At 64.9% G+C, this 48,016-nt stretch carries 43 protein-coding genes and 1 pseudogene; 20 read left to right on the forward strand and 24 right to left on the reverse strand.

What is annotated here, in order from left to right; all coding sequences use genetic code 11:
* The first annotated feature begins 216 nt into the window (after positions 1-216).
* The 6 genes from EBS11_RS20665 (at position 217) to EBS11_RS20690 (ending at position 5,951) form a co-directional block, all read left to right on the forward strand.
* A complete protein-coding gene (locus EBS11_RS20665) occupies positions 217-534 on the forward strand; it encodes a DUF4148 domain-containing protein (RefSeq protein ID WP_290605905.1) in 318 nt (105 codons plus the stop codon).
* 148 nt (positions 535-682) lie between these two features.
* Positions 683-2,095, forward strand: a complete 1,413-nt coding sequence (locus tag EBS11_RS20670) for an efflux transporter outer membrane subunit (protein ID WP_290605907.1) — start codon at positions 683-685, stop codon at positions 2,093-2,095.
* Between the two features lie 64 nt (positions 2,096-2,159).
* Complete coding sequence (locus EBS11_RS20675; protein ID WP_071326643.1) at positions 2,160-2,666, forward strand: MarR family transcriptional regulator; 507 nt, start codon at positions 2,160-2,162, stop codon at positions 2,664-2,666.
* A gap of 10 nt (positions 2,667-2,676) precedes the next feature.
* Positions 2,677-4,821, forward strand: a complete 2,145-nt coding sequence (locus EBS11_RS20680; protein ID WP_290605910.1) for an FUSC family protein — start codon at positions 2,677-2,679, stop codon at positions 4,819-4,821.
* Positions 4,811-5,011, forward strand: a complete 201-nt coding sequence (locus EBS11_RS20685; protein WP_290605912.1) for a DUF1656 domain-containing protein — start codon at positions 4,811-4,813, stop codon at positions 5,009-5,011. Before EBS11_RS20680 ends, EBS11_RS20685 begins: the two co-directional genes overlap by 11 nt.
* A gap of 40 nt (positions 5,012-5,051) precedes the next feature.
* Complete coding sequence (locus EBS11_RS20690) at positions 5,052-5,951, forward strand: biotin/lipoyl-binding protein (protein WP_290605914.1); 900 nt, start codon at positions 5,052-5,054, stop codon at positions 5,949-5,951.
* On the opposite strand, the gene EBS11_RS20695 is transcribed toward EBS11_RS20690, so the two are convergent.
* The 5 genes from EBS11_RS20695 to EBS11_RS20715 form a co-directional block, all read right to left on the reverse strand.
* Entirely contained in the window at positions 5,948-6,694 is a 747-nt protein-coding gene (locus EBS11_RS20695; RefSeq protein WP_290605916.1) for an SDR family oxidoreductase, read from the reverse strand. The two genes, EBS11_RS20690 and EBS11_RS20695, sit on opposite strands and share 4 nt — an antisense overlap.
* Before the next feature lie 80 nt (positions 6,695-6,774).
* Positions 6,775-6,999, reverse strand: a complete 225-nt coding sequence (locus EBS11_RS20700; protein WP_290605918.1) for a hypothetical protein — start codon at positions 6,997-6,999, stop codon at positions 6,775-6,777.
* Positions 7,000-7,011: 12 nt separating this feature from the next.
* Positions 7,012-7,683 carry a thiol:disulfide interchange protein DsbA/DsbL gene (locus EBS11_RS20705; protein ID WP_290605920.1) on the reverse strand — a complete coding sequence of 224 codons (672 nt, stop codon included), beginning with the start codon at positions 7,681-7,683 and terminating at the stop codon, positions 7,012-7,014.
* A gap of 147 nt (positions 7,684-7,830) precedes the next feature.
* Positions 7,831-9,399: a TonB-dependent receptor gene (locus EBS11_RS20710; protein ID WP_290605922.1), complete on the reverse strand. Its 1,569-nt coding sequence runs from the start codon at positions 9,397-9,399 to the stop codon at positions 7,831-7,833.
* A 118-nt stretch (positions 9,400-9,517) separates the two neighbouring features.
* Positions 9,518-10,408 (reverse strand): LysR family transcriptional regulator, encoded by an 891-nt coding sequence (locus tag EBS11_RS20715; protein WP_290605924.1) that lies wholly within the window; start codon positions 10,406-10,408, stop codon positions 9,518-9,520.
* 114 nt (positions 10,409-10,522) lie between these two features.
* Between EBS11_RS20715 and EBS11_RS20720 the strand changes: the two genes are divergently transcribed.
* Positions 10,523-11,326, forward strand: coding sequence for a class III extradiol ring-cleavage dioxygenase (locus tag EBS11_RS20720; protein ID WP_290605926.1), 804 nt, complete (start codon positions 10,523-10,525; stop codon positions 11,324-11,326).
* Positions 11,327-11,505: 179 nt separating this feature from the next.
* On the opposite strand, the gene ylqF is transcribed toward EBS11_RS20720, so the two are convergent.
* Positions 11,506-12,453, reverse strand: a complete 948-nt coding sequence (ylqF, locus tag EBS11_RS20725; RefSeq protein ID WP_076567469.1) for a ribosome biogenesis GTPase YlqF — start codon at positions 12,451-12,453, stop codon at positions 11,506-11,508.
* 199 nt (positions 12,454-12,652) lie between these two features.
* Between ylqF and EBS11_RS20730 the strand changes: the two genes are divergently transcribed.
* Together EBS11_RS20730 and EBS11_RS20735 are read left to right on the forward strand one after the other, a co-directional pair.
* Complete coding sequence (locus tag EBS11_RS20730; RefSeq protein ID WP_290605929.1) at positions 12,653-13,432, forward strand: hypothetical protein; 780 nt, start codon at positions 12,653-12,655, stop codon at positions 13,430-13,432.
* Between the two features lie 160 nt (positions 13,433-13,592).
* On the forward strand, positions 13,593-13,979 hold the full coding sequence (locus EBS11_RS20735; RefSeq protein ID WP_290605931.1) for a hypothetical protein: 387 nt from the start codon (positions 13,593-13,595) through the stop codon (positions 13,977-13,979).
* Here EBS11_RS20735 and EBS11_RS20740 read toward each other — a convergent pair whose 3' ends face one another.
* Entirely contained in the window at positions 13,980-14,906 is a 927-nt protein-coding gene (locus EBS11_RS20740) for a histone deacetylase family protein (protein WP_290605933.1), read from the reverse strand.
* A gap of 226 nt (positions 14,907-15,132) precedes the next feature.
* Here EBS11_RS20740 and EBS11_RS20745 point away from each other — a divergent pair, with 226 nt between their 5' ends.
* The 6 genes and pseudogenes from EBS11_RS20745 (at position 15,133) to EBS11_RS20770 (ending at position 20,983) form a co-directional block, all read left to right on the forward strand.
* Positions 15,133-16,041, forward strand: a complete 909-nt coding sequence (locus EBS11_RS20745; protein WP_290605934.1) for an AAA family ATPase — start codon at positions 15,133-15,135, stop codon at positions 16,039-16,041.
* A gap of 568 nt (positions 16,042-16,609) precedes the next feature.
* Positions 16,610-16,792, forward strand: a pseudogene (locus EBS11_RS28385) (DUF58 domain-containing protein); the annotation flags it as partial.
* Between the two features lie 21 nt (positions 16,793-16,813).
* Positions 16,814-17,005 (forward strand): hypothetical protein, encoded by a 192-nt coding sequence (locus tag EBS11_RS20755; protein WP_290605936.1) that lies wholly within the window; start codon positions 16,814-16,816, stop codon positions 17,003-17,005.
* Positions 17,002-19,029 (forward strand): DUF3488 and transglutaminase-like domain-containing protein, encoded by a 2,028-nt coding sequence (locus tag EBS11_RS20760; RefSeq protein ID WP_290605938.1) that lies wholly within the window; start codon positions 17,002-17,004, stop codon positions 19,027-19,029. Before EBS11_RS20755 ends, EBS11_RS20760 begins: the two co-directional genes overlap by 4 nt.
* Positions 19,030-19,037: 8 nt before the next feature.
* Positions 19,038-20,210, forward strand: a complete 1,173-nt coding sequence (gene mltB, locus EBS11_RS20765) for a lytic murein transglycosylase B (protein ID WP_290605940.1) — start codon at positions 19,038-19,040, stop codon at positions 20,208-20,210.
* A gap of 440 nt (positions 20,211-20,650) precedes the next feature.
* The gene (locus tag EBS11_RS20770; RefSeq protein WP_034751784.1) at positions 20,651-20,983 is read left to right on the forward strand and encodes a hypothetical protein; all 333 of its coding nucleotides are present in this window, start codon (positions 20,651-20,653) and stop codon (positions 20,981-20,983) included.
* Between the two features lie 248 nt (positions 20,984-21,231).
* Here EBS11_RS20770 and cysM read toward each other — a convergent pair whose 3' ends face one another.
* Positions 21,232-22,134, reverse strand: coding sequence for a cysteine synthase CysM (cysM, locus tag EBS11_RS20775; RefSeq protein WP_034751785.1), 903 nt, complete (start codon positions 22,132-22,134; stop codon positions 21,232-21,234).
* A gap of 248 nt (positions 22,135-22,382) precedes the next feature.
* On the opposite strand from cysM, the gene EBS11_RS20780 reads away from it, so the two are divergent.
* Complete coding sequence (locus tag EBS11_RS20780; protein WP_290605948.1) at positions 22,383-24,140, forward strand: cyclic nucleotide-binding domain-containing thioredoxin-disulfide reductase; 1,758 nt, start codon at positions 22,383-22,385, stop codon at positions 24,138-24,140.
* A gap of 38 nt (positions 24,141-24,178) precedes the next feature.
* Here the strand turns inward: EBS11_RS20780 and EBS11_RS20785 are convergent, their stop codons facing one another.
* The gene (locus EBS11_RS20785) at positions 24,179-25,534 is read right to left on the reverse strand and encodes a M28 family metallopeptidase (RefSeq protein ID WP_290605950.1); all 1,356 of its coding nucleotides are present in this window, start codon (positions 25,532-25,534) and stop codon (positions 24,179-24,181) included.
* A gap of 202 nt (positions 25,535-25,736) precedes the next feature.
* Here EBS11_RS20785 and EBS11_RS20790 point away from each other — a divergent pair, with 202 nt between their 5' ends.
* The 3 genes from EBS11_RS20790 (at position 25,737) to EBS11_RS20800 (ending at position 29,339) form a co-directional block, all read left to right on the forward strand.
* Entirely contained in the window at positions 25,737-27,311 is a 1,575-nt protein-coding gene (locus EBS11_RS20790) for a phospholipase D family protein (RefSeq protein ID WP_290605952.1), read from the forward strand.
* A gap of 246 nt (positions 27,312-27,557) precedes the next feature.
* Positions 27,558-28,304, forward strand: coding sequence for a PEPxxWA-CTERM sorting domain-containing protein (locus tag EBS11_RS20795; RefSeq protein ID WP_290605954.1), 747 nt, complete (start codon positions 27,558-27,560; stop codon positions 28,302-28,304).
* Positions 28,305-28,478: 174 nt separating this feature from the next.
* A complete protein-coding gene (locus EBS11_RS20800; RefSeq protein ID WP_290605956.1) occupies positions 28,479-29,339 on the forward strand; it encodes a sterol desaturase family protein in 861 nt (286 codons plus the stop codon).
* Between the two features lie 126 nt (positions 29,340-29,465).
* Here the strand turns inward: EBS11_RS20800 and EBS11_RS20805 are convergent, their stop codons facing one another.
* The 15 genes from EBS11_RS20805 to gyrA form a co-directional block, all read right to left on the reverse strand.
* On the reverse strand, positions 29,466-30,155 hold the full coding sequence (locus EBS11_RS20805; RefSeq protein ID WP_290605958.1) for a helix-hairpin-helix domain-containing protein: 690 nt from the start codon (positions 30,153-30,155) through the stop codon (positions 29,466-29,468).
* A 164-nt stretch (positions 30,156-30,319) separates the two neighbouring features.
* Positions 30,320-31,264, reverse strand: coding sequence for a D-glycero-beta-D-manno-heptose-7-phosphate kinase (gene rfaE1 / locus EBS11_RS20810; protein ID WP_290605960.1), 945 nt, complete (start codon positions 31,262-31,264; stop codon positions 30,320-30,322).
* Positions 31,261-32,628, reverse strand: coding sequence for a UDP-glucose/GDP-mannose dehydrogenase family protein (locus EBS11_RS20815; RefSeq protein ID WP_290605962.1), 1,368 nt, complete (start codon positions 32,626-32,628; stop codon positions 31,261-31,263). Before EBS11_RS20815 ends, rfaE1 begins: the two co-directional genes overlap by 4 nt.
* Positions 32,629-32,713: 85 nt before the next feature.
* Positions 32,714-33,889, reverse strand: a complete 1,176-nt coding sequence (gene lapB / locus EBS11_RS20820; protein WP_290605964.1) for a lipopolysaccharide assembly protein LapB — start codon at positions 33,887-33,889, stop codon at positions 32,714-32,716.
* Between the two features lie 46 nt (positions 33,890-33,935).
* Positions 33,936-34,238: a LapA family protein gene (locus tag EBS11_RS20825; RefSeq protein ID WP_034751796.1), complete on the reverse strand. Its 303-nt coding sequence runs from the start codon at positions 34,236-34,238 to the stop codon at positions 33,936-33,938.
* A gap of 235 nt (positions 34,239-34,473) precedes the next feature.
* Entirely contained in the window at positions 34,474-34,779 is a 306-nt protein-coding gene (locus tag EBS11_RS20830; protein ID WP_008446215.1) for an integration host factor subunit beta, read from the reverse strand.
* Positions 34,780-34,796: 17 nt separating this feature from the next.
* A complete protein-coding gene (rpsA, locus tag EBS11_RS20835; protein ID WP_071650172.1) occupies positions 34,797-36,509 on the reverse strand; it encodes a 30S ribosomal protein S1 in 1,713 nt (570 codons plus the stop codon).
* A gap of 141 nt (positions 36,510-36,650) precedes the next feature.
* Entirely contained in the window at positions 36,651-37,319 is a 669-nt protein-coding gene (cmk, locus tag EBS11_RS20840) for a (d)CMP kinase (protein WP_290605977.1), read from the reverse strand.
* Positions 37,320-37,442: 123 nt separating this feature from the next.
* Positions 37,443-38,798: a 3-phosphoshikimate 1-carboxyvinyltransferase gene (gene aroA / locus EBS11_RS20845; protein WP_290605979.1), complete on the reverse strand. Its 1,356-nt coding sequence runs from the start codon at positions 38,796-38,798 to the stop codon at positions 37,443-37,445.
* A 15-nt stretch (positions 38,799-38,813) separates the two neighbouring features.
* Complete coding sequence (locus EBS11_RS20850) at positions 38,814-39,719, reverse strand: prephenate dehydrogenase/arogenate dehydrogenase family protein (RefSeq protein WP_290605981.1); 906 nt, start codon at positions 39,717-39,719, stop codon at positions 38,814-38,816.
* A 4-nt stretch (positions 39,720-39,723) separates the two neighbouring features.
* Entirely contained in the window at positions 39,724-40,830 is a 1,107-nt protein-coding gene (hisC, locus tag EBS11_RS20855) for a histidinol-phosphate transaminase (RefSeq protein ID WP_290605983.1), read from the reverse strand.
* Positions 40,831-40,907: 77 nt separating this feature from the next.
* On the reverse strand, positions 40,908-41,978 hold the full coding sequence (gene pheA, locus EBS11_RS20860) for a prephenate dehydratase (protein ID WP_290605985.1): 1,071 nt from the start codon (positions 41,976-41,978) through the stop codon (positions 40,908-40,910).
* Positions 41,979-42,158: 180 nt separating this feature from the next.
* Entirely contained in the window at positions 42,159-43,250 is a 1,092-nt protein-coding gene (gene serC, locus EBS11_RS20865; RefSeq protein ID WP_290605987.1) for a 3-phosphoserine/phosphohydroxythreonine transaminase, read from the reverse strand.
* Between the two features lie 25 nt (positions 43,251-43,275).
* Positions 43,276-43,860 (reverse strand): DUF2059 domain-containing protein, encoded by a 585-nt coding sequence (locus EBS11_RS20870; protein WP_290605989.1) that lies wholly within the window; start codon positions 43,858-43,860, stop codon positions 43,276-43,278.
* 106 nt (positions 43,861-43,966) lie between these two features.
* On the reverse strand, positions 43,967-46,627 hold the full coding sequence (gyrA, locus tag EBS11_RS20875; protein ID WP_290605991.1) for a DNA gyrase subunit A: 2,661 nt from the start codon (positions 46,625-46,627) through the stop codon (positions 43,967-43,969).
* A gap of 612 nt (positions 46,628-47,239) precedes the next feature.
* On the opposite strand from gyrA, the gene ompA reads away from it, so the two are divergent.
* Positions 47,240-47,953, forward strand: coding sequence for an outer membrane protein OmpA (gene ompA / locus EBS11_RS20880; RefSeq protein WP_290605993.1), 714 nt, complete (start codon positions 47,240-47,242; stop codon positions 47,951-47,953).
* The last annotated feature ends 63 nt before the right edge of the window (positions 47,954-48,016 follow it).

Consider the following 48,016-nt stretch of genomic DNA (forward strand, 5'->3'; position numbering starts at 1 on the left):
ATTTTCCCCGGGGAAAATGCGGCACCGCACAAATATTTTCAGAAATTACTTCACAAATGTACTATTCATTGCTATAGTTAATTCAAGTAAGCAGCTTCTCATCCAGAAATGCTTCACCGGCAGCACGGCGCCCACCCGCGCAACGCTGCCGGACCGACCGGTACGTGGCGAGCCGGCCCATCCACCCAGCCATCATGCACATATTGGAGTCTTATCATGCAAGCCAAATCACTCATCGCAGCATTGTTTGCCATCACCACCGCCGCTTCGGCTTTCGCCCAGAGCGCCGCGCCTGCCAGCACCGGCCAGCAATTGACGCGCGAGCAAGCCACGGCCGAATACATCCGTGCCCGCGATGCCGGCGAAATCGCCACCAGCGTAGCCGACTATCCGAAAACGCCGGCCACCGCCGCCAGCAATGTCACGCGCGAGCAAGTCATGGCCGAGTTCTACGCCGCCCGCAAGGCCGGCCAGATCCCGCAGACGGAAGCCGATTTTGACGTGGCGCAAACGACCAAGCACGTCGTCAAATAAGAAACCAGTCAGCCGGTTTCAGTCAGTCAGTCAGTCAGTAACACACCTCAGTTGCGGCGCAGCATTCGGGTCTACCCCGACCGGGCCACTCCCGGCGCTCACCGCGGCGAGCTGTCAGCAACACCCCCAACACTATCGGAGTCCCTGCATGTCCCTGCACCGCCGCCTGCTTGCCGCCAGCCTGATCCTTGCCTTGAGCGCTTGCGCCGACATGGGCCATATCGCGCCGCAGTCGGCCATGCTCGACGCCAACAAGCTGCAGGCGAGCAAGGCCATGGATGCCGCCGCCAGCGCCGCCATCCAATGGCCGCGCACGCAATGGTGGCAAGACTTGCACGACCCCCAATTGAACCGTTTGATGGAGCAGGCGCTGGCCGACAGCCCCACCCTGCGCGGCGCCCAGGCGCGCGTGCGCCAGGCCGAGGCGCTGGCCGGCGCGGCGGAAGACAAGACCCGTCCGCAGGCCGACGCGTCCGTCTCCATCAACCGCGAACTGTATTCGCTGCACGGCAGCACGCCGGCGCCGCTGGCGGGCAACTATGCGTGGCGCAACCAGGCCACCGTCACGGCTTCGTATGACCTGGACCTGTGGGGCCGCAACCGCGCCGCCCTGTCCGCCGCGCTGGGTGACGTGCAGATGGCCTCGGCCGAATCGCAGATGGCCCGCCTGGCCCTGGAAACGGCGCTGGTGCGCACCTACATCCAGCTGTCGTATGAATTCGCGCTGCAGGACGTGATCGAGCGCAGCCTGGCGCAGCGCGCCCGCATCCTCGACATCACGCGCCAGCGCAAGGCGGCCGGCATCGGCACCGATGTCGACGTGGCGCAGATCGAAACCACCCTGCCGGCCGGACGGCGCCAGCTGGAGCAGTCGGCCGAATCGCTGGCCCTGCTGCGCAACCAGCTGGCGGCCCTGGCGGGCAAGGGTCCGGGCGCCGGCGCGGCGCTCACGCGCCCCGTGCTGCGCCTGGACCAGCCGCTGGCCATTCCTGCCGCCCTGCCGGCCGACCTGATCGGCCGCCGTCCCGACATCGCCGCCCAGCGCTGGCGCGTGGAAGCGGCGGCGCAGCGCATCGACGCCGCCAAGGCCGAGTTCTACCCGAACGTCAACCTGGTGGCCTTCGCCGGCTTCCAGGCCTTCGGCTTCAGCCATTTCCTCGACGCCAACTCGGAAATCCGCGGCGCCTCGCCCGCGCTGAGCCTGCCCATCTTTGCCGGCGCCCGCCTGCGCGCCCAGCTGGGCAGCCAGACGGCGCTCTACGACGGTGCCGTGGAGCAATACAACGCCACCGTCATCAACGCCATGTCGGACGTGGCCAATGCCGTCACCAAAGCGCAGTCGCTGGAAAAGCAGCACCTGCTGACCGTGCAGGCGCTGGCCACGGCGCAGCGCGCGCGCGACCTGGCGGAAAAGGCCTACAAGGCGGGCATGAGCGACGCCATCAATATGCTCAACACGCAAGTGGCGCTGCTGGCGGAAGAACAGCAGCAGGCGCAAAATGGGGCACGCGAACTGGATCTCTACGTTTCCTTGATGAATGCACTGGGAGGCGGCATCTAGACTCGCGTTGCCATAGCTCAACAAGATACAATCGGAGCTTTATTGACACATGAAGGAATATGACATGACCGCTTTTGACGCCACCTCCAAGCGGCTGCAAAACATCCGCACGCGCATGCCAGGCTTCCCCATGGAACTGATGCGCCTGCTGCGCATGACGTACCACATTCAAAAAGGCATGAAGGACCTGACCAATGCCGCGCTGAAGAAGCATGACCTGGTCGATGCCAGCTACATGGTGCTGGCCGTGCTGTACGGCACGGACGATGAAACCTCGAACGCCTGCACCCTGGGCATGGCTTGCCATGAAAAGCCGGCCAACCTGACGCGCGTGTGCAACGACCTGGAAACGCGTGGCCTGATCCACCGCGGCACCCGCCCCGGCGACCGCCGCTCGGTGATGATCTCGCTGACGGACAAGGGCCGCGCGCTGATCGAAACGGCGCTGCCCGACGTGTACCAGGAAACCTCGGCCCTGTACGAAGGCTTCACGCCGGAAGAACTGCAAGTGCTCGACAAGCTGTACGTGCGCCAGTTGCGCAACCTCAACAATCTCAACAACCAGAACTGATAGCCTATCGATGACGCCAGCCACAGCAACAAAATCACTCCCCGGCCCCCTGACACGGGCGGCCCGCTGGCTGGCGCTGGCGCTGCAGGACTGGCGCACGACGGAAGGCGAACGCTGGATCTACGTCGGCAAGAACCTCATCGCCGCCTTCTGCGCGCTGTGGCTGGCCTACCGCCTGGGCCTCGATTCCCCCAGCACGGCCATGACCACCACCATCATCCTGGCCCTGCCCAGCAGCGGCATGGTGCTGGAAAAAAGCTTTTACCGCCTGTGCGGCACCCTGCTGGGCTGCCTGGCCGCGCTGACCCTGATCGGCCTGTTCCCGCAACAGCCCGTGCTGCTGTTCGCCGGCCTGTCCCTGTGGGTGGGCCTGTGCACGAGCGGCTCGGCCCTGCACCGCAACGCCCAGTCGTATGTGTACGTGCTGGCCGGCTACACGGCCTGCATGATCGTGCTGCCCGCCATCGAGCAGCCGACGCAGGTATTCGCGCTGGCCGTCACGCGGGTGGCCGAGGTGGGCCTGGGCATCATCTGCTCGGCCGCCGTCTCCAGCGTGCTGCTGCCGCGCCACCAGGGCACGCAGGTGATGCGCACGGTGCAGGCCCGCTACGGCAAGTTCCTCGCCTTCTGCCAGGACGTGCTGCAGCAAAAGCTCACGCCGGCCCAGGTGGAGCTGACGCATTTGCAGTTCGCCGCCGACGTGGCGGCGCTGGAGCTGGGCCGCTCGGCGGCCCTGTTCGAAGTGACCAGCAAAGTGGGCCACGTGCGCGCGCAAAACCGCAAGCTGCACGCCTTCAACGCCACCTTCATGACGGCGCTGACCACCTTCTACACCTTCCACCGCCTGTTCGACCGCCTGCAGCGCGACGGCGAAACCCAGGTCATGCAGGCGTGCGCGCCCCTGTACGCCATCGTCGCCGAAGCGCTGCAGACGACGCCGTCGCAGGACTCGCTCGACACCATGCAGCTGCACCTGCAGACGGCGCTGGCCCAGGCCCGCGCGCAGATCGACGGCGCGCCCGTCGCGCATGCGCAGCGCATCGATTTCGACACCGTCTGCGAACTGCTGGAACGCTTTGCGCGCGACATGAGCCGCTTTCACGAAGTGTATTTCAGCCTGGCCCACGACACCCCGCTGGAGATCAGCACGCCGCAGGCCTACGCGCCGAAGACGCCGCCCGCGCTGGTCATCGCCAGCGGCGCGCGCGCCGGCATCAGCCTGGCCCTGCTGGCCCTGGGCGCCTACTTCCTCGCCTGGCCCTACGCCGGCACGGCGATGCTGATGGCGGCCGTGTTCTGCGCCCTGGCCTCATCCTCGCCGCGTCCCATCATGATGATCCGCCAGGTGCTGACGGGCTTCTTGATCGCCATGCCGCTGTCGCTCGTGTGCGTGTACTTCGTGCTGCTGCACGGCGACGGCTTCCCCATGCTGGTGCTCAGCTTTGCACCCTTCCTGGCCGTCGGCCTGTACCTGATGACCAATCCCGCCAAGCTGGGCGTGGGCCTGGGCGTGTCGACCTTCATCACGCAGATGGCGCCGCTGAACGTCATGCGCGTCGACGGCGCCGGCTTTCTGAACACGGGCATGGCGCTGATCGTCGGCCTGATGCTGGCCGCCCTCGTGTTTGCCGTGCTGCTGCCCGAGCACACCATGGGCCACCGGGACCATGTGGGACCGGCCCTGTGGCGCGAAGCCCTGCACGCGTGCACGGCGCCCGTGCGCAGGGTCAAGCACCGCTTCGACAACCGCGTGCGCGACCTGCTCAGCCAGCTCAACGCGGCGGCAGGACCGGCGCCGGGCGTCGCCACGCGCGCCGTCGTGCGCCAGGCATTGAATCTGCTGGAAATCGGCCACTCGGTGATCGAACTGCGCGAACTGATCGCCAGCGCCCGCCCGGGCGCCACGCGCCACGCGCTGCAGCAGTGCGTGGACCACATCGGCGCCTGGCTGCGCACGCGCGCCGACGCGCAGCTGCAGGCGGCGCTGGCGGCCACCCTGCAGGCGGGCGCCGTGGTGCGCGCCGCGCAAGGCGAGGCGGATGCGACAGCCGAACGCAGCGCGCGCCTGCAGACGGCGCTCGCCGACCTGCATTCGATCTACACTTCATTACTCGACCAAATGGCGCCTGGCGCCGGAGACCACCATGCCGCGTGAATTCGCCCTGTTCGGAATCCTGATTCCTACCCTGCTGCCCCTGTTCATCCTCAGCATCGGCCTGCAAACCCTGCTCGACCGCGTGCTGGGCTGGCTGGGCGTGTACCGCATGGTGTGGCACCCGTCGCTGGCGCGGCTGTGCATCTTCATCGCCGTCTTCGGCGCGCTGGCCCTGTCGCTGTACAAATAATTAAAAAAACTGTTCAACCAATTTGAGAAGGGGTACCGCCATGGTAACCAAACTGACCCGCTATGCCATCACCCTGCTGCTCCTGGTGGCGGCCCTGTGGATAGGCAAGACCGTCTGGGACCGCTACATGGAGTCGCCATGGACGCGCGACGGCCGCATCAAGGCCGACATCGTCAACATCAGCGCCGACGTGGCGGGCACCGTCACGGACGTGCTGGTGCGCGACAACCAGGTGGTGCAGAAAGGCGACGTGCTGTTCGTCGTCGACAGGGAGCGCTATGTCAGCGCGCTGGCCCAGGCCGACGCCGTGCTGGCCGCGCAAAGGACGGAGCAGGGCCGCCGCGGCAAGGAAGCGCAGCGCCGCGCGGGACTCGACGCCAGCATCATCTCCACGGAAAGCCGCGAAAGCGCGGCCTTTGCCGCCACCTCGGCCACCTCGCAAGTGCAGGCCGCCGTGGCCGCCCGCGCCCTGGCGCAATTGAACCTGGAGCGCACCACCGTGCGCGCGCCCGTCAGCGGCTACGTGACCAACCTGAACGTGCACAAGGGCGATTTCGCCGCCGTCGGGGCGGCCAAGCTGGCCGTCATCGACAGCGCCTCGTACTACGTCGTCGGCTACTTCGAGGAGACCAAGCTGGGCATGCTGGCGCAGGATGACAAGGCGGAAATGAATCTGATGAGCGGCGGCACCCTGCACGGCCACATCGAGAGCATCGCGCGCGGCATCACCGACCGCGACGCCGCTACGGGCCGCGAACTGCTGGCGGACGTCAACCCCACCTTCAACTGGGTGCGCCTGGCGCAGCGCGTGCCCGTGCGCATCCATATCGACGAGCAGCCGAAGGGGCAGCTGCTGGTGGCAGGCACCACCTGCACCGTGGTGATCACGCCCCATTCGGCGCCAGCCGGCCCCGCGCCAGCCGCACCGCACAAGGCCTAACGGCCGCCGGCCACGTCGAGGATGCTGCCCGTCACATAGGTGGCGCCCGGCCCCAGCAGGTACAAAATGGCCTCGGCCACTTCTTCCGGCTGGCCGCCGCGCTGCATGGGCACGCCAGATTCCAGGCGCGCCACCCTGCCCGGCTCGCCGCCCGAGGCGTGGATATCCGTGTAGATGATGCCCGGCCGCACGCCGTTGACGCGGATGCCTTCGGCCGCCACTTCCTTCGCCAGGCCCACGGTGAGCGTATCGACGGCGCCCTTCGACGCCGCATAATCGATGTACTCCCCCGCCGAACCGAGGCGCGCCGCCGCCGACGAGACGTTCACGATGCGCCCGCCCTGACCGCCCGTCGCCGTCGACATACGCCGCACGGCCTGCTGGCAGCACAAGAAGTAACTGATCACGTTGGTGCGCAGCACGCGCTCCAGGCGCGGCACGGCAATGTCGACGAGCCGGCATTTCTGCTCCAGCACGCCCACATTGTTGACCAGCGCCGTCACCGTGCCCAGGCGGGCATCGGTCTCGGCGAACAGGCGCGCCACGTCTTGCGCGTCGCCGGCATCGGCCTGCACGGCGATGGCCTCGCCCCCTTCGGCGACGATGCGCGCGCGCAGCGCCCCGGCCGCCTGCGCATCGCGCACGTAGTTGATGCACACGGCATAGCCCTGGCGCGCCGCCAGCAAGGCCGTCGCCGCGCCGATGCCGCGGCTGCTGCCCGTAATCAGGATCACTTCCTTCATTGCCCCTCCCCGGTGGTTGTGGCCTCATCATACGCGGACGAAAAAAAACCCGCGCATGGCGGGTTTTTCTGCAGTCGCCTTCAGTTCCTGAAGTGCGTCATGGCGTAGCCCAGATGCTGCCACCAGTGCGCGCGCGTCTGCACGCCGGCCAGGCATTTCGCGTCGACTTCGCCCTTGAACGCGGGGTCCGCGCACGCCTTGGTGACCAGCGCATTGCGCTGGTTTTCCACGTTGACGACGGCGATCGCCAGCCACGCCACGAGGGCCAGGGCCAGCACGCACAGAGTCCAGGGCAGCTGCTTCATGAGAATCTCCGTTTACTTCTTCGCTGGCGCGGGAGCGCGCTCTTTCAGCACGCGCGCCACCAGTTCGTCCATCACGCGCAGGGTTGCCGCCTGGGTCTGCGGCTCGGACTGGCCAGGACGCGACAATTGCGCCGGCGAGGTGACGAAGCGGCCATCGATGACGATGGTCGGCGCGCTGTCGATCTTGCTGGCGGTGATCAGCTGCTCGTTGCGTTTCAGCTTGGTCTGCACGCCGAAGGAATTGAACATGTCCAGGTATTTCGCCTTGTCGATGCCGTTCTTCACCAGCAGGTCGAGGATGGCGTCGTCGCGGTTCAGGCGGTTGCGTTCGACGTGGATGGCGCGGAAGATCTTGTCATGGAACTGGTCCAGCTGGCCCATCGCCTCCAGGGTGACGTAGGCGTGCGCCTGCGGGTCCTTCGGGCCGGAGAAGGCCAGGTGGATGCGGCGGAAGGCGATCTTGTCGCCCTGCTTCTTGACCCAGTCGTGCATCAGCGGATCGAGCGCGTAGCAATGCGGGCAGGAATACATGAAGTATTCCACCACTTCCACCTTCTTGCCCGTGTCCGTGCGCACTGGCGTGGGGAGCGTGGTAAAGCCGGTATCGGCCGCCATGGCGCCGCCGGTGGCCGCCACCAGGGTGACGGCAGCAAGCAGGGGACGCAAGAAACGCAGAAAACGCATAATAATCCTTCATCATAAAGTGGTCGTGAACGGGGCGAGATTACCACTTTTTGCGCCGGACGATGAAGATCGGGCGCAAAAAAGGCGCGTTTACCGTCCCTGTCCGCGCCCGCTTAAGCCGCATTTAAGCCCCGCCGCGCCGGCGCCTCAGAAATGGTAGCGCGCCGAGATGCGCAGCTGGCGCCGGTCATTCTGGTAAATGCTCGAACGGCAGCCCGGCGCATCGCCGTAGTGGCGCCGGTTGGCCAGGTTGCTACCGGCCAGTTCCAGCTCCCAGGCGCCCAGCTTGCGCACGACGCGTCCGTCCACGGTGGCAAACGCGGGCACCTGCGCCAGGCAGCTGCCGGCGAAATCCGGGCCATAGCGCAGGGCGCGCAGCCACTGCACGCCCACGTCGGCGCTGGCGCCGCGCGGGCCCGTCCAGTACAGGCGCAGGGTCGCCAGGGTCTTCGGCACGAGCGCGATATCCGGGCCATCGTAGGCATAATCGTCATAGCGCGCATGCACCTGCCGCAGCTGGCCGTCCAGGCGCCAGTCGCGCGCCAGGGCCGCGCTGGCCTCGATGGCGATGCCGTCGCGGCGCGACGGCTCCAGGTTGCCGGCAAAGCCCAGCTGGCCCAGGCTGTGGTCGAAGACGATCTGGTTGCTCAGGCGCTCGCTGAACACGCGCACGGAGGCGCTGCGCGCGCTGTCGCCAAAGGTGGCGCCCAGCTCCGTCTCGCGCCGCTCCTGTCCCGCCAGCGGACGATAGCCGGCGCTCGTGTAGCCGTCGTCGTCGATGCGGTAGCTGCGCGCGCTCCTGGCGTACACGCTCAGCTGGGGACGCAGCAGCACGCTGCCCTGCACATCCCAGGCGTTCTGGTTTTCCCAGTCGCTGCCACCGAAGGGCATATCGGCGGGATCGAGCTGGATCTGTTCATGCCGCAGTCCCAGCAGCAGGCGGGGCGCCAGCGCGCCGCCGAAGGCCAGCTCTTCGCGCAGCAGCAGCGCGCGCGAAAACTGGTGGCGCTGCGCATCGCCTTCGCGCCCCCACGCGGCGCTGCCGGAACGCCGCTCCCACTGCATCAGGTCCAGCCCCACTTCCGTGTCCGTGCCCACGCCGCCCACCTTGCCGTAATGGCGCACGCGGGGCGCCAGCAGCCGGCGCCGGCTGCGGTAGGACGACTCGGCGCTGCCGGTCTCGCCCGCATACCGGGCCTCGGCGCGCTTTTCCCGCTGCGACAGTTCCACGCCCAGCTCGAAATTGCCCACGTAACGCTGCACGAAGGCGCTGGCGCGCTGCACTTCATAGCTGTACAGGTCTTCCGGGCGCGCCGCCAGCAGGGCCAGGTAGGGCGCCTCGGGCGCCGGGTAGCGCGTCTCCTGCGTCAGCTGGTCGGCCGTGAAGCCGAAACGCCCCTGCCGCAGCTTCCACTCCGCGCCGCCGTTGAAGCCGCGCTGGTGGAACACGCTGCCATCGCGGTAATTGCCATTGCGCTGTCCATCCACCGCCGCGTCGAGGGCCATGCCATCGCGGTCGTACGACAGGGCGCCGCGCATGCTGTGCTGGCCGCCCTGCGCCAGCTCGCCCGACAGGTCGCCATGCGTGACGCCGGCCGGCGCGGCGGACGCGCCGCCGGCCGCATCGCCCCCTTCCTGCGCACATGCCGGCATGGCCAGGGCACACAGCAGCAAGGCGCGCGTGGCAACGGTCAGGGCGAGGGGAACAGGCATCATGGCGGCTGGCTTGAGTGCAATGGCATGGTCGCGGCGCGCTCGCGCGCTCGTGGGTAGACGGGATGGCAAAAGCGAATCATTATACGCACGCCGCGCGGCGCCGCAAGCGCCTGCGCCATCAGCTGCCCAGGCGCCCTTCCTCAGCCAGGAAATCGATGAAGGTGCGCACTTTCGAGGACAGGTAGCGGCGGCTCGTGTAGACGGCATACACCTTGCCGCCCGCCAGCCGGTAGCCGTCGAAGAGGCGCACCAGCCGCCCCGCGGCCAGGTCCGCATCCGTCTGCCACGAGGGCAGCAGGGCGATGCCCATGCCGTCGAGCGCGGCCGCGTGCAGCAGGCTTTCGTTATTGCACTGCAGGACGGGACTGAACTTCACCGTCTCGCGCCCCTGCGCCCCGTCGAAGGCCAGTTCATTACCGTTTGACAACAACGAATAACTGATCATGGCGTGCTGCGCCAGCTCCTGCGGCGCCTGCGGATGGCCGCCACGGGCCAGGTAGGCGGGCGCGGCCACGAGGTGAAAGGCGATGCTGCCGATGGGCCGCGCAATCAGGGCGGGCGACGGCGCCTGGCTCACGCGCAGGGCCAGGTCGAAGCCCTCTTCCACCAGGTTGACGACCCTGCCGCTCAAGTCGATGTCGAAGGTCACTTCCGGAAAGCGTGCGCGGTAGGCGGCCAGGGTGCGCGTAAAGATGGCGTTGGCGAACCAGACGGGCGCGCTCAGGCGCAGCATGCCGCGCGGCACCACCGTCGTGCGGCCCACCGTCGCTTCCACCTCGTCGAGATTGTCGAGCATGTCGCGGCACTGTTCAAAATACACCTTGCCGATTTCCGTCAGGCTCAGGTGGCGGCTGCTGCGGTTCAGCAGGCGCGCGCCCAGGTGGCGCTCCAGATGCATCACGTGCTTGCTGACCATGGCCGGCGACAGGTCCAGGCGCTCGCTGGCGCGCACGAAGCTGTCCAGCTCCACGACGGCGCGAAACACGCGCATGCTGCGCAAGGTATCCATGACATCCCCATCATCAACAAAAAGGAAATGATATATCAATAATAGCGATCTTGATCAACTCATTGCGCATGACTATCATGGTGTCATCATCAGCCATTCCCACCAGGAGCCGCCATGCAAGAGCACACCTTCCCCACCTATTTCCTGTCGCACGGCGGCGGCCCGTGGCCCTTCATGAAGGAGCAGTTCGGCGACCGCTACGACGTGCTCGAAGCGTCGCTGCAGGATATCCCGCGCCAGATCGGCGCGCGTCCCCAGGCCGTGCTCGTCGTGACGGCACACTGGGAAGGGCCGCAATTTCTCGTCTCGGCCAGTCCGCAGCCAGGCATGATCTACGATTACTCGGGCTTTCCGCCGCACACGTATCAGATCCGGTACCCGGCGCCGGGCGCGCCGGCACTGGCGGCGCAGGTCAAGCAGCTGCTCGATGCGGCCGGCCACCCTGCCCGCCTGGACCACGAGCGCGGTTTCGACCACGGCACCTTCAGCGCCCTGTACCCCATCTACCCGCAGGCGGACGTGCCGCTGGTGCAGCTGTCGCTGAAACACGGCTACGATCCGCTCACGCACGTCGAGGTGGGCCGCGCGCTGGCCGGCCTGCGCCGCCAGGGCGTGCTGATCGTCGGCAGCGGCCTGTCCTATCACAACCTGCGCCAGTTCGGCCAGGCGGGCGCCGTCGCCTCGCACCAGTTCGATGCCTGGCTGCGCGACACGATGGCCCTGCCGCCGGCGCAAAGGCTGGAACAATTGCTGGCCTGGGACAGGGCACCGGGCGCGCGCCAGGCCCATCCGCAGGAAGACCATCTGCTGCCGCTGATGGTGGCGCTGGGCGCGGCCGAGCAGGAATCGGCGCAGGTGGTGTACCACGAGGAAGATTTCTTCGGGGCGCTGGCCGTCACCAGCTTCAAGTTCGGATAAGCGGGCAGCCCATGAAAAAAGCGCCGCGACAGCAATGTCGCGGCGCTTTTAGAGCTGGGTCAGACGGAGACGCCGGAAGCCGGGGTCAGACCCTCGACACCGCAAACGGCTGGTTCAGCGTCAACGTCACCGGGGGTCTGACCCCAGAATTTGCTGTGGGATGAATTGGCGGCCGTGAATTACGTGCCGCGCTTGCCGCGCGCCGCATTCTTCGCCTTTTCGGCCGCGATCTCCGCCGCCTTGGCCGCCTTTTCCGCCATCTCGGCCGCGTGCTGGGCCAGCAGGGCCGCGCGCGTGTCCGGCGTTTCCAGCGAAATGCGTCCCAGGATGCCGCTGCGGTAGTCCAGCAGCAGGGTGTGCGACGCTTTCTCGAAATCGTAGTCGCCGCCCTTGATGCGGAAGCCCCGCTTGGCGGCGATGCCTTCGACCACGCCGATGGCGTCGACTTCGCCGACCTTGGTGCCGTAGCGGGCCGCCAGCAAGTCCGGGTAGCGCTTAAGCAATTCCTCGGCCAGGAACACGGCCACTTCCTCTTCGATCAGCGCGTTCGAGCCGATGGCGTGGCTGGCTGCCAGCATCAGGCCGTCGCTGGGGATGGCAATCTTCGGCCACAGCATGCCGGGCGTGTCGACGAGGATGGTGTTCTTGTCCAGGTACAGCTTTTGCTGCATTTTCGTCACTGCCGGCTCGTCGCCCACCTTGGCCACGCGCTTTTTCAGCAGCGCGTTCATCAGGGTCGACTTGCCCACGTTGGGGATGCCCATGATCATGATACGCAGCGGCTTGGTCGGCACGCCCCGGTGCGGCGCCAGCGATTTCGCCAGTTCCGGGATGCGCGCCACATCGCCCGGCTTCTTGGTCGTCATCGCATACGCCGTCACGCCTTCCTGGGCGTTGAAATACGCCACCCAGGCGGCCGTCGCGGCCGGATCGGCCAGGTCGGTCTTGTTAAGGATCTTCAGGCAGGGGCGCTGGCGGAACAGGCGCAGCTCGTCCACCATGGGATTGCAGCTGGCTGCCGGCAGGCGCGCGTCCACCACTTCAATCACCAGATCGGTGTTCTCCATGGTCTCGGCCGCTTTCTTGCGGGCCGCGTTCATGTGTCCTGGGTACCATTGTATCGCCATGCTCTTGCTTTCAAAATCGTTCGGTCAATCCGCTATTTTACGTGGTTGCCGCCACAGCGTCGCGTTTACTGACGGCAATGGCTGCCGTGCGACACGAACGAGACAATTGGTGATAATTTGGCAGTTACATGAATGATAAGATCCGTGTCCGTCCATGCGGGCCGGCCCGCTCCCCGCATATTTAACCTGGCTGTTTTCCATGTCCGTCTTCCGCACCGCCTTCCTTGCCGCCCTTTGCGCCGTCCTGCCGCCGGCCCTGGCCCAGGAACAGCCGCCAGCGCCAGCCGAGCCGTCCAGCCAGGAAGTGCAGCAGACCGTCGACGTGCAAAGCACGCGCGATCCCGACCTGCGCCCCTACCGCACCATGCTCAAGGGCGTCGACGCCTATGCCGACCACCTGCGCCTGGCGCCCGCTGCGCCGCTGCGCTTCATGCTCATCCCAGCCACGCCGACGGGCAAGCTCGACGGCGTCACCCTGCACCTGTCGGCCGAAAACCTGTCGATCCCCATCCCGCTGGCCGCCAACGGCAGTTTCACGCTGGCGCGCGACAAGGCCGCCTACGACGCGAATGCGGACCTGGTCAGCAACAAGAAGCGCGACACCGTGCGCTGGCGCGCCGACATCCATACGCCCGGCCTGCCGGCGAATGTGCGCCGCCTGGGCGACCTGCGCATGGAATGCGAAATCCGCTGGGCCGTGGAGCAGGACGATCTGCCGTTTGTCCGGCGCAATCTGTTCCGCCTGGCGGGCGGCCCCTGCCACTCCTCGCTGATCCACGTGCCCTATCCCGTGTTCCGCAAGCTGCTGGCCGTGCAGGCGCGCTCGGGCGAGCGCACGGCCGCCATCCGCATCACGGCAGACCAGCAGCGCTACGTGCCGCCCCTGCATGACCAGACGTGGGACGACGATACCTTGCTGACCCTGACCTATGCCGACGAGAGCCAGGTCGCCACGGCAGCGCCTGCCAGCACGCAGTAATGGTGCGGTCGGAAACCATGTTAAATATTTCTACACGGATTTATATATTTACTGCCAGCAATAAAAAAGTATGCTCTAATATCGCCTCTTAAATGAAAAGCAATGTTTCCAGGCTGGCTCCCGCCAGACGCAGGGAGATAGGCAACGGGGATAGGGCGATATGACGATGGAACAGACGGACGCGGCGCAGGCCGGGCCTGAGCGTGGCGGCCGGCGCCCGCGCAAGAAGGCCGCGGCCAAGCGCGTGCCGCGCGGCGGCAGCGTGCCGCGCCTGAAGAAGGAATGCCGGCAGCTGCAGCTGCAGGTGGCGCAGCTGGAAGAGCGGCTGAAACGCCAGAGCGCCGACAGCTATGGCCTGCAGATGCTGTACGACCAGCTGGTCAATGAAATCAAGTACCACCGCGACATGCTGCAGCTCGACAGCTTTGACGCGGAAAAATCGTCAGGCGTCTACACGGAGGCGTGGCGCCGCTTCATGGCCGGCGACGCGCTCGACTACCAGACCCACCGCCACACCAATTCCCGCAGCCGCCCGACCTTGCTGTAGCTACAGTTCCGCCAGCGCCTTCACGTGCGCCGCCACGCTGCGGCCCAGCGACGACAGGTTATAGCCCCCTTCCAGGCAGCTGACGATGCGGCCCTTGCCATACTGCTGGGCCACGGCCATCATCTGCTGCGTCATCCACGTATAGTCGGCCTCCACCAGGCCCATGCCGCCCACGTCGTCTTCGCGGTGGGCATCGAAACCGGCGGAAATGAATATCATCTGCGGCTGCTGGCGGTGCAGCGCCGGCAGCCAGTGGTCGAGCACCAGCTGGCGCACCACGTCGCCCTTCGAGCGGGCCGGCACGGGCACGTTGACGCGCGTGTCCGTGTAGGACTCGACGTCGCTGTAGGGATAGAACGGATGCTGGAAGAAGCTCACCATCAGGATGCGCGGGTCGTGCGCCACGGATTCGGCCGTGCCATTGCCATGATGTACGTCAAAGTCGACGATGGCCACCCGTTCGAGCCCCCGCACGTCGAGCGCATGCTTGGCGGCGATGGCCACGTTATTGAACAGGCAAAAACCCATCGGTTCGCTGGGCCGCGCATGGTGGCCGGGCGGGCGGATGGCGCAGAAGGCATTGCTGATCTCGCCATCGATGACGGCATCCGTGGCCGCCACGGCCGAGCCGGCCGCAGCCAGCGCCGCATTGTAGCTGTGCGCATTGAGCAGGGTGTCGCCGTCGAGCGGATAGTAGTCGCCCACGGGCGGCACGTTGTCGCGCACGAGGCCGATGGCCGTGGCGCTGTGGTTGCGCTCGATATCGGACAATTGCGCGCGCGCGCCGTCGCGGTGCTCGACCAGGTCGCTGATGTGCGCAAGGATCAGTTGATCATTGATGGCCTGCAAGCGGGCCGGCGATTCGGGATGCCAGTCGCCCATTTCGTGGCGCTGGCAATCGGGGTGGGTATAAATGGCTGTGCTCATGCGCTGTACTGGTTACCTCTGTCTCTGTCCATACTCCGTCCGCGCGGGGAACGCTGCATGGCATTCCTGCCCGCCAGGCGCGTTCTCGCATAAAATCATTGGCTGGTCTGTGCCGCCCTTGCCGCAACCCTAATCTACCACGTGCGCGGCGCGGGCGGGCGGCGCCATTTGACCTGGCCAAAGCGATTGTAAATTAAATAATCCCGTGTACTGTGATAGAAATAGCATGTTTTCGAAAATACACCAGGCCGCGCGCCAGATCGGCGAAGTTCTCGTCGGCAAAGACTTGCAGATCCGCCAGACCCTCGCCTGCGTGCTGGCCGGCGGCCACCTGCTGATCGAGGACGTGCCCGGCGTCGGCAAGACCACCCTGGCACACGCGCTGGCCATCACGCTGGGCCTGCAATGGAAGCGCCAGCAATTCACCAGCGACCTGCTGCCCGCCGACGTGGCCGGCATGAGCGTGTATGACCGGGGCAGCGCCAGCTTCCTGTTCCACCCCGGGCCCCTGTTCACGCAAGTGCTGCTGGCCGACGAGATCAACCGCGCCACGCCGAAGACGCAGTCGGGCCTGCTCGAAGCGATGGAAGAGCGGCAAGTGACGCTCGATGGCGTGACGCATGCGCTGCCGCAGCCGTTCTTCGTCATCGCCACGCAAAACTGCGCGCACCAGCTGGGCACCTTTCCCCTGCCCGAATCGCAGCTGGACCGTTTTCTCATGTGCGTCACCCTGGGCTACCCCGATGCGGCCGCCGAACGGGCGCTGCTGCTGGGCGCGGACCGCCGCGCCATGCTGCACACCTTGCCCGCCGTGATGAGCGGCGAGGAATTGCTGCAGGCGCAGGCGGCCTTGCACGCCATCCACGCCTCGTCCGCCCTCGTCGACTACGTGCTGGCCCTCGTGCACGCCACGCGGGCGCCGGGCATGTTTGCCGACGGCCTCAGCCCCCGCGCCGCGCTGGCCCTGCTGCAGGCGGCGCGCGCCTGGGCCGCCCTGGAGGGACGCGACCACGTCACGCCCGACGATGTGCAAGCCGTGCTGCTGCCCGTCTGCGCCCACCGCCTGCATGCGGCGCAAGGGGCCACGGACAGCCGCGCGCTGCTGCAGCAATTGCTGTTGAACACCCCCGTCTGAGCGGCATGCGCTGGCGCGATCACCCGTGGCTGCCGGCGCGCCCCTGGCTGGGCGCGCAGCGCGTGCACATCCGTCCCTCGCGGGCGGGCCTGGCGTTTGCGGCCCTGCTGCTGGCGCTGTGGATCGCCGCCGTCAATTACCGCCTGGGCCTGGGCTATGCGCTCACGTATGTCGCGGCCGCCTGCGCCATCGCCGACATGCTGTTTGCCAGCCGCAACCTGGCGGGCCTGGCCCTGGCCGCCGTGCCGGGACCGCCCGTCTTCGCGGGCAGCCACGCCGTGTTCACCTTGCGCCTGATCAACCGCAGCAGCCGCCCGCGCCACGCCATCCGCCTGGCCGTCACCGCTGCCGCCGCGGCGCCCCACCTGGCCGATATCCCCGCCCATGGGGACACGGCCGTCAGCATCGGCGTGGCGGCGCCGCAGCGGGGCTGGCTCCCTGCCCCGCCCGTGCGGCTGTCGGGCAGTTTTCCGCTGGGCCTGTTCCTCGCCTGGTGCCACTGGCAGCCCGAGGCGCGCGTGCTCGTGTATCCGCAGCCCGAGGCGGCGGCACCCGGGAAGTCGCCGGCGTGCGCGCCTACCAGCCGGGCGACCCGCTGCAGCGCCTGGCCTGGCGCCAGATCGCCCGCCACGACGGCGAACATTTGTTCAGCAAGCAATTCCTGCCCGCCGCCGAAGCACCCGCGGGCACTCCCCAGGGCAACATCGTGCTCGACCACGCCGCCCTGTCCGCGCTGCCGCCGGAGGCACGGCTGGCGCGCCTGGCCGCCTGGGTGCTGGCGGCGGAACGGCACAGCCTGCCCTACGGCCTGCGCCTGGGCGCGCTGAGCATCGCCCCGGGCCTGGGCGCCAGCCACCGCGACGCCTGCCTGCGCGCCCTGGCCCTGCACGAGCCGCCCCAATACGCTCCGCTTGCCCAGGCGGCGCGACGGGCCGTGCCGCAGGCCATGCAGGCGGCGCCATGAAGCACTGGCTGACCAATTTGCCGCGCGACAAGGCCGACATCCTGCTGCTCTTGCTGGCCGCCGCCATGGTGCTGGCGCCGCACGCGCTGCACCTGCCCCCATGGCTGTCGGCAGCCACGGGGGCACTCCTGCTGTGGCGTGCCGCTATCACCGTGCGGGGCCGGCGCCAGCCGCGGCTGGTCCTGCTCCTGCCGCTGGCCCTGGCGGGCCTCGCCGGCATCCACGCCAGTTACGGCAGCCTGCTGGGGCGCGACCCCGGCGTGGCCATGCTGGCCTGGCTGCTGGCCTTGAAAGGGCTGGAAATGCATGGCCGGCGCGACATCTTCGTCGTCGTTTTTCTTGGCTTCTTCCTCCTGCTGGCCCAGTTCTTTCATGCGCAGGGCATCCTCAGCGCCGCCTGGATGTTGCTCACCGTCATCGTGCTGCTGACCGCCCTGCTGTCGGCCCAGTACGGCGCCACGCGCCCGCGCCTGCCACAACGGCTGCGCCTGCTGGGACGCCTGCTGGCGCTGGCCCTGCCCATCGCGGCCCTGCTGTTCCTGGCCATGCCGCGCCTGGATGGCCCCCTGTGGGGCGCACCGCCCGAAGGCACGCAAGCGCGCACGGGCCTGTCCGACAGCATGCAGCCGGGCGCCATCGCCTCGCTGGCCCTGTCCGGCGAAACCGTCTTCACGGCCCGCTTTGCCACGCCGATACCGCCACAAGACCAGCTGTACTGGCGCGGCGTCGTGCTGGGCGACTACGACGGCAGCACCTGGACACGCAGCGGTGCCGCTCCCGGCAAGCGCCAGCCCGCCATCGACGGCCGGATCGAGATTGCGCTGGAAGGCGAAGCGAGCAGCTACGAAATCACCTTGCAGGCCAGCGGCCAGCGGCGCGTGTTCGCGCTCGACCTGCCGCGCAGCATCGAACGCCTGCCCGGCAACCCCTACGTCGTCTCGGCCGCGCTGGAAGTGCAGACCGTGCAGCCCCTTACTTCGACCGTGCGTTACCGCGCCAGTTCCCAGCCCCGCTACCGGTGGCAGGCGCGCCTGACGCCGCAGCAGCAACAGCCCTGGCTGGCCTTGCCCGCAGGCAGCAACCCGCGCAGCGTGGCCTGGGCGCGCAAGCTGCGCGGCAGCGGCACGCAGGCGCTGGCTCCCGAGGCCGCCATCGCCGCCGTCCTCGCTCACTTCCGCCGCGCGCCATTCCGCTACACCCTGCAGCCGCCGCTGCTGGGCAAGGATGGCGTGGACGACTTCCTGTTCGCCACGCAGGCGGGCTTTTGCGAGCATTACGCGGGCAGCTTTGTCGTGCTGATGCGCGCCATGGGCATACCGGCCCGCGTCGTCACGGGCTACCAGGGCGGCCTGCGCAACGCGGCCGACAACAGCCTGAGCGTGCGCCAGTCCGACGCCCATGCCTGGAGCGAAGTGTGGCTGGCGGGCCGGGGCTGGGTGCGCGTCGACCCCACCGGCGCCGTGGCGCCCCTGCGCACGCAGCGCGACCTGGACGCCGCCCTGCCGGCGGCCCCGTCGCCGCTGACAGCGTGGCGCACGCTGGTCGGCCTCGACGGGGGCGCCGGCGGGACCATCGCGGCGTGGCGCCAGCAATGGCAGCAGGCCGAACTGGCCTGGAACAGCTGGGTGCTCGACGCCACGCCGCAGCGCCAGCACGCCATGCTCGACGGCGTGAAAAACCTGCCGGCGCACAAGGTGGCCCAGGCCTGCGCCGTGCTGGCCCTGCTGGCGGCGCTGGCCGGCGGCCTGCTGCACTGGCGCCACGGCCGCGCCGGCGATCCGCTCGACGCCCTGTACGCGCGTTTTTGCCGCCTGCAGGCGGGGCGCGGCTACAGCCGTGCGCCGCATGAAGGCCCGCACGGTTATGCTGCGCGGCTGGCGGCGGGCAAGGCCTCGCCCGAGGCGCACGCCGCCATGGCACGCTTTCTGGCAATCTATGCGACGATGAAGTATGGTAATGCCAGCCCAGACGACCACCTCCGCGCGCGGCGCAGCTTGCGCCGCCTGCTAACCCAATGCCGATGAGACGCTCCTTGTTACCGATCAAATACCCCGCCCTGTCCCTGCTGCTCGCCTTGCCCCTGTGCCTGTCCGGCGTCCACACCGCTGCGCACGCCGCAGAAAACAGCAATATTTCCGCGGCCGACCGCGCCCGCGCCGTGCGCGCGGCCAAGACCCCGCCCGTCAAAAAGACGGCGCTCAACGCGGCAGCCAGGAAAGCCCCCGCGAAATTCGACTTCGAAGGCGAATTTGTCGACTATGCCAACTGGAAAGAAGTGCGCGCCTTCCTCGACGAGATGTCGGCCAAGCATGGTTTTGACCGTGCCGAGCTCGACACGCTGTTCGGCAAGGTGCGCTACGTGGACACGACGGTGCAGCTGATGAAACCGGCGCCGCCGGGCAAGCCGAAGAACTGGCAGGCGTACAGCGCCCGCTTCATCGAGCCCGTGCGCATCAATGCCGGCGTGAAATTCTGGGACGAGAATGCGGAAGCGCTGGCCCGCGCCGAGCGCGAATATGGCGTGCCGGCCGAGATCATCGTCGGCATCATCGGCGTGGAAACCGTGTACGGGCGCAATACGGGCCGCTTCCGCGTGCTCGATGCGCTGACGACGCTGGCGTTTTCCTATCCGGAAAGTCCGACCCGCGCCGCCCGCATGGAATTTTTCAAGGGTGAACTGGAAAACGCGCTGCTGTTCGCGCGCAAGGATGGCATCGACCCGCTGACCTTGCTCGGCTCGTATGCGGGCGCCATCGGCCTGCCCCAGTTCATGCCCAGCAGCATCATGAAATATGCCGTGGACTTCGATGGCGATAGTCACATCGACCTGCGCAATTCGACGGCGGACGCCATCGGCAGCGTGGCGCATTTTCTCGTCGAACACGGCTGGCGCCGCGACGACCCCGCCATCAGCGTATATCCCGTCACCGTCTCGGCCAGCCGCGCGTGGGAAAAATTCATCGGCCAGGGCTTGCAGGCCAAGTACCGCCTCGATGAGTTGCAGGCGGCCGGCGTCAGCGTCGTTGACACCCCGCCACCCAACATGCTGTTCGGCCTGATTGATTTACAAAATGGTTCAGAAGCAACTGAGTATAGCTTGGCAACCAATAACTTCTTTGCTATAACTCAGTACAACAGAAGTTATTTTTATGCCATGTCAGTGATCGACCTGGGCAAGGCCATCAGCCAAGTGCGCGCTCGCTAACCGAAAGTCGGTGTAAAGTTATAATATTACTTGTAAGAAAGCGTAAGCGATGTTGAAGCGACCTGCAAACAGGTCTATGGTGGAGTCGATAACATCGTGCCAGCCTCGCTCGCCAGCCTGTTGTGCGGCACGGGATACGGAAATGGTTTTATACTTAACTTTTGTCAAAGTACAATTTTTGTTCTATCATAGAGCATAATAAAGAATAAATAGGTGTTGCAGCTAGACAACGCCGATTCTGTACAAAGCAAGATTACGGGGCTTTCCAGCCTGAAATTAAATCCTGTTGTACAATTGTGTATATATTATGAAAAACTGTATCCCGGATCGTACCGTGTGTGAATTCGTTCCTTTTAGTAAAGAATGAACATGAACGCAGCAAGAGCGAGCTCCGAGTGTTTTTTACTTTGCAGTGCAACTACAGAAGGAACAATAACATCATGACAAACCAAGTCGGCATTGATATGAACAGCGATTCGGACTCCGACGATCTGCTTCAGTACAACCCAAACAGACTGCTCGATACCCTGATCGAAAACCTGCGCCTGAAAAACGACGCAGCCCTGTCGCGCGCCCTGGAAGTGGCGCCACCAGTCATCAGCAAAATCCGCCATCACCGCCTGCCGGTCGGCGCTTCGCTGCTGATCCGCATGCACGAAGTCAGCGACCTGAGCATCCGTGACCTGCGTTACCTGATGGGTGACCGTCGCAACAAATTCCGCATCAGCGACAAGCAATTCAAGCCAAAAGAAGGCGAAACGCCACAAGGCTGATCCTGCCAGTTACGCAGGTTTTCCCTCCCCGCCATGGGGAGGGGGTGTTTCATCAGTGGTTTCAGCAGTGCCCAGGCCGTTCTGGCCGACCTCTCTCCCGCCTTACCGTATTCCCCAAGGATATTGACGCCCGACACAACCGTCACGCGCGGCAGTAATTGGTGGCCAAGCAGCGCAACCGTGCCAGCGCACGGCGAGCAGCGCAGGCGGCAAGGCGCGCCGCGCGCAGTGTGCCCGGCCGTCCGCCATCAGGCAGGAAACACGCCTGTCGATAAGTAGCGGTCGCCGCGGTCGCAGACGACGAAGACGATGGTTGCGTTTTCCACCGTCTGCGAGATGCGCAGGGCGATTTCGCAGGCGCCGGCCGCCGAGATGCCGCAGAACAGGCCCTCTTCCGCCGCCAGGCTGCGCGCCATGCGCTCGGCCACGCCCTGGCTCACATATTCCACCTGGTCGACGCGGCTCTTGTCGTAGATTTTCGGCAGGTACGCTTCCGGCCACTTGCGGATGCCGGGAATCTGCGACCCTTCCTCGGGCTGGGCGCCGATGATCTGGATGGCGGGATTCTGTTCCTTCAGGTAGCGCGACACACCCATGATGGTGCCCGTCGTGCCCATGGCGCTGACGAAGTGCGTGACCCGGCCTTCCGTGTCGCGCCAGATTTCCGGCCCCGTGCTTTCATAGTGGGCCCGCGAATTATCTTCGTTGGCGAACTGGTCGAGGATCACGCCGCGGCCATCCTTCTGCATCTGCTCGGCCAGGTCGCGGGCATATTCCATGCCGCCCGTCTTTGGCGTGAGCAAAATGTCGGCGCCGTAGGCGGCCATGCTCTGGCGGCGCTCCACGCTGAGGTTGTCCGGCATCAGCAGCAGCATCTTGTAGCCGCGCAGGGCGGCGGCCATGGCCAGCGCGATGCCCGTGTTGCCGCTGGTCGCTTCGATCAGGGTGTCGCCCGGCTTGATGACGCCGCGCTCTTCAGCGCGCTTGAGCATGGACATGGCGGCGCGGTCCTTCACGGAGCCGGCCGGATTGTTGCCTTCCAGCTTGCCGAGAATGACGTTGTTGCGCGCAAGCGCGTCGGCACCCGGCAAGCGCGTCAGCTGCACCAGCGGGGTATTGCCTATCGTATCTTCCAGTGTCTTGTAAGCCATCGTGTCTGTTTGAGTAATTTCAACAAAGACCCATTCTAATATGAGATGCTGGACGGCGTATGGCTAAAAACCCCGCTCCCGCCAGCCAGCCGGTGCCGTGGCCGCTGCCGCGCCAGGCCGCATGGCGCCTCGCTTTACGCCAGGCAAGGGCATGCGCGCGCCGTTCGCCAGCGCTCCGCGCACGCATGCGCTAGACTCGTGGCGGTTAGTTATTTTAGTAATTTGCTTATTCAATCAATGGATTAGTCATGGCCAGCACCGCACCCGAATTCATTCCCGAAACTACGCAGGACGACCCGGTCCAGCCCAGCAGCCTCGATATCCAGGGCCGCATGCACCAGATTTCCCCCGTCTTCACCGAAGCGGAGCTGCGCCGGCTGCAGCGCTATGGCAAGGTCTGCCACTACGCGGGCGGCGCCAGCCTGTTCGAGGCGGGCAGCAGCAGCTTCGGCATGCTGGTCATCCTGTCGGGCCAGGTCGCCGTCACGCGCCATGAGGGACTGGGCCGCACCTCGCTGATGCGCGAGATCGGCCCCGGCCACTTCATCGCCGAAGTGGCGCAGCTGTCGGGCCGCCCCGCCCTCGTCAACGGCCATGCCGTGGGCGACGTGGACGTGCTCGTGATCAGCTCGGAATCGCTGCGCGCGCTGATCGTGGCGGAAGCGGAAATGGGCGAGCGCATCGTGCGCGCCCTGATCCTGCGCCGCGTGGCCTTGATCGAAATCAATTCGGGCGGCCCCGTGCTGGTGGGGCCGCGTGGCAATGGCAACTTGTTCCAGCTGCAAAGCTTTTTATCGAGCAATGGCCATCCGCACACGGTGCTGGACCCTGCCACGGATGCGGCCGCCGCCGCGCTGGCCGAGCGCTACCGGCCCGCGCCGCAGGAGTGGCCGCTGGTCGTGTGTCCCGACGGCAAGGTCATGAAAAACCCCGGCAATGCGGAACTGGGGCGCTGCCTGGGCATGCTGCCCGATTTGTCCGGCGACAAAATCTTCGACGTGCTGGTGGTGGGCGCGGGACCGGCGGGCCTGGCCACGGCCGTGTATGCGGCCTCGGAAGGGTTATCGGTCCTGGCGCTGGAACAGCGCGCCTATGGCGGCCAGGCGGGCGCCAGCGCGCGCATCGAAAACTACCTGGGCTTTCCAACTGGCATTTCCGGCCGCGCCCTGGCGGGACGCGCCTACGTGCAGGCGCAGAAATTCGGCGTCGAGATCGCCACGCCGGCCAGCGCCGCCAACCTGCTGTGCGACAGCTGGCCCCTGCGCGTCAAGCTGTGCGACGGCACCCAGGTGCGCGCCCGCACGGTGGTGCTGTCCTGCGGCGCGCGCTACCGCCGCCCCTCGCTGGCCAACCTGAAAACCTATGAGGGTCGGGGCGTGTATTACTGGGCCTCGCCCATCGAAGCCAAGCTGTGCAAGCAGGAAGAGATCATCCTCGTGGGCGGCGGCAACTCGGCCGGCCAGGCGGCCGTGTTTCTCTCCGGCCACGCAGCCAGGGTCCACATGGTGATACGCGGCGAGGGCTTGGCGGCCAGCATGTCGAGCTATCTGATCGAGCGCATCGCCGCCACGCCCAACATCACCCTGCATACGCACACGGAAATCATCGCCCTCGAAGGCGACGAGGATGGCTTGACGGGCGCCCGCTGGCGCAATAATCACACGGGCGAAGAGTGCGATTGCGCCGTGCGCCGCGTGTTCCTGTTCGTCGGCGCCGATCCGAACACGGACTGGCTGCACGACTGCGCCGTGGCCGTAGACGAGCAGGGTTTTATCCGCACGGGCTTCGACGTCACGCGCGCCGAATGCCGCGCGCACGGCCACGCGATCTACCCTCCCGACTTGCCGGACCGTGCCGCGCTGGAAACGAGCGTGCCGGGCGTCTTCGCCATCGGCGACGTGCGGGCCGGCTCCACCAAGCGGGTGGCCGCGGCCGTGGGCGAAGGCGCGGCCGTCGTGTCGCAGATCCACGGCTTCCTGGCCAGATTGCCTGCCGGCAGCGCCTAAGCACGCCGGCTGCGCGTGGGTCTTATCCGGCGTGGACGCTAGCGCAAGGGAGTGGGATACGTTGCCACGCTGACGTTGCCATCCTTGTCGATGGCCTGGACGCCGAAGAAATAATTATCTTTCGACAATTTCAGCCGCGCCTCGGTGACATTGCCCACGTCTTGCGCGCCCTGCCACTGGTCCGCCGTCGTGGCGCGCCAGACGATGCGGTAGCCGGCCAGGTCCGGTTCCGTATTCGGCTGCCATTGCAGGGTCGTGGCGTTTTCCAGCTGCGCCGTGCGCACCTGCACACCGGCGGGCGCGGCAGGCGCCAGGGCCAGCGAGGCCAGGGCCGCCGCATTCACCCGCGTCACTTTCGCCACGTAGTCGTAGTCGACGAATTGCTGCAAGTCGCCATATTGCACGCCGTTTTCCACGCGCACATCCTGGTGCTGGTGGGAAAAATCCTCGTTCGGTTCCGTGAAACGCAGGGCCGCGTAGCCTTGTGCGAGGAAGGGCATGTGGTCGCCGCCGCGCAGGTAGCGGTCGGCGCGCTGGATGACGTTGACCTTGAAGCCGGGCACATAGCGCTCGCCCACCTGCTTCACATGGCGCGCCAGCTGGCGCGAGATGGAATCGTTCTCTCCGCCCGTGGCCACGAGGCCGCGCACGCCGTCGCTCATTTCCTTGACGGCGGGAATACCCTCGGCGAACAGGCGCACCTGGCCGCCGTCGACCGTGCCGTCGTCGGCGCGCGAACTGCCGATGATGTCGTTATTGAGCATGCCGGCGATATTGAGTTTTTTCAGCTTTGCCTGCTGCGCCCAGTGGCCGGAACCGAGCAAGCCCTGCTCCTCGGCCGCCACGGTCATGAAGACGAGGGTGGCGTCGAACTGGTAGCGCGCCATCACGCAGGCCATTTCGATCACGGCCGCCGTGCCCGAGGCATCGTCGTTGGCGCCGGGGGCGTTGCCGGTCGCATCCATCACGTCGGTGGCGCGCGAGTCGTAATGGCCGCTGACGACGTAGATGCGCTCGGCCGATTGCGGCTGGCTGCCAGGCAGGGTCGCCACCACGTTGACGATTTCCGTCGGCCGCGAAATGCGCTTCGAGACGGGTGCCACGTGGCTGTCGAAGGCCACCTGCAGGCGACCGCCCGCCTGCGCGCCGCAGCGCTCCAGCTCGGCCTTGATCCAGCGCCTGGCGGCGCCGATGCCCTGCGTGTCGGAGACGGTATCGGACATGGTGTGGCGCGTCTGGAAACCGACCAGCTTGCGCACATGCGCCTCGATGCGCTGCGGCGAGATCTCCGCCACGACGCGCTCGATCTGCGGCTGTGCCCTGTCGCCGGCCGGCGCCGCCAGCACGCCTGCCGACAGCAGCGCTGCCGTCATTCCCGTCAATATCCGTACCATGCCACTGTCTCCTGAGAATTGTTAGACGGCCATTCTCGCATTTTTGACGGCAGGCAAGGAAGTTCCCGGATGAAAATCATGCATTATAGAAACTGCTACAATCGCCTCTCCCCATCCCGACCACGAAAGACCGCCGCATGCGCCAGCCCTCCCTCCTTCCCGCACGCCGCCGCGCGCGCGCGGTCCGTTGACGGTGCGCCGCATGCTCGTCAAGCTGCTGCTGTTCGCCGCGCTGTTTGCCCTGCTCAGCATTGCAGCCCTGTACAGCTACGGCCGCTTTGCGGAACGTTCGCTGGGCGCGCCGGGCACGGCCCTGCCCGTGGCGGCCGATGCCACCCTGCTCGACCGCGTGCTGGCGCCGCAGCTGGCGCAGCGCCCGCAGCAAAGCGGCACGGCCCTGATCGACGACAACCTGGAAGCGTTTGCCCTGCGCGCCCTGAGCGCGCGCGAAGCGGGCCGCAGCATCGACCTGCAGTACTACATCTGGCATAACGACGTCACGGGACGGCTGCTGGTGCGCGAATTGCTGCGCGCGGCCGACCGCGGCGTGCGCGTGCGCGTGATGCTCGACGATATCAATGCACGGGGCCAGGATGCCGCCATCCTCGCGCTCGACAGCCACCCGCTGATCGAAGTGCGCATCTTCAATCCCGGCCGCAACCGCGACGGCATCTGGCGGCGCGCCGTGGAAATGGCCTTGCGCGCGGTCAGCCTGAACCGGCGCATGCACAACAAGGCCTGGATCGTCGATGGCCGCGTCGCCATCGTCGGCGGGCGCAATATCGGCGACGAGTACTTCGATGCCGCCGAGCAAGTCAACTTCCAGGATGCCGACCTGCTGCTGGTGGGGCCGGCCGTGCAGCAGGCGAGCGACATCTTCGACCGTTTCTGGAACAGCCGAGCCGTCATTCCCATCCGTGCCTTGCATGTGGGCAAGAACGCGGACGCGCCCGAGGCAGTCCAGCTGCACGCCGTGCGCGCCCGTCTCGCGGCGCTCGGCGGCGAAGTGGGGGCTTCGCCGTATCTGCAGAAGCTGACCGATACGGGCCAGCTGCAGGCGCACCTGGACGGGCGCCTGCGCCTGCACTGGAGCGGCCAGGTGCAGGTGGTGTCGGACCCGCCGGAAAAAGCCGCCCCCGTGGCCGGCTTGCAGCGCAGCGAGCACTGGCTCATGCACAGCCTGCTCCCCTTGCTGACGCAGGCGCACGAGGAAGCGCTGCTGACCTCGCCATATTTCGTGCCCGGCGCCGCGCTCAGTACCCTGCTGGGCGACAAGGTCGCCGTCGGCGTCAAGGTCAGCGTGCTGACCAACTCGCTGGCCGCCACCGACGTGGCCCTCGTGCATGCGGGCTATGCGCGCTACCGCGAGGTGCTGCTGGGTGGCGGCGTCGACCTGTTTGAATTGAAGACCCTGCACCGCAAGCGCATCAGCCTGACGGGTTCGAGCCGCGCCAGCCTGCACACCAAGGCCATGGTGGTCGACCATGCGCGGGGCTTCGTCGGCTCCTTCAACCTCGATCCCCGCTCGGCACAGCTGAACACGGAAATGGGCGTCGTGTTTCACGATCCGGCGCTGGCGGCCGACCTGCGCACGCTGTTCCTGCGCTCGACGGCCAGCGACACCAGCTACCGCCTGTTCCTCGACGACGGCGCGCTGCGCTGGTCCGATGCCACGGAAGAGCCTGCCAAAGTGTGGACGCATGACCCGGAAGCGGGTGTCTGGCGCCGCGCGCTGGTCTCCCTGATGCGCTGGCTGCCGATCGAGTCGCAACTGTAATCGAAGCCGGCATGCCAAAACATCAAACTTGCTGGAGTTGCCATGTAAAAATAGATGTTGTTTTCAAGACATGTGACGTGCTTTTTTGCCAAACGCTGCTATAATCTAGCCAACAAGACATAATAGTTGTCACAGAAATACTTTTTACAGCATCGCCCATCTCGCCTCTTCCGCGATATACCCATCGTTGGCCAAAAGCTCGCCGACAGACTGCAAGACCAACCTGTCACTTTTGGAGCTATTACCATGCGTAAACCATACACCTTGCTGGCGCTGGCCGCCGCCATTTCCCTGTCCGCTGCCGGTGCCCAGGCCGCGACCAACCTCGTCAAGAACGGCGACTTCGAACTGACCAGCAATGGCACTTCGAAACAGCTGAACGAAGGCAATTACGACCGCGCGGACCGCACCTACCTGACGGACTGGTCCAGCAAGGGCTATAACTTCGTCTTGAACGGCAACAACATCGACGATACCAATGCCGCGACGGCGCTGGCCTTGTGGGGTCCGAATTCCTACAGCGGCCGTGGCCCGAAAAACGGCCTGGGCGTCAGCCCCACGGGCGGCAACGTGCTGGCGGCCGACTGGGATTACTTCCCCGGCCCCGTCACGCAGCAAGTCAGCGGTCTGATCCCCGGCCAGGCCTACACCCTGAGCTTTTCCTATGGCGCAGGCCAGCAGGTAGGCTTCCGCGGCGATAACCTCGTCAATTACTGGGACGTTTCGCTGGGCAATAGCAAGCAGCAGACGGCGTCCCTGGCCAACGTCAGCCAGGGCTTCACGGGCTGGCACCAGGCCAGCATGACCTTCACGGCGACGAACAGCAGCGAATTGCTGTCCTTCATGGCCAAGGGCAGCCCGACGGGCGCGCCGCCCTTCATGCTGCTCGACGGCGTATCGCTCGTGTCGGCCGTGCCGGAACCGTCGACCTGGGGCATGCTGATCGGCGGCCTGGGCTTGATCGGCTTCGCGGCGCGCCGCCGCAAAGGCTGACCAAACCGGCTGTCCGGGGCGCGTCCTGCGATGCGCGCTGTGCTTTAGTACAGCCGCGCTTCCCGGCCGCGCCGCACATCGGCCCGCCACGGTTGTGTTACGCCTTGGCGCGCCAGCAAATCCGCACCGGCATTTCCTGGGCCGGGGTTTTCACTGCCCGATCACGTTCCTGCCATGAGCCTGCTACAGACCCTACAGACGCACCTGCCTGGCCTTGCCGTGGATGTCCTGCGCCTGAGCCTGTGGCTGGTGCTGCTGGCCGTCCTCTTCGTGCCGCTCGAACGCTGCTTTGGCGAACGCCACGCGGGGCGCCCGCGCACGGAACTGTTCAGTGACCTGGGCTTCTATTTCATCAGCAGCCTGCTGCCGGCCGCGCTGCTGGCCGTGCCGCTGGCCCTGGTTGCCGTCGCCGGCCAGCGCTTCCTGCCGGACGCCGTGCCCGCTACCCTGGGCGCCCTGCCCCTGTGGGCCAAGCTGCTGCTGGGCTTGTTCATCGGCGAAGTCGGCACTTACTGGGGTCATCGCCTCAGCCATGAAAGTCCGTGGCTGTGGCGCTACCATGCCGTGCATCACAGCACGGAGCAGCTGTATTTCCTCGCCAACACGCGCACCCATCCCGTGGACATGGTCGTCACGCGCCTGTTCGGCCTGACACCCCTGTATCTGCTGGGACTGGCCGGTCCCGGCGCGGCCGGCAGCGCCGCGCCCGTGCTGCTGCTCCTGATCGGCACCGTCTGGGGCTTCTTTATCCACGCCAACCTGCGCTGGCGCTTCGGCCCGCTCGAATGGCTGGTGGCCACGCCCGCCTTCCACCACTGGCACCACAGCAAGTTCGAGCACATCAACCGCAATTACGCGTCCACCCTGCCCGTGCTGGACCGCCTGTTCGGCACGCATCACCTGCCGGCCGGGTGGCCGGCCAGCTGCGGCATCGAGGCCCCCATGCCCGCCAGCCTGGCCGGCCAGCTGCTGGCCCCCTGGCGCCGCGCGCCTGCCCCGGCCGCGCCGGCAACACGGCCAGGGCCAGCCGACTGATCCCCGGCAGCGGCCCGCACGGCCCGGCCGCACCGGCGTAAAAAAACCCCGCGCGGCCGGTACCGCGCGGGGTTTTCTCGCAAGGCTGCGCGGCACCACCACGCAGCCAGCTCTACGGCAAAACGCTTATTTCTTCTCGGCTTCCGCTTTCTTCGCGTCGGCAGCAGCCAGTTTCGCTTCCTTCTTCGCGGCGGCTTCCGCAACCTTGGCTTCTTTCTTGGCGGCCGTAGCCGCTTTCTTCGCGGCAGCGGCTTCCTTCTTCGTTTCGGCAGCCGTTTTCACGGGAGCGGCATCGGCTGCAGCGGGAGCGGCGGCAGGGACGGCCTTGGCGGCAGCTTCTTTCTTCGCGGCGGCAGCGGCAGCCTTGGCTTCTTTCTTGGCAGCAGCAGCTTCCTTCTTCGTTTCAGCGGCCGTCTTGGCTGGCGCCGCAGCGGTGTCGGTCGCAGCAGCTGGCTTCGCTGCGGCTTCTTTCGCTGCAGCTTCCTTCACAGCAGTTTCCTTTTTTGCGGGGGCTGCTTTCGCCACCGGGGCCGCCGGCGCGCCGGACTTGGCCTGGCCATTCACCTGCAGGCCCGCTTCCGACAGTTTCACGGAGCTTTTCGGGCCGATGCCCTTCACGCGGCTTTCGAAATCCGCCCAATCCTTGAAGGCGCCGCCCTTGGCACGCTCGTCGACGATGGCTTTCGAGGTGACGGGGCCGATGCCCTTGACGCTGTCGAGTGCCGCCTGGTCCGCCTTGTTGACATCGACCTGGGCAAAGGCAAAGCCCATCGTCGCGACCAGGGTGGCGAAGGCCAGCATTATTTTTTTGAACATGGGTATCTCTCCGTGATGTGGTTTCAAGATGACTCGAACGCAAGGGAGGAACAGCGCCTTAACGGCTTTAACGGCTGGGACGTGATACGGTTGACAAGAGGGGGACACGACAGGAAGGGAAAGCCTGCGCCAGATCAAACGGACGGCGCAGGCGGGACAGCGGTTTATTGCGGGAACAGCTCGTCGCGGGTGACGGTGGCCGTGCCCAGCTTGCCGACGACGATGCCGCCGGCGCGGTTGGCCGTGCGCACGGCGTCACCCAGGCCCATGCCGGCGCCCAGCATGGCCGCCATGGTGGCGATCACCGTGTCGCCGGCACCCGATACGTCGAACACTTCGCGCGCATCGGTGGGCATGTGCAGCACCTCGTCGGCCGTGTACAGGCTCATGCCCTCTTCCGAACGGGTCAGCAGCAGGGCTTCCAGGCCCAGCTGCGCGCGCATCTGCTGCGCCCGCTCCGTGAGCTGCTCTTCCGTGCTCCAGCTGCCGATCACGCGGCGCAGTTCCGACTTGTTCGGAGTGAGCACTGACGCTCCCGCATAGCGGCTGAAATCATCGCCTTTCGGGTCGACCATGACGATCTTGCCGGCGGCGCGGGCGGCCTTGATCATCTCGGCCACGTTCACCAGGCTGCCCTTGGCGTAGTCGGACAGGATCACCACGTCGTAGCTGGGCAGCAGTGCGTTGAACTGCTTGAGCTTGTCGCGCAGCACCGTGTCGCTGGGAGCATCCTCGAAGTCGATGCGCAGCATCTGCTGCTGGCGGCCGATCACGCGCAGCTTGATGATGGTGGAAATGGCCGCGTCGCGCTGCAGGTAGCTGTGGATGCCGCCGCCTTCGAGCAGGCGCTCGACCTGGCTGCCGGCCTCGTCGTCGCCGACCACGCCCAGCAAGCTCGTCTTCGCGCCCAGCGCGGCCGCATTGCGCGCCACGTTGGCCGCGCCGCCGAGGCGCTCTTCGCGCTTCTCGATGCGCACGATGGGCACGGGCGCTTCCGGCGAGATACGGCTGACATCGCCGAACCAGTAGCGGTCGAGCATCACATCGCCCACCACCAGCAGGCGCACCTGGGCCAGAGCGGCTGGCGCCGTCATGTCGCGGGCGTTCATGCGCGCGTCAGGATCGAGCGACCGATCCCGTGGTATTCGATGCCCGCCTCGGCCATGACGGCCGGTTCGAACAGGTTGCGCCCGTCAAAGATCACGGCCTGCTTCAGGCGCGCCTTGATCTGCTCGAAATCGGGGCTGCGGAAGGCTTTCCATTCCGTCACGATGGTCAGGGCGTCGGCACCCGTCAGCGCATCCTGCGGGCTGTCGGCGAAGCGCACCCTGGCCAGCTGTTCCGGCGTCAGGTCCAGCTGCAGCACGCGGCGCGCCTCGGTCATGGCGACGGGATCGTAGACGGCCACCGTGGCGCCGCGCGCCAGCAAGTCCGCCAGCAGCACGCGGGCCGACGCTTCGCGCATGTCGTCCGTATTCGGCTTGAAGGCCAGGCCCCAGACGGCGAAATGGCGGCCCGTCAGGTCGTCGCCGAAGCGCTTGACGACCTTGCCACCGAGAATATGTTTCTGTTTGTCATTAACGGCTTCCACGGCGCGCAGGATCAGCAATTCCTGGCCGTGGCCGCGTGCCGTGCGCTCCAGCGCCTGCACGTCCTTCGGGAAGCAGGAGCCGCCGTAGCCGCAGCCGGCGTACAGGAAGCTGTGGCCGATGCGCGGGTCGGAGCCGATGCCGTGGCGCACGGCCTCGATGTCGACGCCCACCTTGTCGGCCAGGTTCGCCAGTTCATTCATGAACGAGATGCGCGTGGCCAGCATGGCGTTGGCCGCGTATTTGGTGAACTCGGCCGAACGCACGTCCATCCAGTAGGTGCGCTCATGGTTGCGGTTGAACGGCGCATACAGGCTTTTCAGCAGGTCGCGCGCGCGTTCGCCTTGCGGCGTGGCATCGACGCCGATGACGATGCGGTCCGGGCGCATGAAGTCTTCGACGGCCGCGCCTTCCTTGAGGAATTCCGGGTTTGATGCCACGGAGAACGTAGCGGCCACGCCGCGCGCGTCCAGCTCGCCCTGGATGGCGGCGCGCACTTTTTCGGCCGTGCCGACGGGCACGGTCGACTTGTCGACGATGACCTTGAAGTCCGTCATGTACTTGCCGATGCCGCGCGCGGCGGCCAGCACGTACTGCAGGTCGGCGGAGCCATCTTCGTCGGGCGGGGTGCCGACGGCGATGAATTGCATCACGCCATGGTTGGCCGCCGCTTCCACGTCGGTGGAGAAGGTCATGCGGCCGGCGGCGCGGTTGCGCGCCACGACTTCTTCCAGGCCCGGTTCATGGATGGGAATGCCGCCGCTGTTGAGCAGCGCTACCTTCTGTGCGTCCAGGTCAAGGCAAAAGACGTCGTTGCCCAGCTCCGCCAGGCAGGCGCCGGTGACGAGGCCCACATAGCCCGTGCCGATAATGGTGATTTTCATGGTTATGCCGTATTTCTTATTGGTGAATTTCAGGTGCTACATACGAGTACACGCCACGTTGCGCGGGGCAAGGTGGCGTGTAGGATTAGTTCATGACGTTGAGCTCTTCGGTACGGCGCGGCGGGTAGGTTTCCCACTTGTTGCAGCCCGGGCAGTGCCAGTAGAACTGGCGTGCCTTGAAGCCGCAGTGGCTGCACTGGTAGCGGGCCAGCTTCTGCGTGTAGCCGTGCACGAGGTTTTTCACCATCGACAGCTCGGACCAGATGGCGGCCGGCGCATCCATCATGCGCGCCTCCAGCAGCTTGTCCAGGCCCAGCAGGGTCGGCGTGCGGCGCAATTCCGCGCTGACCAGCTGTTTCGCCGCTTCCACGCCGTCCAGCTCGATGACGGCCTTGAAGACGACTTCGATCAGGTCGATCGACGACGCTTCTTCCAGGTAGGAGCGCAGCAGGTTGACGCCTTCCTGCGGACGGCCCACTTTCGTGTAGCCATCCATCAGGCGCTGCGCCACCAGGGCCACGTGCGGCACGCTTTGCTGCTCCACGCGGCGCCAGGTGGTCAACGCGCCTTCCACGTCGCCGCGCGCCAGCAGCACGTCACCCGTCAAAATGGTGGCGCGCACGCTCTTGCGGTCCGTCTGCAGGGCTTTTTCCAGCAGCGGCATGGCTTCGTCCGGCTTCAGGTGCACCAGCGCGTCATGCGCCAGTTCGCAATAGAACTGGGCGATTTCCTTCTGGCGCGCACCGGCGCCCGATTCCTGCAAGCCGACGGCTGCCTCGATGGCGCGCGGCCATTCCTTTTCGCGCTGGTAGATTTCCAGCAGCGCGCGGCGCGCCTGGGCCGCATATTGCGTATCGACCAGGCCATTGAAGGTTTCCTCGGCACGGTCGAGCAAGCCCGCCTTCAGGTAATCCATGCCCAGCTCGTAGGCGGCGTGGCCCTGCTGCTCCAGCGGCAGGTCGGGACGCGCCAGCAAATTCTGATGCACGCGGATGGCGCGCTCCGTCTCGCCGCGGCGGCGGAACAGGTTACCCAGCGCAAAGTGCATATCGGCCGATTCCGGGTCCAGCTTGACCACTTCGATGAAGGCGTCGATGGCCTTGTCATGCTGTTCATTGAGCAGGAAATTCAAGCCCTTGAAGTAATTGCGCGGCAAGCTGCGCGATTCCGACACCAGTTGATGAATGTCAACGCGCGCGGCAATCCAGCCCAGCGCGAAAAACACCGGGATACCCAAGAGCCACCAGAGTTCAAATTCCATGCGATTGTTTTTATTCGAGTAAGAGAGATAGGAGCGACGGCGCTGCTTACTGCGCGCTCACGCTGTCCGGTTGCGGCTGGACATTGCTGGCCACGCCAACGGTCTGCAGCGCGGCAATGGTGGTTTTCTGCTTGGTCGCTTCGCGGCGGTGACGGAACACGGTCGGCGTCAGGGCCAGGACGCCCAGGCTGGCGCCAGCGACAAAAAAGCCCAGCAGCATCAGGACCAGGGGGCCGCGAATTTCATAATTGAGGAAAACATGCAGGTCGACAACCTGCGCATTCTTCAGCGCAAAACTGAAGAACAGGACGAAAAGAACACAGCCAACGATGGTGGAGATGATTTTCATCGATACGCCCAGAAAGTACAAAAAATGCCCGTATGGCACAACCTTGGAATGCCTGGCAGAAGCGTAGCGAGCGTCAGCGATTTGTGGCCAAGAAGCGCAACCGTGCTTGAGCACGGTGAGCATCGCAGGCCGCAAAGCGCGACGCGCAGTAGCTTATGTCAGGTATTCTCAGCATATTAACAAAAAAAAGCGGCATCCAAGGACGCCGCTCTTTGTGTCGCCTTCCAGCAGACGATTAATCCTCGATGATCGGTTGCCCGACCATCGCGTCCACCCGCTCGCGCAACTGTTTGCCCGGCTTGAAGTGAGGGACCCGTTTTTCAGGAACCATCACCTTGTCGCCGGATTTCGGGTTGCGGCCGATGCGCGGGGGCCTGCTGTTCAGGGCAAAACTGCCAAAACCGCGGATCTCGATGCGCTGGCCCGTCGCCAGGGCGTTGGTCATCGCATCGAGAATGGTCTTGACGGCATACTCCGCATCTTTCGCCACCAGCTGAGAATAACGCTCAGCGAGGCGGTTGATCAGCTCGGACTTTGTCATCTGCCGTATCCGCAGTCTTAGTTCTTGTTGTCGAACTTAGCTTTCAACAAGGCGCCCAGGCTGGTGGTGCCCGAAGCTGCGTTGTTGTCGGTAGCTGCCATCTTCTGCATGGCTTCCTGGGTTTCCACGTTGTCTTTCGCTTTGATCGACAGTTGGATACCACGAGCTTTGCGGTCGATGTTCAACACCATGGCTTCGACGGTGTCGCCGACTTTCAGGTGCGTACCAGCATCTTCAACGCGGTCGCGCGAGATTTCGGAAGCGCGCAGGTAGCCTTCGACTTCTTCGGACAGTTGGATCACGGCGCCTTTAGGCTCAACCGATTTAACGGTACCGGTTACCAGCGAGCCTTTGTCGTTCATGGCTGCGAAGTTGTTGAATGGGTCACCTTCCAGTTGCTTGACGCCCAGGGAAACGCGCTCGCGCTCAACGTCGATGGCCAGAACGATGGCTTCCAGTTCGTCACCTTTCTTGAAGCGACGCACGGCTTCTTCGCCGGTTTCGGTCCAGGACAGGTCGGACAGGTGCACCAGACCGTCGATGTTGCCGGCCAGGCCGATGAACACGCCGAAGTCGGTGATCGATTTGATCGCGCCGCGGACTTTATCACCTTTCTTATGGGTAACACCGAAGTCGTCCCATGGATTGGCTTTGCACTGTTTCATGCCCAGCGAAATACGACGACGCTCTTCGTCGATTTCCAGAACCATTACTTCTACTTCGTCGCCCAGTTGGACAACTTTGTTAGGAGCAACGTTTTTGTTCGTCCAGTCCATTTCGGAAACGTGTACCAGACCTTCGATACCCTGTTCCACTTCAACGAACGCGCCGTAGTCGGTCAGGTTCGTTACTTTACCGAACAGACGGGTGCTTTGTGGGTAACGACGGGACAGACCGGTCCAAGGATCGTCGCCCAGTTGTTTCACGCCCAGCGAAACACGGTTTTTCTCTTGATCGTATTTCAGGACCTTGGCGGTGATTTCCTGGCCAACCGTCAGAACTTCCGACGGGTGACGTACACGGCGCCATGCCAGGTCGGTGATGTGCAGCAGGCCATCGATACCGCCCAGATCCACGAACGCGCCGTAGTCGGTGATATTTTTGACGACGCCGGTCACGACCGTGCCTTCTTTCAGCGTTTCCATCAGTTTCTGACGCTCTTCGCCCATCGAAGCTTCGATGACGGCGCGGCGGGACAGAACCACGTTGTTACGCTTGCGATCCAGCTTGATCACTTTGAATTCGAGGGTTTTGCCTTCGAATGGGGTGGTGTCTTTGACAGGACGGGTATCAACCAGCGAGCCCGGCAGGAATGCGCGGATGCCGTTGGTCAACACGGTCAGACCGCCTTTGACTTTACCATTGACGGTACCGACGACGATTTCGCCCGATTCCATCGCTTTTTCCAGAGCCAGCCACGAAGCCAGACGCTTGGCTTTATCGCGCGACAGGATGGTATCGCCGAAACCGTTTTCCAGCGATTCGATCGCCACGGAAACGAAGTCACCAACTTTGACTTCCAGTTCGCCGTGGTCGTTCTTGAATTCTTCGACAGGGATGAATGCTTCGGATTTGAGGCCAGCGTTCACGATCACGAAATTGTGGTCGAGGCGCACGACTTCAGCGGAAATAACTTCGCCGGAGCGCATATCTTGACGCGACAACGATTCCTCGAAGAGCGCAGCAAAACTTTCCATACCGGTAGATTCGTTAGTTGTAACAGTAGACATAGGGTTCACACAGGTTATCCAGCAGAGATCGCACGATGCGACTTAAACTGGGTTAGGTTTTTGACACACCCGGACAGGCCAGGAGCCGTCAACGGGCACCACATGGCGCGCACTACACAGCAATACACGCCATTTTGCTGCTTATCTTGCAACAGCGGCATACCATTTCAACACGGTTTCAACGGCATCATCTGCCGTCATGGCCGAGGTATCGAGGACATGCGCCCCTTCCGCGGGGACCAGCGGCGCAATCGCACGGTGAGTATCACGTTCGTCCCGCGCCTGCAAATCCATCAGAAGGTCTTCCATATTAGCAGAAAAACCCTTGTCTATCAATTGCTTGTAGCGCCGTTGCGCGCGCGCCTCGACGCTGGCCGTGAGAAACACCTTCAGCAGGGCATGCGGGAAGATCACCGTGCCCATGTCGCGCCCATCGGCCACCAGGCCCGGCGTCTTGCGAAAGCCCAGCTGCAAACCGACCAGGGCGTGGCGCACCGTTGGCAAGACGGCAATTTTCGACGCCGTATTGCCCACTTCTTCCGCGCGGATCTGTTCGGTCACATTTTCGTTGGCCAGCAGGATTTCGCCGCCCGCGAAGTGGCACGGCAGGTGCTCGGCCAGCTTGGCCAGCGCGTGCTCGTCGCGCAAGTCCGTGCCGCGGCGCAGCGCCGACAGGGCCGTCAGGCGGTACAGCGCGCCCGAATCGAGGTAATGAAAGCCGAGCTTGTCGGCCACGCGGTGGGCCACCGTGCCCTTGCCGGAAGCGGTGGGGCCGTCGATGGCGATGACTGGGATGTGGGAGGTCGGCATTATTTTGTCACTTTAAAAAGAACTAAACCCCAAGGCAAGGGCTGGGGTCAGACCTGGCGGATCGAAATGCCTTCCATTGGAAGGCATTCCCCCTGAGGGTCCGACCCCGGCACTTGTCTTGGGTTATATCAATGTATCCTTGGCAATCCCCGCGAACACGGTGAAATACTCGGGAAAGGTCTTGGCCACGCATTTCGGGTCCATGATGCGCATGTCATTGCCGCGGCGGGCGGCGCCGTCCAGCGACGCGAGCGAGAAGCACATGGCCATGCGGTGGTCGTCATACGTGTCGATGGTAGCGGCGGCGATTTCGGCCGGCGGCGTCACGCGCAGGTAGTCGGCGCCCTCTTCCACTTCCGCGCCCAGCTTGCGCAGTTCCGTGGCCATGGCCGCCAGGCGGTCCGTTTCCTTTACGCGCCAGCTGGCGATATTGCGCAAGGTGGAGGTGCCGTCCGCGTACAGGGCGGCCACGGCGATCGTCATGGCCGCGTCGGGAATGTGGTTGAAATCCATGTCGATGGCCTTCAGCACGCCATTCGAGCGGGCTTCGATCCAGTTCTCGCCCATGGTGATGGTCGCGCCCATCTGCTGCAAGGCTTCGACGAAGCGCACGTCGCCCTGGATGCTGTCGCGTCCCACGCCTTCCACGCGCACGGGACCGCCGCCGATGGCGCCGGCCGCCAGGAAGTAGGACGCCGACGAGGCGTCGCCTTCCACGTGGATGGTGCCCGGGCTCTGGTACTGCTGGCCCGGCTGCACGGTGAACGACTGCCAGCCGTCATGCTCGACCGTCACGCCGAAGCGGCGCATCAGGTTCAGGGTGATCTCGATGTACGGCTTCGAGATCAGCTCGCCCGTCACGTCGATGGTCACCGCGTGGTCGCGCGCCATCAGCGGCGCCACCATCAGGAGGGCCGTCAGGAACTGGCTCGACACGTTGCCGCGCACGGCGATGCGCTGCGCGTGGATATGGCCGCGGCGGATGCGCAGCGGCGGGAAGCCCTGCTCGCCCGTGTATTCGATCTGCGTGCCGACGGCGTTCAGCGCGTCGACCAGGTCGCCGATGGGCCGCTCGTGCATGCGCGACACGCCGTGCAGCGTGTAATCGCCGCCGATGACGGCCAGCGCCGCCGTCAGCGGGCGGATGGCCGTGCCGGCATTGCCCATGAACAGGTCAGCCGCATGGTGCGGGAAGACGCCGCCGCAGCCTTCCACGTGGTGGATCTGGTGCGCCGTGGCCGGATCGCCCTGCAGTTCATCCTGCGTCCATTTCACGCCCAGCGAGGTCAATGCCGTGAGCATGACGAAGGTGTCGTCGGAGGCGAGCAGGTCGACGATCTTCGTCGTGCCCTTGGCCAGCGCGGCCAGCAGCAGCACGCGGTTGGAAATGCTTTTCGAGCCGGGCAGACGCACCGTGCCTTCGACGTGCATCACCGGCTTCAGATCGATATGGTGGGGGTAGTGCTTGGTCTGGGTCATGCTGGAATCCTTCGATTATTGTGTGGGCGCGGGCGCTTCCGCCGTTTCGATCGCCTCTATCCATTGCTGCCGGGCGTGCTGGGCGTTCGCATACACGCCTTCGATGGCAGCGCCGTCGCCGGCGGCCAGGTGCGCGCGCAAGGTCGTCAACTGCGCCAGGTAGGCGTCCAGTTCATGCAGCAGCGCCGGCTGGTTGGCCAGGCTGATGTCGCGCCACATTTCCGGCGATGAGCCGGCGATGCGCGTAAAGTCGCGAAAGCCGCTGGCCGCGTACTGGAACAGCAGGCCCGCGTGCGGTTTGTTGGCGATGTCGTCGACCAGCGCAAAGGCCAGCAGGTGCGGCAGATGGCTGACGGCGGCAAACACCTTGTCATGTTCTTCGGGCGTCAAGGTGTGCAGGATGGCGCCGCAGGCGCGCCACGCGGCGGCCACCCGTTCCACGTCGCCCGCGGCGTTTTCCGCCAGCGGCGTGAGCACCACTTTCTTGCCTTGATACAAATCAATGATGGCCGCATCGGGGCCATTCGTCTCGCGTCCCGCGATCGGGTGGCCGGGCACGAACTGGCCCGCCTTGCCTCCCAGCGCCGCGCGCGCGGCCGCCACCACGTCGCTTTTCGTGCTGCCCGCGTCGGTGACGACGGTGCCCGGCTTCAGGTGCGGCGCGATGGAGGCGAGGATGGCCCCCGTCTGCGCCACGGGTGCGGCCAGCAGCACCAGGTCGGCGCCCGCGATGGCCGTGGCCACGTCGCCGCCGATCTCGTCGATGATGCCCAGCTCCAGCGCGCGCGCCATCGACGCCGGCGAACGGCCCATGCCGACCACCGTGGTCACCGCGCCCGCATGCTTCAGGGCGCGCGCGAACGAGCCGCCGATCAGGCCTACGCCGAAGATGACGATTTTTTTCAGTGCAGGCGTCGTCATGGGGTCAGGCCAGCGCTTTCGTCAGCGCAGCGATAAAGATGGCGTTTTCCTGCGGCAGGCCGATGGAAATGCGCAGCCATTGCGGCAAGCCGTAGCTGCCCACGGGACGCACGATGACGCCCTGTTTCAGCAGCGCCAGGTTGACGCGCGCGCCGGCGCCATCGTCGTCGCCCACTTTCACCAGCACGAAATTGCCGTGCGATGGCACGTATTCCAGGCCCAGCTGCGTGAACGCTTGCGTGAACTGCTGGTAGCCGGCCGCGTTGTTGCGCGCGCTCTGTTCGAGGAATTCCTTGTCGTTCAGGGCGGCGATGGCGGCCGCCTGCGCCAGCGAGTTGACGTTGAACGGCTGGCGGATGCGGTTCATCAGGTCCGTCAGCGCCGGCTGGGCGATGGCAAAGCCGATGCGCAGGCCGGCCAGGCCATAGGCCTTCGACAGGGTGCGCGAGACCACCAGGTTCGGATACTGGCGCACCCATGCCGTCGACTCGTACTGGTCATCGGCGGACAGGAATTCGTTGTAGGCCTCGTCCAGCACGACGACGACGTGCTGCGGCACTTTCTTCAGGAACGCCTCGAGCTGCGCGGCCGTCAGGAAGGTGCCGGTCGGGTTGTTCGGGTTGGCGATGAAGACCAGGCGCGTGTCGTCGGCGATCGCCGCCGCCATCGCGTCCAGGTCATGGCCATAGGCTTGCGCCGGCACGACGATGTGGCGCGCGCCCAGGCCTTGCGTGGCCAGTGCGTAGACGGCGAACGAGTACTGCGAGTACACGACGGACTGGCCATGCTCGACAAACGCGTGCGCGGCGATTTCCAGGATGTCGTTGCTGCCGTTGCCCAGGGTGATCCAGTCGGCCGGCACGTCATAGCGCTTGGACAATACGGCTTTCAGGTCGAAGCCGTTGGCGTCCGGGTAGCGGCCCAGGTCATCGATGGCGGCGATCATCGCCTGCTTGGCCGATGCCGGCATGCCGTACGGGTTTTCATTCGACGCCAATTTGACGATGGCTGCCTCGTCGAGGCCAAACTCGCGCGCGACTTCCGCGATCGGCTTGCCGCTCTGGTAAGGGGCGATGGCGCGGACGTATTCAGGACCGATATTTTTAGACATGGTGTTCTTTAAAAGTTGGTGAATGATTGGTGAACCCCAAAAGCAATGACTGGGGTCGGCCCCCAGCCTTTACTGGGTTACAGACTGACCGGATACGACCCCAGCACCTTGAAGAAGGCCGCATTGCCCTGCAGTTCGGCCAGCGCCTGGGCGACGGCTGCATCGTGCACGTGGCCTTCCACGTCGACATAGAAATAATACTCCCAGCTGCCCATGCGCGCCGGGCGCGACTCGAAGCGCGTCATCGACACGCCGTGTTTCGCCAGGGGTGCCAGCAGCTGGTACACGGCGCCCGCCTTGTTCGGCACGGCCAGCACCAGCGAGGTCTGGTCCTTGCCCGACGGCGCCGTCTGCAAGGTGCCGACGACGGCAAAGCGCGTGCGGTTGTGCGGGTCGTCCTGGATATGGCCTTTCACCACGCCCAGCTTGTACTGCGCGCCCGCCAGTTCGCTGGCGATGGCCGCCACCGTGCCATCCTCGCCGGCCATGCGCGCCGCCTCCGCGTTCGAGGCCACGGCGTGGCGCGCGATGTGCGGGTAGTTCTGGTTCAGCCACACCTGGCACTGCGCCAGCGCCTGCGAATGGGCGCAGATGGAGGTCACGCCATCCATGTTGCCGCTCTTCGTCATCAGGCTGTGGTGCACGGCGATGGCCACCTCGCCGCTGATGATGAGGCTAGTCTGCAGCATCATGTCCAGGGTGCGGTTGACGGCGCCTTCCGAGGAATTCTCGATGGGTACGACGCCAAAGTCCGCCGTCCCCGCCTCGGCGGAGCGGAACACTTCATCGATGGAGGCGCACGGCAAGCCTTCGACGGCGCTGCCGAACTGCTGGTACACGGCTTGTTCGCTGAAGGTGCCGGCCGGGCCCAGATACGCCACGGTGACCCTCTTTTCCAGCGAGCGGCAGGAGGACATGATTTCGCGGAAGATGGTCTGCACTTCGCGGTCGCCCATGGGGCCGGGATTGCGCTCGGCCACGCCGCGCAGCACCTGCGCTTCGCGCTCGGGGCGGAACACGGGCGCCTGCGTTTCCGCCTTCACGTGGCCCACTTGCTGGGCAATCTGCGCGCGGCGGTTCAGGAGGTCGAGGATTTGCGCGTCGATCGCATCGATCTGTTCGCGCAGCGGTTTCAGTTTATCGGTCATGGTTGGTTTGTTTCGTCAGCTGTACTTCAATCATTGCCGCGCGGCCTGCGCCGGCGGCGGGCCGGCGCGCTCATTCATGAGAATGCCGGACAAAATGATCAGGGCTAGGCGCGTTGCCGCTGACAGTACGAATGTACGACAAGGCAATGCAACAACGCCCTGGACTTTTTGGCAGGCATTCTAGCGTCCGGCAAACTCGTTCAAATAGTTGACCAGGGCTTGCACGCCCTCGATCGGCATCGCGTTATAGATCGATGCACGCATGCCGCCGACGGACTTGTGGCCCTTCAGTTGCAGCAGGCCGCGCTGTTTCGCGCCAGCCAGGAATGCGTCGTTCAAGCTTTCGTCGCGCAGGTAGAACGGGATGGTCATGCGCGAGCGGTATTCCGGGGCGACCCGGTTCTGGTAGAAGTCGTCCGCATCCAGCGCCGCGTACAGCAGCGCCGCTTTCTCAATATTACGCTGTTCCATGGCTGCCACGCCACCCTGGCGTTTGAGCCACTGGAAAACCAGGCCGGCGATATAGATGCCGTAGGTGGGCGGCGTGTTGTACATCGACTCATGTTCGGCCACGATGCTCCAGTCGAAGGCCGACGGGCAGATCGGCAGGGCCTTGCCCAGCAAGTCTTCGCGCACGATGACGACCGTCAGGCCGGCCGGGCCGATGTTTTTCTGCGCGCCGCCGAAGATCACGCCGTATTGCGATACATCAATAACCCGCGACAGAATGTGCGAGGACATGTCGGCCACGATGGTGGTCCCCGCCGGTACGCCTGGCGCCTGCTGGAATTCCACGCCATCGATGGTTTCATTGGTGCAGATGTGCAGGTAGGCGGCGCCTGGCGTCAGCTGCCAGTCCGATACGGCCGGCACATGCGTGAAACCGCCCGCCTGCGACGATGCCGCCACGTTGACGTTGGCGTACTTGGCCGCTTCCTTGATCGATTTGCCGGACCAGGAACCCGTGTGCACGAAGTCGATGGTGGCCGGCTGCGTGGCACCATGGCCCACCAGATTCATGGGGATGATGGCATTTTCGCCCAGGCCACCGCCCTGCAGGAACAGGATCTTGTAGTTCTCGGGCACGGCCAGCAGCTCGCGCAGGTCGGCCACGGCCTGTTTGTAGATGGAGATGAACTCGGGACCACGGTGGCTCATTTCCATCACCGACATGCCGCTGCCATGCCAGTCCTGCATCTCAAAGGCCGCTTGCGCCAGCACTTCCTTGGGCAGGACGGCCGGGCCGGCGGAGAAGTTGTAGATTTGGGTCACGATACGGTCCTTGGCAAAATGAAAATTATTGGGGCGGCTGCGTGGCCGCCCGCATGACTTGCTCCAGCACGGCATTGACGCGCGGGATCAGCACGCGCTGGCTGATGGCCATCGATTCGGCCGACAACTGCGGCATGGTGGCCAGCATCTTGCGCCCCAGCGGCGTCTTGTAGAAGGCCGTCAGCTGCTCGACTTCCGGCACCGTGTAATAGCGCGCGTACAGGGGCACCATCTCGGCGCCCAGCTCGTCAATCAGGGTCGGGTCGGCCAGCACCTGCGTCAGGGTGGCGACGGCCACGGGAATCTCTTCCTCGGCACTGGCCAGCGCGCGCGCCTTGCGCTGCTCGTCCAGCCGCGGATCGGTATTGATTTGCTGTTGCGCCGACTGGCGGATCATTTCCGGCACCGATTGCAGCATCTGGTCGAAGATGCTGCGCGTGAGCTGCGGGAACTGCATCGCCTCGAGCATGCGCCGCACGGCCACTTTCATGGCGGGGCTGGGCGCGGCCTGGCGGGCCGGCGCGGCTTGCGTGCTCTGGGCCAGGGCCGGCAGGGTGGCAAGAAAGGCCAGCGAAAACGCGGCGAAGAAGGTGGCGACGATTTTTCTCATGGCATGCGGGACTTTACAAAAGCGGGGAACAACTTGAAATATGCAGGCTGGCGCCGCAACGGGCACGCCAACAGCAATTGGGGCTCCTCGCGGAGCCCCAATCATCTTACTCCGGCTGGGCCGGATCGGCCGCCGCCGGCGCGGCATCCGTGCCCGCCTCCGTCGTCAGCTCGACTTCGTCGATATCCGTCTCCACCACGCGCTGCAGGCCGGACAGCTTGGTGCCGTCTTCCACGGCGATCAGGGTCACGCCCTGCGTCGCGCGGCCCATCTCGCGGATTTCCGACACGCGGGTGCGGATCAAGACGCCGCCGGTGGTGATCAGCATGATTTCATCGCTGGTATCGACCAGGGTCGCGGCAACCACCTTGCCGTTGCGCTCGCTGGTCTGGATGGCGATCATGCCTTTCGTGCCACGGCCGTGGCGCGTGTACTCGGTGATCGGCGTACGCTTGCCGTAGCCGTTCTCCGTGGCCGTCAGCACCGACTGCTGCTCGTTCTCGGCCACCAGCAGGGCGATCACGTGCTGGCCCTCTTCCAGGTTCATGCCGCGCACGCCGCGCGCCGTGCGGCCCATCGGACGCACGTCGTTTTCGTCGAAGCGCACTGCCTTGCCCGAATCGGAGAACAGCATCACGTCGTGCTGGCCGTCCGTCAGCGCGGCGCCGATCAGGAAGTCGCCGTCGTCCAGGTCGACCGCGATGATGCCGGCCTTGCGTGGATTGCTGAAGTCCTTCAGCGGCGTCTTTTTCACGGTACCCAGGCTGGTCGACATGAAGACGTAATGATCTTCCGGGAAGGTGCGGTTTTCGCCCGACAGCGGCAGGATCACGGTGATCTTTTCGTTGTCCTGCAGCGGGAACATGTTGACGATCGGCTTGCCGCGCGAGTTGCGCGAGCCTTGCGGCACTTCCCACACCTTCAGCCAGTACATGCGGCCACGGTCCGAGAAGCACAGGATGTAGTCGTGCGTATTGGCGATGAACAGCTGGTCGATCCAGTCTTCCTCTTTCGTCGCCATGGCCTGCTTGCCGCGCCCGCCGCGCTTCTGCGCGCGGTATTCGGTGATCGGCTGCGCCTTCATGTAGCCCGTGTGCGACAGGGTCACGACCATGTCCTGCGGCGTGATCAGGTCTTCCGTTTCCAGGTCGGTGGCATTCAGTTCGATCTGCGAGCGGCGCACGTCCTTGTTGCCGGCGCCGTATTCGTTCATCGCCAGGGTCATTTCATCGGTGATGATGACGGTGACGCGTTCCGGCTTGGCCAGGATGTCGAGCAAGTCGGCGATGTGCGCCATGATGTCGCGGTACTCGTTGACGATCTTGTCCTGCTCCAGGCCGGTCAGGCGCTGCAGGCGCATCTGCAGAATTTCCTGCGCCTGGTCGTCCGACAGCTTGTACAAGCCATCCGTCTGCATGCCGTAATGCTTCGGCAGGTTTTCCGGACGGTAGGCATCCACGCCGCCCGGCGTCGTGCCGTCGCCCGTGCGGGCCAGCATTTCGCGCACGACGGACGAATCCCAGGCCTTGGCCATCAGCTCGACCTTGGCGATCGGCGGCGTCGGCGCGGCCTTGATGATGGCGATGAAGTCATCGATGTTGGCCAGCGCGACAGCCAGGCCTTCCAGTACATGACCACGTTCGCGCGCCTTGCGCAGTTCGAACACGGTGCGGCGCGTCACCACTTCGCGGCGGTGCGACAGGAAGCATTGCAGCATCTGCTTGAGGTTCAGCAGCTTTGGCTGGCCGTCGACCAGGGCCACCATGTTCATGCCGAAGGTGTCTTGCAGCTGAGTCTGCTTGTACAGGTTGTTCAGCACCACTTCCGGCACTTCGCCCCGTTTCAGCTCGATCACCACGCGCATGCCCGACTTGTCGGATTCGTCGCGGATGTCGGAAATGCCGTCCAGCTTCTTGTCGCGCACGTTTTCGGCGATGCGTTCCAGCAAGGACTTCTTGTTGACCTGGAATGGCAGCTCGTCGACGATGATGGCGATGCGGCCGCCATCCTTGCCGTATTCCTCGAAGTGCGTCTTGGCGCGCATGACGACGCGGCCGCGGCCCGTGCGGTAGCCGTCGCGCACGCCCGAGACGCCGTAGATGATGCCGGCCGTCGGGAAATCGGGCGCAGGGATCAGTTCGATCAATTCATCGATCGAGCAGTCCGGGTTGCGCAGCACGTGCAGGGCGCCGTTGATGACTTCGGTAATGTTGTGTGGCGGAATGTTCGTCGCCATGCCCACGGCGATGCCGGAAGAACCGTTGATCAGCAGGTTCGGGATACGCGTCGGCAAGACCGTCGGTTCCTTTTCCTTGCCGTCATAGTTGGGCTGGAAGTCGACCGTGTCCTTGTCGATATCGGCCAGCAGCTCGCTGGCGATCTTGTCCAGGCGGCACTCCGTGTAACGCATGGCCGCGGCGCCGTCGCCGTCGACGGAACCGAAGTTGCCCTGGCCATCGATCAGCATGTAGCGCAGCGAAAAATCTTGCGCCATGCGCACCAAGGTGTCGTAGATCGAGGCATCGCCGTGGGGGTGGTATTTACCCATGGTTTCGCCGACCACGCGGGCGCACTTGACGTAAGGGCGGTTCCACACGTTGTTCATTTCATGCATCGCGAACAAGACGCGGCGGTGCACTGGCTTCAAGCCATCGCGCGCATCCGGCAAGGCGCGCCCGACGATCACGCTCATGGCGTAATCGAGGTAGCTCTTGCGCATCTCTTCTTCGAGGGAAATAGGAATTGTTTCTTTTGCGAATTGATCCATTGGCGGTTCGACTGATCTCAGGCTGTGGTTAACTTATCTGCTACGCAATGTATGACGCAATACTGCATATCCTGGGTGGCTGCCAGGGCGGCGTGCCGCGCAAAAAATGGCCGGGACAGTGACAAGGCCGCTAGCCGTACCATTCGGTACGTCCAGGCCATGCCGCGCTACCGTGCACTTTTTGTTTAGCACTCTTAACAGCCAAGCGCACGATTTTAGCATGCGCGCCCCGCTACCTGTACAAATTGGCCAGACCGGCAATATTGACAGTTTGCACCGGCGCCGTGCGGGCTTGCCTGTCGATAATGCACAATGGCAATACCAGTTCAAGTCTTCTGCCCTAAAAAGAGGCAAAAAAAGCGATCAATTGTTACAGACGCGTTACAAATGAGCATTTCCGTTGCGTGAAAACAACGTGCGGTCTAAAATCGGGCAAGCTTTGATTTAACCACGGTCGTGTGCCCCTGATGCGTGTGGCAAAATGACTGGGAAGTTAATTGCTAGTTTCGCAATCTGAAACGAGCGCATATGGTCTACATGATAAAATCTTGGCACGTAGCACCAGTAGCGCAGTGTTGTTCTGCGGATATCACCCCCCGAAAGGAAAAAAGAATGAATAAATTTGTAACGCTGTTTTTCGCTGCATCCGCAGTGATTGCTGGCTCGGCTTCGGCCCAAACCCCAACCTCCCCACCGTTCGCGCCAGTTACCACTGACATCAAAGCACCTAGCCCAAAAAGCGCTTACGTGCAAGATGCTCGCGGCGTGATCGTGCGTGACCCATTCGGCCTGTGCTGGCGTACCGGTTACTGGACACCTGCTGACGCGGTGCCAGGTTGCGACGTTCCCCTGTGCGTAGAGCCAGAAACTCTGCAAGACGGCAAATGCGTGGCTCCACCTCCGCCACCAGCACCACCAGCACCAGCGCCAGTCGTCGTGGTACCAGTACCAGTCGTCGTAGCTCCTACCTCGGAAAAAGTCAGCTTCGCTGCTGATGCATTCTTCGATTTCGACAAAGCTACGCTGAAGCCAGAAGGCAAAGCCAAGCTGGACGAGCTGACCGCACAACTGGGCGGCATCAACCTGGAAGTCATCATCGCCGTGGGTCACACCGACTCCGTCGGCACCGATGCTTACAACCAAAAACTGTCGGTACGTCGTGCTGATGCTGTCAAATCCTACCTGGTTTCCAAAGGCGTTGAAAGCAACCGTGTGTACACCGAAGGCAAAGGCGAAAAACAACCAGTGGCTAGCAACGCTACCGCTGAAGGCCGTGCTAAAAACCGTCGCGTGGAAATCGAAGTTGTCGGTACCCGCAACAAGTAATAGCTGAGCCCCCTGGACTTGCCGCAAGTTATCGCGCAAGTCAAGGACAGCAGGAAAAAACCC

The sequence above is a fragment of the Janthinobacterium sp. genome (genome assembly GCF_009923995.1).
Lineage (GTDB): Bacteria > Pseudomonadota > Gammaproteobacteria > Burkholderiales > Burkholderiaceae_D > Janthinobacterium.

Excerpts from the sequence above, each read along its gene's own strand:
- EBS11_RS20690 (WP_290605914.1), top strand. The coding sequence starts at position 5,052 with ATGGTAACCAAACTGACCCGCTATGCCATCACCCTGCTGCTCCTGGTG.
- EBS11_RS20730 (WP_290605929.1), top strand. The coding sequence starts at position 12,653 with ATGTCCGTCTTCCGCACCGCCTTCCTTGCCGCCCTTTGCGCCGTCCTG.
- EBS11_RS20665 (WP_290605905.1), top strand. The coding sequence starts at position 217 with ATGCAAGCCAAATCACTCATCGCAGCATTGTTTGCCATCACCACCGCC.
- EBS11_RS20780 (WP_290605948.1), top strand. The coding sequence starts at position 22,383 with ATGGCCAGCACCGCACCCGAATTCATTCCCGAAACTACGCAGGACGAC.
- EBS11_RS20685 (WP_290605912.1), top strand. The coding sequence starts at position 4,811 with ATGCCGCGTGAATTCGCCCTGTTCGGAATCCTGATTCCTACCCTGCTG.
- EBS11_RS20830 (WP_008446215.1), bottom strand. The coding sequence starts at position 34,779 with ATGACAAAGTCCGAGCTGATCAACCGCCTCGCTGAGCGTTATTCTCAG.
- EBS11_RS20745 (WP_290605934.1), top strand. The coding sequence starts at position 15,133 with ATGTTTTCGAAAATACACCAGGCCGCGCGCCAGATCGGCGAAGTTCTC.
- EBS11_RS20670 (WP_290605907.1), top strand. The coding sequence starts at position 683 with ATGTCCCTGCACCGCCGCCTGCTTGCCGCCAGCCTGATCCTTGCCTTG.
- EBS11_RS20850 (WP_290605981.1), bottom strand. The coding sequence starts at position 39,719 with ATGACGACGCCTGCACTGAAAAAAATCGTCATCTTCGGCGTAGGCCTG.
- EBS11_RS20700 (WP_290605918.1), bottom strand. The coding sequence starts at position 6,999 with ATGAAGCAGCTGCCCTGGACTCTGTGCGTGCTGGCCCTGGCCCTCGTG.
- EBS11_RS20705 (WP_290605920.1), bottom strand. The coding sequence starts at position 7,683 with ATGCGTTTTCTGCGTTTCTTGCGTCCCCTGCTTGCTGCCGTCACCCTG.
- EBS11_RS20770 (WP_034751784.1), top strand. The coding sequence starts at position 20,651 with ATGACAAACCAAGTCGGCATTGATATGAACAGCGATTCGGACTCCGAC.
- EBS11_RS20800 (WP_290605956.1), top strand. The coding sequence starts at position 28,479 with ATGAGCCTGCTACAGACCCTACAGACGCACCTGCCTGGCCTTGCCGTG.
- EBS11_RS20785 (WP_290605950.1), bottom strand. The coding sequence starts at position 25,534 with ATGGTACGGATATTGACGGGAATGACGGCAGCGCTGCTGTCGGCAGGC.
- EBS11_RS20720 (WP_290605926.1), top strand. The coding sequence starts at position 10,523 with ATGCAAGAGCACACCTTCCCCACCTATTTCCTGTCGCACGGCGGCGGC.
- EBS11_RS20740 (WP_290605933.1), bottom strand. The coding sequence starts at position 14,906 with ATGAGCACAGCCATTTATACCCACCCCGATTGCCAGCGCCACGAAATG.
- pheA (WP_290605985.1), bottom strand. The coding sequence starts at position 41,978 with ATGACCGATAAACTGAAACCGCTGCGCGAACAGATCGATGCGATCGAC.
- EBS11_RS20795 (WP_290605954.1), top strand. The coding sequence starts at position 27,558 with ATGCGTAAACCATACACCTTGCTGGCGCTGGCCGCCGCCATTTCCCTG.
- EBS11_RS20815 (WP_290605962.1), bottom strand. The coding sequence starts at position 32,628 with ATGAAAATCACCATTATCGGCACGGGCTATGTGGGCCTCGTCACCGGC.
- aroA (WP_290605979.1), bottom strand. The coding sequence starts at position 38,798 with ATGACCCAGACCAAGCACTACCCCCACCATATCGATCTGAAGCCGGTG.
- gyrA (WP_290605991.1), bottom strand. The coding sequence starts at position 46,627 with ATGGATCAATTCGCAAAAGAAACAATTCCTATTTCCCTCGAAGAAGAG.
- EBS11_RS20760 (WP_290605938.1), top strand. The coding sequence starts at position 17,002 with ATGAAGCACTGGCTGACCAATTTGCCGCGCGACAAGGCCGACATCCTG.
- EBS11_RS20710 (WP_290605922.1), bottom strand. The coding sequence starts at position 9,399 with ATGATGCCTGTTCCCCTCGCCCTGACCGTTGCCACGCGCGCCTTGCTG.
- rpsA (WP_071650172.1), bottom strand. The coding sequence starts at position 36,509 with ATGTCTACTGTTACAACTAACGAATCTACCGGTATGGAAAGTTTTGCT.
- ompA (WP_290605993.1), top strand. The coding sequence starts at position 47,240 with ATGAATAAATTTGTAACGCTGTTTTTCGCTGCATCCGCAGTGATTGCT.
- lapB (WP_290605964.1), bottom strand. The coding sequence starts at position 33,889 with ATGGAATTTGAACTCTGGTGGCTCTTGGGTATCCCGGTGTTTTTCGCG.
- EBS11_RS20735 (WP_290605931.1), top strand. The coding sequence starts at position 13,593 with ATGACGATGGAACAGACGGACGCGGCGCAGGCCGGGCCTGAGCGTGGC.
- EBS11_RS20870 (WP_290605989.1), bottom strand. The coding sequence starts at position 43,860 with ATGAGAAAAATCGTCGCCACCTTCTTCGCCGCGTTTTCGCTGGCCTTT.
- EBS11_RS20805 (WP_290605958.1), bottom strand. The coding sequence starts at position 30,155 with ATGTTCAAAAAAATAATGCTGGCCTTCGCCACCCTGGTCGCGACGATG.
- ylqF (WP_076567469.1), bottom strand. The coding sequence starts at position 12,453 with ATGGCGATACAATGGTACCCAGGACACATGAACGCGGCCCGCAAGAAA.
- EBS11_RS20680 (WP_290605910.1), top strand. The coding sequence starts at position 2,677 with ATGACGCCAGCCACAGCAACAAAATCACTCCCCGGCCCCCTGACACGG.
- hisC (WP_290605983.1), bottom strand. The coding sequence starts at position 40,830 with ATGTCTAAAAATATCGGTCCTGAATACGTCCGCGCCATCGCCCCTTAC.
- EBS11_RS20715 (WP_290605924.1), bottom strand. The coding sequence starts at position 10,408 with ATGGATACCTTGCGCAGCATGCGCGTGTTTCGCGCCGTCGTGGAGCTG.
- cysM (WP_034751785.1), bottom strand. The coding sequence starts at position 22,134 with ATGGCTTACAAGACACTGGAAGATACGATAGGCAATACCCCGCTGGTG.
- rfaE1 (WP_290605960.1), bottom strand. The coding sequence starts at position 31,264 with ATGAACGCCCGCGACATGACGGCGCCAGCCGCTCTGGCCCAGGTGCGC.
- EBS11_RS20790 (WP_290605952.1), top strand. The coding sequence starts at position 25,737 with ATGCTCGTCAAGCTGCTGCTGTTCGCCGCGCTGTTTGCCCTGCTCAGC.
- EBS11_RS20675 (WP_071326643.1), top strand. The coding sequence starts at position 2,160 with ATGACCGCTTTTGACGCCACCTCCAAGCGGCTGCAAAACATCCGCACG.
- EBS11_RS20825 (WP_034751796.1), bottom strand. The coding sequence starts at position 34,238 with ATGAAAATCATCTCCACCATCGTTGGCTGTGTTCTTTTCGTCCTGTTC.
- EBS11_RS20695 (WP_290605916.1), bottom strand. The coding sequence starts at position 6,694 with ATGAAGGAAGTGATCCTGATTACGGGCAGCAGCCGCGGCATCGGCGCG.
- cmk (WP_290605977.1), bottom strand. The coding sequence starts at position 37,319 with ATGCCGACCTCCCACATCCCAGTCATCGCCATCGACGGCCCCACCGCT.